Source organism: Rhodothermales bacterium, from assembly GCA_040221055.1.
Lineage (GTDB): Bacteria > Bacteroidota > Rhodothermia > Rhodothermales > UBA10348 > 1-14-0-65-60-17.
Genome location: JAVJVN010000009.1, coordinates 230,687 through 288,357, shown reverse-complemented (window position 1 = coordinate 288,357; position 57,671 = coordinate 230,687). Strand labels below are relative to the sequence as shown.

The 57,671-nt window shown below is 61.2% G+C and carries 43 protein-coding genes and 1 pseudogene (2 of these 44 running past the window's edge); 22 read left to right on the top strand and 22 right to left on the bottom strand.

The window, feature by feature from the left end; genetic code table 11:
• From RIE53_03865 to RIE53_03805, 13 genes are all read right to left on the bottom strand, one after another.
• Positions 1 to 759: the 5' portion of a fatty acid desaturase gene (locus RIE53_03865; GenBank protein ID MEQ9103812.1), read on the bottom strand. It extends 420 nt beyond the left edge of the window; the window shows 759 of its 1,179 coding nt (coding positions 1–759); the start codon lies at positions 757 to 759; its stop codon lies off the left edge, out of view.
• A 97-nt stretch (positions 760 to 856) separates the two neighbouring features.
• Positions 857 to 2,383: an undecaprenyl-phosphate galactose phosphotransferase WbaP gene (gene wbaP / locus RIE53_03860; GenBank protein ID MEQ9103811.1), complete on the bottom strand. Its 1,527-nt coding sequence runs from the start codon at positions 2,381 to 2,383 to the stop codon at positions 857 to 859.
• A 76-nt stretch (positions 2,384 to 2,459) separates the two neighbouring features.
• The gene (locus tag RIE53_03855; protein ID MEQ9103810.1) at positions 2,460 to 5,237 is read right to left on the bottom strand and encodes a glycosyltransferase; all 2,778 of its coding nucleotides are present in this window, start codon (positions 5,235 to 5,237) and stop codon (positions 2,460 to 2,462) included.
• Positions 5,234 to 5,947: a WecB/TagA/CpsF family glycosyltransferase gene (locus RIE53_03850; protein MEQ9103809.1), complete on the bottom strand. Its 714-nt coding sequence runs from the start codon at positions 5,945 to 5,947 to the stop codon at positions 5,234 to 5,236. Before RIE53_03850 ends, RIE53_03855 begins: the two co-directional genes overlap by 4 nt.
• An 86-nt stretch (positions 5,948 to 6,033) precedes the next feature.
• The gene (locus RIE53_03845; protein ID MEQ9103808.1) at positions 6,034 to 7,176 is read right to left on the bottom strand and encodes an O-antigen ligase family protein; all 1,143 of its coding nucleotides are present in this window, start codon (positions 7,174 to 7,176) and stop codon (positions 6,034 to 6,036) included.
• A 190-nt stretch (positions 7,177 to 7,366) separates the two neighbouring features.
• On the bottom strand, positions 7,367 to 9,313 hold the full coding sequence (locus tag RIE53_03840; protein ID MEQ9103807.1) for a hypothetical protein: 1,947 nt from the start codon (positions 9,311 to 9,313) through the stop codon (positions 7,367 to 7,369).
• Positions 9,300 to 11,849, bottom strand: a complete 2,550-nt coding sequence (locus RIE53_03835; GenBank protein ID MEQ9103806.1) for a P-loop NTPase — start codon at positions 11,847 to 11,849, stop codon at positions 9,300 to 9,302. The genes RIE53_03840 and RIE53_03835 overlap by 14 nt, the downstream gene beginning before the upstream one ends.
• A complete protein-coding gene (locus RIE53_03830) occupies positions 11,846 to 12,922 on the bottom strand; it encodes an SDR family oxidoreductase (GenBank protein MEQ9103805.1) in 1,077 nt (358 codons plus the stop codon). The genes RIE53_03835 and RIE53_03830 overlap by 4 nt, the downstream gene beginning before the upstream one ends.
• A 266-nt stretch (positions 12,923 to 13,188) precedes the next feature.
• Entirely contained in the window at positions 13,189 to 14,823 is a 1,635-nt protein-coding gene (locus tag RIE53_03825; GenBank protein ID MEQ9103804.1) for an N-acetylmuramoyl-L-alanine amidase, read from the bottom strand.
• Between the two features lie 56 nt (positions 14,824 to 14,879).
• Positions 14,880 to 15,923 (bottom strand): PorV/PorQ family protein, encoded by a 1,044-nt coding sequence (locus RIE53_03820; protein ID MEQ9103803.1) that lies wholly within the window; start codon positions 15,921 to 15,923, stop codon positions 14,880 to 14,882.
• Between the two features lies 1 nt (position 15,924).
• Positions 15,925 to 19,320, bottom strand: a complete 3,396-nt coding sequence (locus RIE53_03815) for a hypothetical protein (protein MEQ9103802.1) — start codon at positions 19,318 to 19,320, stop codon at positions 15,925 to 15,927.
• 71 nt (positions 19,321 to 19,391) lie between these two features.
• Positions 19,392 to 22,148: a TonB-dependent receptor gene (locus RIE53_03810; GenBank protein MEQ9103801.1), complete on the bottom strand. Its 2,757-nt coding sequence runs from the start codon at positions 22,146 to 22,148 to the stop codon at positions 19,392 to 19,394.
• Between the two features lie 108 nt (positions 22,149 to 22,256).
• Positions 22,257 to 24,155, bottom strand: a complete 1,899-nt coding sequence (locus RIE53_03805; GenBank protein ID MEQ9103800.1) for an FG-GAP-like repeat-containing protein — start codon at positions 24,153 to 24,155, stop codon at positions 22,257 to 22,259.
• Between the two features lie 204 nt (positions 24,156 to 24,359).
• On the opposite strand from RIE53_03805, the gene RIE53_03800 reads away from it, so the two are divergent.
• Positions 24,360 to 26,138 (top strand): family 10 glycosylhydrolase, encoded by a 1,779-nt coding sequence (locus RIE53_03800; protein ID MEQ9103799.1) that lies wholly within the window; start codon positions 24,360 to 24,362, stop codon positions 26,136 to 26,138.
• Here the strand turns inward: RIE53_03800 and RIE53_03795 are convergent.
• Both RIE53_03795 and RIE53_03790 read right to left on the bottom strand, forming a co-directional pair.
• Complete coding sequence (locus tag RIE53_03795) at positions 26,128 to 26,961, bottom strand: LytTR family DNA-binding domain-containing protein (protein ID MEQ9103798.1); 834 nt, start codon at positions 26,959 to 26,961, stop codon at positions 26,128 to 26,130. The genes RIE53_03800 and RIE53_03795 overlap by 11 nt on opposite strands.
• Before the next feature lie 4 nt (positions 26,962 to 26,965).
• On the bottom strand, positions 26,966 to 29,437 hold the full coding sequence (locus tag RIE53_03790) for a histidine kinase (protein MEQ9103797.1): 2,472 nt from the start codon (positions 29,435 to 29,437) through the stop codon (positions 26,966 to 26,968).
• Positions 29,438 to 29,570: 133 nt separating this feature from the next.
• Here RIE53_03790 and RIE53_03785 point away from each other — a divergent pair, with 133 nt between their 5' ends.
• The gene (locus tag RIE53_03785; protein MEQ9103796.1) at positions 29,571 to 30,347 is read left to right on the top strand and encodes a TatD family hydrolase; all 777 of its coding nucleotides are present in this window, start codon (positions 29,571 to 29,573) and stop codon (positions 30,345 to 30,347) included.
• Positions 30,348 to 30,356: 9 nt separating this feature from the next.
• On the opposite strand, the gene RIE53_03780 is transcribed toward RIE53_03785, so the two are convergent.
• From RIE53_03780 to RIE53_03770, 3 genes are all read right to left on the bottom strand, one after another.
• Positions 30,357 to 31,640, bottom strand: coding sequence for a Gfo/Idh/MocA family oxidoreductase (locus RIE53_03780; protein MEQ9103795.1), 1,284 nt, complete (start codon positions 31,638 to 31,640; stop codon positions 30,357 to 30,359).
• Positions 31,641 to 31,754: 114 nt separating this feature from the next.
• A complete protein-coding gene (locus tag RIE53_03775; GenBank protein ID MEQ9103794.1) occupies positions 31,755 to 32,693 on the bottom strand; it encodes an FAD:protein FMN transferase in 939 nt (312 codons plus the stop codon).
• A gap of 30 nt (positions 32,694 to 32,723) precedes the next feature.
• Complete coding sequence (locus RIE53_03770) at positions 32,724 to 34,127, bottom strand: Gfo/Idh/MocA family oxidoreductase (protein ID MEQ9103793.1); 1,404 nt, start codon at positions 34,125 to 34,127, stop codon at positions 32,724 to 32,726.
• 71 nt (positions 34,128 to 34,198) lie between these two features.
• On the opposite strand from RIE53_03770, the gene RIE53_03765 reads away from it, so the two are divergent.
• Positions 34,199 to 34,765, top strand: a complete 567-nt coding sequence (locus tag RIE53_03765) for a YceI family protein (protein ID MEQ9103792.1) — start codon at positions 34,199 to 34,201, stop codon at positions 34,763 to 34,765.
• Between the two features lie 21 nt (positions 34,766 to 34,786).
• On the opposite strand, the gene dnaK is transcribed toward RIE53_03765, so the two are convergent.
• Positions 34,787 to 36,703, bottom strand: a complete 1,917-nt coding sequence (gene dnaK, locus RIE53_03760; GenBank protein MEQ9103791.1) for a molecular chaperone DnaK — start codon at positions 36,701 to 36,703, stop codon at positions 34,787 to 34,789.
• 175 nt (positions 36,704 to 36,878) lie between these two features.
• Here dnaK and pgsA point away from each other — a divergent pair, with 175 nt between their 5' ends.
• From pgsA to RIE53_03700, 12 genes are all read left to right on the top strand, one after another.
• Positions 36,879 to 37,469 carry a CDP-diacylglycerol--glycerol-3-phosphate 3-phosphatidyltransferase gene (pgsA, locus tag RIE53_03755; protein MEQ9103790.1) on the top strand — a complete coding sequence of 197 codons (591 nt, stop codon included), beginning with the start codon at positions 36,879 to 36,881 and terminating at the stop codon, positions 37,467 to 37,469.
• Positions 37,462 to 38,121, top strand: a complete 660-nt coding sequence (gene pyrE, locus RIE53_03750) for an orotate phosphoribosyltransferase (protein ID MEQ9103789.1) — start codon at positions 37,462 to 37,464, stop codon at positions 38,119 to 38,121. The genes pgsA and pyrE overlap by 8 nt, the downstream gene beginning before the upstream one ends.
• Before the next feature lies 1 nt (position 38,122).
• Positions 38,123 to 39,385, top strand: a complete 1,263-nt coding sequence (locus tag RIE53_03745) for a competence/damage-inducible protein A (GenBank protein MEQ9103788.1) — start codon at positions 38,123 to 38,125, stop codon at positions 39,383 to 39,385.
• A 121-nt stretch (positions 39,386 to 39,506) separates the two neighbouring features.
• Positions 39,507 to 40,565, top strand: coding sequence for a recombinase RecA (recA, locus tag RIE53_03740; GenBank protein ID MEQ9103787.1), 1,059 nt, complete (start codon positions 39,507 to 39,509; stop codon positions 40,563 to 40,565).
• A 26-nt stretch (positions 40,566 to 40,591) separates the two neighbouring features.
• The gene (locus RIE53_03735) at positions 40,592 to 41,212 is read left to right on the top strand and encodes a phosphatase PAP2 family protein (protein ID MEQ9103786.1); all 621 of its coding nucleotides are present in this window, start codon (positions 40,592 to 40,594) and stop codon (positions 41,210 to 41,212) included.
• A 31-nt stretch (positions 41,213 to 41,243) separates the two neighbouring features.
• Positions 41,244 to 43,565 carry a DUF5686 family protein gene (locus RIE53_03730; protein MEQ9103785.1) on the top strand — a complete coding sequence of 774 codons (2,322 nt, stop codon included), beginning with the start codon at positions 41,244 to 41,246 and terminating at the stop codon, positions 43,563 to 43,565.
• 92 nt (positions 43,566 to 43,657) lie between these two features.
• Positions 43,658 to 46,288, top strand: a complete 2,631-nt coding sequence (gene mutS / locus RIE53_03725; GenBank protein MEQ9103784.1) for a DNA mismatch repair protein MutS — start codon at positions 43,658 to 43,660, stop codon at positions 46,286 to 46,288.
• Between the two features lie 13 nt (positions 46,289 to 46,301).
• Positions 46,302 to 46,850: a gamma carbonic anhydrase family protein gene (locus tag RIE53_03720; GenBank protein ID MEQ9103783.1), complete on the top strand. Its 549-nt coding sequence runs from the start codon at positions 46,302 to 46,304 to the stop codon at positions 46,848 to 46,850.
• Positions 46,847 to 48,157: a phosphoribosylamine--glycine ligase gene (purD, locus tag RIE53_03715; protein MEQ9103782.1), complete on the top strand. Its 1,311-nt coding sequence runs from the start codon at positions 46,847 to 46,849 to the stop codon at positions 48,155 to 48,157. Before RIE53_03720 ends, purD begins: the two co-directional genes overlap by 4 nt.
• Positions 48,154 to 49,086 (top strand): hypothetical protein, encoded by a 933-nt coding sequence (locus RIE53_03710; GenBank protein MEQ9103781.1) that lies wholly within the window; start codon positions 48,154 to 48,156, stop codon positions 49,084 to 49,086. Before purD ends, RIE53_03710 begins: the two co-directional genes overlap by 4 nt.
• A 30-nt stretch (positions 49,087 to 49,116) precedes the next feature.
• Positions 49,117 to 49,752: an adenylate kinase gene (locus RIE53_03705; protein MEQ9103780.1), complete on the top strand. Its 636-nt coding sequence runs from the start codon at positions 49,117 to 49,119 to the stop codon at positions 49,750 to 49,752.
• On the top strand, positions 49,745 to 51,004 hold the full coding sequence (locus RIE53_03700) for a pitrilysin family protein (protein ID MEQ9103779.1): 1,260 nt from the start codon (positions 49,745 to 49,747) through the stop codon (positions 51,002 to 51,004). The genes RIE53_03705 and RIE53_03700 overlap by 8 nt, the downstream gene beginning before the upstream one ends.
• Positions 51,005 to 51,018: 14 nt before the next feature.
• On the opposite strand, the gene RIE53_03695 is transcribed toward RIE53_03700, so the two are convergent.
• The 3 genes from RIE53_03695 to RIE53_03685 are packed head-to-tail and all read right to left on the bottom strand — an operon-like array spanning position 51,019 to position 52,454.
• Positions 51,019 to 51,207, bottom strand: a complete 189-nt coding sequence (locus RIE53_03695; protein MEQ9103778.1) for a PspC domain-containing protein — start codon at positions 51,205 to 51,207, stop codon at positions 51,019 to 51,021.
• An 11-nt stretch (positions 51,208 to 51,218) separates the two neighbouring features.
• Positions 51,219 to 51,875 carry a PspC domain-containing protein gene (locus RIE53_03690; GenBank protein ID MEQ9103777.1) on the bottom strand — a complete coding sequence of 219 codons (657 nt, stop codon included), beginning with the start codon at positions 51,873 to 51,875 and terminating at the stop codon, positions 51,219 to 51,221.
• 30 nt (positions 51,876 to 51,905) lie between these two features.
• The gene (locus tag RIE53_03685) at positions 51,906 to 52,454 is read right to left on the bottom strand and encodes a 5-formyltetrahydrofolate cyclo-ligase (GenBank protein ID MEQ9103776.1); all 549 of its coding nucleotides are present in this window, start codon (positions 52,452 to 52,454) and stop codon (positions 51,906 to 51,908) included.
• On the opposite strand from RIE53_03685, the gene RIE53_03680 reads away from it, so the two are divergent.
• From RIE53_03680 to RIE53_03650, 7 genes and pseudogenes are all read left to right on the top strand, one after another.
• Positions 52,453 to 52,833 (top strand): carboxymuconolactone decarboxylase family protein, encoded by a 381-nt coding sequence (locus RIE53_03680; GenBank protein ID MEQ9103775.1) that lies wholly within the window; start codon positions 52,453 to 52,455, stop codon positions 52,831 to 52,833. The two genes, RIE53_03685 and RIE53_03680, sit on opposite strands and share 2 nt — an antisense overlap.
• Positions 52,834 to 52,919: 86 nt before the next feature.
• Positions 52,920 to 54,272, top strand: coding sequence for a signal recognition particle protein (gene ffh / locus RIE53_03675; GenBank protein MEQ9103774.1), 1,353 nt, complete (start codon positions 52,920 to 52,922; stop codon positions 54,270 to 54,272).
• Between the two features lie 26 nt (positions 54,273 to 54,298).
• A pseudogene (rpsP, locus tag RIE53_03670) lies at positions 54,299 to 54,526 on the top strand (30S ribosomal protein S16).
• A 581-nt stretch (positions 54,527 to 55,107) separates the two neighbouring features.
• A complete protein-coding gene (gene rimM, locus RIE53_03665) occupies positions 55,108 to 55,623 on the top strand; it encodes a ribosome maturation factor RimM (protein ID MEQ9103773.1) in 516 nt (171 codons plus the stop codon).
• A gap of 2 nt (positions 55,624 to 55,625) precedes the next feature.
• On the top strand, positions 55,626 to 56,321 hold the full coding sequence (gene trmD / locus RIE53_03660; protein MEQ9103772.1) for a tRNA (guanosine(37)-N1)-methyltransferase TrmD: 696 nt from the start codon (positions 55,626 to 55,628) through the stop codon (positions 56,319 to 56,321).
• Positions 56,322 to 56,382: 61 nt separating this feature from the next.
• The gene (gene rplS / locus RIE53_03655; protein MEQ9103771.1) at positions 56,383 to 56,733 is read left to right on the top strand and encodes a 50S ribosomal protein L19; all 351 of its coding nucleotides are present in this window, start codon (positions 56,383 to 56,385) and stop codon (positions 56,731 to 56,733) included.
• Between the two features lie 188 nt (positions 56,734 to 56,921).
• A protein-coding gene (locus RIE53_03650; GenBank protein MEQ9103770.1) for an MqnA/MqnD/SBP family protein crosses the window boundary here: on the top strand, positions 56,922 to 57,671 show its 5' portion. 117 nt of this gene lie beyond the right edge of the window; 750 of the gene's 867 nt are visible here — the first part of the coding sequence; the start codon lies at positions 56,922 to 56,924; its stop codon lies off the right edge, out of view.

The window sequence follows — 57,671 nt, the reverse complement described above, 5'->3', positions numbered from 1 at the left end:
GTTGCGGTAATCACCGGCGAACGTGTGGTGGTAGTTGTGGTACCCTTCTCCGAACGTCAGGAAGGAGAGGATGAAATTGTTGACGGCCGAATGCTCGGTGGAATACGGTTTGGATCCCCACATGTGCGCCAACGAGTTGATGAACCACGTGCAGTGGTGGACGAGGAACAGACGCAGGAGGAAGCCGATGACGAACGCGCCCAGCAGGTCGCCGGTCAGGGCCCAGAGTCCGAGAACGGCCACGGCGTTCGCGGCAACCATGAGTACAGCGAAGTGCTTGTGCTGGAAGCGGAGGACAGGGTCCTTGATGAGGTCGTGCACCCACCGCTCATGAACTTCGCGGCGTCCGGTAAACATCCACAACATATGGGCATGCCAGAAGCCCTTTTCGACGTTGTATGGATCGTTGTCGGAGTCCACGTGCTTGTGATGCATGCGGTGGTCCGACGACCACTGGAGCACACTCCCCTGGGTGGCCATGGTACCGAAAAACAGCAGTACCGACTCAATCCAGCGATTGGTGTTGTATGTCCGGTGCGAATACAGCCGGTGATACCCGGTCGTGATCGCCATGAGGGACAGCGTCCAGAGCGCCCACGAACCCAGGATAAGGGTCCACGACGGCATGGTGTCCATCAGATAGATGGGCAGCAGGATGAAGAGGGCCAGATGATAGCCGCCAATGAAGAGCGTGTTGGTCCAGTCAATCCGTTTGAGGAGCGACTGGGTTGGCGCATCGGCCGAGGGTGCGTTTGACATGAACCGCGCAGGCTTGGAGGAAGGATGTCGGGTTGGACCAACGCACGCGATGGACCCAGGATCCGCCCGGCGGATATTCACGGTTCCACGCCCGGCATCAATAGGCGCCGGATGACCGGATGACGGCCTGGAATGTGCGGGTGATCAGCACGATATCAAGCCAGATGGACCAATTGCGCACATAATACGAATCATATTGCTCCATTCCATCGGTCCCGATATCGGATCGACCGGACACCTGCCACAACCCGGTCATGCCCGGGCGGACCCGGCGACGCAGGTGCTGGACCCGGGCATCAACTTCCTGGTCGTGATAGTCCGGAAGGGGACGTGGTCCGACGAGGGACATCGACCCTCCCAGCACGTTGAACAGCTGGGGAATTTCGTCGAGCGACGTCTTGCGAAGTAGACGGCCGACCCGGGTTATGCGCGGATCATTGCGGAGTTTGAAGTTCGCGTCCCATTCGGCCTTGAGCGCCGCGTCTGCGGCCAGGGCATCCCGCAACGCACGATCGGCATCCGTGACCATGGTCCGGAATTTCCAGGTCCGGAACGGTTTGCCGTCGCGGCCTACGCGGTCCTGCAGGAAGAAGGGGTTTTTCCGGTCTTCCAGCCAGATGAGCCCGGACAGCAAAGCCACCAACGGGAGCCAGAACGGAGCCGACAGTACGGTGGCAGACACGTCAAAGAAGCGCTTTACGAACCGGGAGACCGGATCGGCCAGATTCAGGGAGATCTTGAGTCCGAGCGTGCCGCCCATGTCGATGGTGCCGACCCAAAGCGACGGCAGATCGTTCAGATCCGGCAGGATGATGACGTGACGATAGTAGGAGAGGGGACCGTCCAGCAGGTGCCGGCGGAAGTCGTTTTCCACGTCCGGCATGGCCAGGATGGCCACCTGGGCGTCCGGCAGGACCAGGTTCGTGTCGCCCAGGACGGGAATGCCACGCAGGTGCGCCCCCCAGTAAGCGGGGTGGTCATCCAGGAAAGCGACGGGGGTGTATCCAAGTCCACGGTCTTCATCGAGGGACCGGACCAAATCACGACCCGCCTTGCCCGCACCATAAATGACCGTCGGCAGCCCGTACTGTCCGGAGCGCACCAGCAGATATTTGACAATGCGCCGGACGCCCGGCACCAGCCCCAGACTGAGCAGGAAACTGGTGGCAATGGCGAATCGGCTGGTTTCGGCTCCGAGCTGGGTGAAGAACAACAGCACGGCGGCCATCGTGAATACGGACGTCAGGGTAAGCACATGGCGTCGAAGTTCTTCGACCGCGCCCATTCCCCATCCGGGATACAGTCGGGCGGCGAAGGAGGCCAGCAGCCACACGGGGACAATCAGTTGCAGCCACCACTGGTACAAAGGCTCACCCAGGAGAGCATACCGGAGCGCTCCGGTAATGTAGAGCGCCGCCGTCAGGGCAAGGATGTCGCCCAGGGCGAGTGCAATCGAATTGTAAATGCGTCGATACTCGAACGACAACGCAGAGGTATGACGGCCCTTCGAGGAATGGGCCGCAATGCTCTCGGCAATCATGTAGTCGGAGACTTCGACATTCTGGACGAGACAGTCATTGGCCGATCCCTTCCGGACGGGTCGATTGCGAACCAGCAGTTGCATGGGGGGTGAGGATTGTGTGGGTTTGTTCATCGGAACTCCAGAATCATGCCAAACATTGGTGGTTTTGCTTGTGAGCTCAATCGGGTGGCAAATGAGCCGTTCCGGACGCGAGGGATTGCCGGATTGTCTCAAATGCGGACTCATCATTCCCGGTATGACGAACGTCTGCATCGCGGATCCGGAAGAAATACCCGGGAGCGGCCAGGTTGTGGATTTCATTGTCCCGCATGCGAATGGACGTGAATTCCTGCGTCGAATCGGCCACGATGGAGATCTCCGAGAAGTCATTTCCCGGCACGCGGACGTTGTCCATGAGTACGTTGCCCTGGATGACCGACCCGCCGTCCGGGGCCCGATGGTCGCCACGAAGCCAGATTCCTGCTCCGTCGTTATTCTCTATCCGGTTGCCTTGCAATGTGTTGTCCGATGCCGCCTGAACCAGGATGCCAGCTCCACTCCATTCGTGTCGGCGGGTACGCCGGACGTGATTGCCCGTGACCTCGGTCCGTGTCGTCCTCAGTTCGAGCAGGATTCCGGCCAGCAGGTTGTTGTCGAAGAAACCGTCCTCTATCCGGTTGGCCTCGTTTGTCTCATCCAGCCACAGCCCGGGACCTTCATTGTCGGTCGATACATGCCGGCGGAATACCGTATTGAACGTCTGCGTCCATTTGCCACCGCCCGCTTCCCAGAGCGGATTGATGCGCTTCCAATTGTTGTCAGACGTCCGGTTATCCGTGATGCGGCATCCGGTACATCGCCCGTTCAGTCCGGCCTGGCCGTTGTGGTTGAACCGGGAGCCCTGTATTTCGTGATGGATGCCGTGCACATACATGCCCACCGATGCGGTCTGCCGGACCTCGATGTTCACGAAGCGACTGCCTTCGCTGCCTGCGCATACGGCGCCGACCTGAAGCGCGTTGGCGGCGCGCTCGAATACGAGGCCTTCCACGTGGTACCAGCCCGGGGACCGGGCCGGGCGGCAGGGCGTGTTCGAAGTGTCCCCTGCAGGCCCATGGACGGTCGAGGGCTGCGGTTCAAAAAGCTGTCCCCGGACAGCCCACTCCATTCGACGCTGCACCCAGCCGGAGGTGTGTTCCGGAAGGGGGGTGACCACGAGTACGGTCTGTCCGGCGCTCCGCTCCAGGCGGAACGTTCCCGGCTCGGCCTGGCCCTCGGCACCGACATGTCGGTAGGCCATGTCATCCACGAACAGCTGCTCGGGGCGCGGCCGCACGTCCAGGGACGTGTCGGCCGCGCCCGCCATGCCCGTCAGGATCCACTCTGCGTCCCGCATCTCGAACCAGTCGCCGGGCAGGATATCCGCGCCCGACACGATGGCCGTACCCGGTTCCACGGCCACAATGGCCAAGCGGGCGTCAGCCGATGCACCGCCCAACGCAGGACGAATGGACTCCCGGTAGATGCCGGGGTGTACCCGGAGCGTATCGCCGGGGCCCGGCTGGCCGATGGCCAAGGCCTCATGGAACGTCCGGAATGGCGTCACCGCCGAGCCATTTCCACCCTCCGCGGCATCTGCATCGATATAGATGACCTTTTGTTGGGGCGGCGCTGCCTGCGCGAATGGGACCGCCGCAAACAGGAGCAGGCCTGCGATCGCCACAAGCGGCGCGAACGCCGCAAGGCGCGCGCGGGCCGCCCGGTAGATTTCCTCCAGCCGTTCCAGCCCGCGCGCACTCGAGAACCGGTCGCGGGCAGCCCGGGCACGCTCCGCGCGGGCCTTCCACGTTTCCGTCCCTGATTCCAGGACTTCCTGGAGACTGGCAGCCAGATCTTCACCTGCCAAGCGGACGCCCGGCATCTGTTCAGCCAATTCGGCCAGGCCGCCGACCGGTGTCACCAGGACCGGTGTGCCCATGGCAAGGCTTTCGATGGCCACCATGCCGAACGGTTCATGCCAGCGGGACGGTACAATGGTCCACGCCGAATGAGCCATGGCGTCGAGCAATGCGTGTCGGTCCACCTGCCCTCTGAAATCGATGGGCCACGCCGTGCCGTCCAAGGTGCGCGCGGCCTGCTCGACCTCGTCGCGCAGGGGGCCATCGCCGAGGATGACCAGCGTACGGGGAGGGCCGCCCGACGCGGCCACGCCCTGCCACGCGGCCAGCAGTTCCGGAATTCCTTTTTCCGCCACGAGCCGACCGGCGAAGAGCACGCGGTCCGCAGACCCGTCGGTGACGGACCCTGATGGTTCGGTGCTGCTCTCCTCGGGCAATACAGGAGGCAAGTCTCCCAACGAGTTGGGCAGCACATGGATACGTTCTGCGGGAAGTCCGCCGTCCGCGAGCACATCCCGCACGAACCCCGATACGGCGACGAAGGCATCCACGTCATTCGTCCAGGTCCCCCGGGCTTCATGGAAGCCCAGCATGGCGGCGACAACGGCACTTGCCGGACGGGAATCCCGATAACACCCGTGCGCGACAGCGGGCCACCGTGTGGACGTCGCCGTACAATCCGTACATACGCGGCCGTCGCGGAACAGGGTGCCCGCCGGACACACCAGCCGGTAGTTGTGCAGGGACTGGACCACGGCGGCACCGGCTTCCCGGAATCCACCCAGGATGGCCGGCGAAAAGCGCGGCATGGTGTTGTGGACGTGGACCACGTCATAGCCGTGTGCACGCACCCGATTGAAGGCTTCGCGGCGCATCGACCGGTTCCAGATGGTGTTGGCAGCGAGGGCCGGTGATGGCGCATCGCGCAGCGCATCGTTCCCTACCGTCCACAGGTCGACCGTATGTCCCGCGTCCCGGAGTCGATGCAGGTCCGATTCGACAACCACGTCTTCTCCGCCAGGAAACCGGTACGTATTGTGGACAATGAGCACCTTCATGCCGATGCCTCGTGGGACAGGGTCCGTTCACGCAGGAGTTGGTGTGCGAATCCCACGACGAACCGCGGATTGTGCTTCAGGTACCGTTTCCACAAGCGCCGGGGCTCCATGAGCAGGCGGAACAGCCATTCAAGACCCAACCGCTGCAGGAATGGAGGTGCCTGGCGGACGGTACCCGAGTGGAAGTCGAACGCCGCGCCGACGCCGACCATGGTGCTCGGTATCCGTCCCCTGTGGGCGGCCATCCATCGTTCCTGCTTCGGGCAACCAATGCCTACGAACGTGATTCCGGCTCCGGAGGCCGCCAGTTCGGCCGTATGCGCCTCGTCTTCCTCGGGCGTCAAAGGGCGGAAAGGTGGGGCAATGGCCGCGGCCACGACCAACCGGGGGTACGTACGCGCAAGAAAGGCCGTGAAAGCCGCCAGGCGGTCAGGGGTGCCCCCATACAGGGCGATCGGGATGCCGCCTTGCTCCGCACGCGCACAGATTTCGAGGACGAGGGTGGGCCCGTAGACGCGTTCCGCAGCCGGTATGCCCAGCGCATGGAGTGCCCACACCAACGGCACCCCGTCACTGGTCACCAGGTCCGCCTCGTTCACGACACGGCGGAAATCGGCGGAATCCACGGTTTCCATGACCATGTGGACATTCGCCACGCACACATATCTGGACGCGTTCCGGCTTCCCCAGTCCACGATTCGGTCGGCCATGCTGGCGTAGGTGCCCGCGTCCACGCGCATCCCAAGGATGTGACGACTCCCGCCGGGAGGACCGGTTGCTATGTGTGGCCGGGTACTCATCGGGCTTGCTCCTGTTCGTCCGTGAAGAAGTCCGGACGGGTCCGGTACAATTCGGCAACCGCGATCCCGACGCCGACCAGGCACCAGAACCAGATGCCGCCCATGGGCCCTTCCAGGAACACATCGAAACTGGCGTTCACCATGAATGCAGCGAAATAGGCAAGCAGGAACGCGTGGATGCTGGTCCACGTGACGCGACCGCGCCGACGGGCGTCCAGGAGCTGGGACAGCAGTGTGCCGCTCCAGACCAGGAGGAAGGCCACCCAGAGCGCAACGCCCGGAACACCCGAGCGGGCCAGGACCGTCATGGTGGCATTGTGGGGGGAGCGGAGAGACTCGTCCTTGAGCACCTGGTAACCGTCATCCGTCGCCAGGTTGATTCCATACCCTTTTCCCAGCAGGAAATGGTCACCGAATACGGTGTAGGACACGATATCGGACCACCAATTGATACGCCATGCCTTGGTGTTCTCGAGTTGGGAGGTCCCTGAATCGGTGAATACCGATGCGATGTTCTCCTTGAACTGGTCCAGGGATATGGTGCGCCGCTCATCGATCTGGATGCGGGGATCGACCAGGATGAGGGTCAAGGCGACGACAATCCCGCCATACACGAACGGCAGCAGGTTCATCCGCTGGGGACGGACCAGCACCAGCACGAAAATGGCCATCGCGAACGCGACCATCCCGCCCCGGTTGCTGACCATGATGATGACCGCGTCGAGGGCCAGGAAGGCGTAGATCCATTTGGGCCGATCGGCGAATCCGATCAGGGTAAAGGCGGCTGCCCCCGCCGCGTGGACGAGCAAATCTCCGCCCTTGGCATTGAAAAAGGCGATGTCCGTCCCCGGGACGTTGAACAATCCGCCGAACTGTTCGGCCACGAGGAAGGCCAGCCAGGCGCCTCCTGCAAAGAGGAGGGCAAAGGTCCGGTACTGGATGAACAGTCGTCTCAGGATGTCCGGCCACCGGAGGATGAGGCCCGCGACCACGAACCCGTACAGAGCGTACCCCCAGAATGCGGCATCCCGGAGCGTCGCAACGCCGTAGGCCGGCAGTTGGGGAAGCGTGGCCACGGCACTCCACGCCATGAACGCCAGGAGCAGGAGGGGCAAGGGTCGACGCAGGAGGGTCCTCATGCCATGGCTTGCCAGGAGGGCAGCAATCCCAAGGGCCAGAACGAGTTCGCCCACGAAAAGCGGAGCGGCTCCGAGGTATGCGAAACCGCGTCCGGCAAGCGCGTATCCCAGCAGCAGGACCGGCAGGGCGACCAGGAACCAGCGTACAGTCGCGGGCAGGGGATCGGTATGGAGGGCCGCGTGGTTCAGGTCATGCCTCCAACTGATTCAGGAGACGTGCCAGGGCCCAGGGGGCGACACGGCGCATCCATTGGCGGCGGAGCCAGGGTCCGAGCGTGACATCATGGCGGACTTTCCGCAGCGCTTGGGCGGCATCATCCGTATCGACTTCATGCTCCAGGCCGTCCATGGTAGCCCGCAGGAACTCCGTGTACCGCGTCCAGAGGGTGCGGCTGAACACACGACGGGGATGGGCCAGTCGGATGGCGACATGGGCCAGTACGTGGGCCGCCTCGCCGGTCGGCATGGCCTCCGCCTGTCCCTGACCGAAGTCGATGAGGGTAAGTCGGGAGGTCGATGTGTCCCAGAGTGCATTGTGGGCACCGAAATCAGGCAGCGTCACGGAATGGCCCGATGCGCTGCGAACGGCACCCAGGCTGCGACCGAGCGCATGTCCGGACGCAAAGGGACTGGTTTGCCGGTCGGTTTCCAGCAATTCCTGAAGCTGTGCTCCGGGCTCCAGCGTCATCGTAATGTGACCGGCCGCTGCGTCCAACGACAGCGCCCGGGGAACGGAGAAGGAGTTTCCGGAGGCCTCCGAAAGGGTGCGCAATGAGGACAGGCGACTGAATTCCCGGGCGGCTTCCTCGCGGTCGTGGTGCCGTTTCAGGACCGTCCGGGAGCCTCGACGCAGCTCAATGTCCGCTTCGTGGCCGCCCGTCGTGCGGACGTCCCCGGCCGCCCGGAACAGGAAGTACACATTCAGGCAAAGGAGGAGCACGCCGGTGACGATTTCACCCATGAGCACGCCGGGCAAACCGAGCCACATCAGTAGCCCGAGACCGACGGTTGCCATCAATCCAACCGATATCATCGATTCAATCATGACCAGGCGCGTGCGACGCTGGGCCACCAGACCCAGCTGGACCAGGGAGCGGATGAAGTGGATGGCGTGGCTGGCCACACCGAGGGCCAACAATCCGGCGTAGAAACTGCCGTCAAAGCGCGTGCCATAGAAGGTCACCAGCAACCCGTTGCCCCCCAGGACGAGCGCGGTCGCGAGGACACCGTAGGGAAGCAGCAGTGCGATCATGCGACCGCCGAGCCACTTCCGGAGCGCCCGGTCACCCGAGGTTGCGTGAATGGCAGCCGCATGGGTAGGCAGGTACGCGAATGCGGCCAGTTTCAACGGATTGAGGGCATTGACGACATGCAGAACGGCGCGGAACGGTCCGAGAACGGCCATGCCCGAGACGAAGGCAACGAGCCAGGTGGCTCCGTGGCGTCCCGTCCACTTCAGGATTTCACTGCCGCCCAGCCACGACCCGAACCGCCAGGTCTGTCGGAGATACGCAGCGTGACGATGCGAGGTGAGATGGCGGAAGGAGACGTGCGCGCGAAGTTGCCAGGCGCCCAACAGGCACGCGACTGCCGACGCGCCGCCCAGGACGAGCAGGGCCGAAGCGGCCGACGGGCTTCCGAATTGCACGAGCATTACAATGCCAATCAGTTGTCCCCCATAGGAAAGGGCGTCGTTCACGAACGCCGCACCGGTCCGGTGTTGCGTATACAGGAAGCGGCGTACCAGGTCTTGACCCAACCAGAACGGAACCGCGAGGGCGAGGGCAAATGCCGGCGTCGACCAGGCGTCGGGCGCCAGGCTACCCGCGCCGAGGAAGAACACGGCCAGACCACCGGACAGCATCCACTGAAGGACGACGAGCGTCCCGGACAGTTCGCGTCCCCGATGGGCATGGAAGCGGGCATGCAGGTTATGGTGTGCCTGCGTGAGGCCGGCATGCTGGACGGCGGCCAATACCATGAGCACCGACCACGCCAGAATGAACACGCCGAATACCCCGTCCGAGGTGGAACGGACCAGCAGCAGGATGCTGAGGAAATTCGCCAGGCTGATGAATCCCTGATCGGCCAGTGCCCATGCAGGTCCCTTGCCGCTTTTAAGATCAGCGAGCAACATGATGGTCACGGATGCGGATGTGGTCAGGCATGTATCCGATCATGACAGCCTCTGGTACGCGCCCGCCGGCTTGCCGGATATCATCGGCCACGGCCTGGACGGACGGCGTCTCGGATTGACCACCGCGGACCACGAGCAACGTCCGGTCAACCAGTTTCGACAGTCGAAGCGCATCTGAACGGTCCAGTGCGGCAGGACTGTCAATGACAATCACGTCGAAGGCGCCCTTCAGTCGCTCCAGGAACGGCACGAAATGGGTGGACAGCAGGTATTCCGACGAGCCATCGGCCGGCCCGGTCAGGGCCACGGCATACAGGTTGGGCAGCAATTCGGAGAAGCGATCCACGTGCGGTCCGTTCGTGAACGAACAACTGGCCAGATCAAATTCGGCCTGATCACCCAGTCCCAGCAGGCGGATGACAGCCGGGTGGTACACATTGGCATCCACCAACACGGTCCGTTTGCCCGCCTGTGCGCATGCCACGGCCAGATTGGTTGCCGCCGTACTTTTTCCGGCACGCGCTTCGGCAGAGGTGACCAGGATGGTTTGTGTGTCTTCCACGTGCAATTGGATGCGCCTCCATGCACGGGCCATGGGCGATCCGGGATGGACCAGCGTGACCACTTCCGTGGAGACGTGACGATCGCCGAAGGAGCGGCGCACCGTTCTTCCCGAAGTCCGGTACCAGGGCTTGTCCAGGGCGGGAACGAAGCCTGCAGCGGCCAGACCGGAATTCGCCAGGTGCCCGTCCGTATGGATACGGGTGTCCCGTTGGTCCAGACCATAACCGGCACCTCCGGCAACGAGTAGCCCAAGGACCGCGCCGAGCAAGGCAATGATCATGGGATTCCGGACGGGATCCTCAGGTGGAACGGCTGGCGCAACAATCTGGGCGAAGGCCCGCCTGGAGCGCTCTGCCTCGCGGACGGCATCGAGTCGACCATCCAGGTCGGACCACGTTTTCCATGCATCGTCGCGTTCCTGTTGGATTTGCTTGTAATCAACGGTTCGACCGGGCAATTCGCGCCGCCGCTGATCGTATTCAACGAGGCGGGCGGCCAAGGCGGCTTCCTTCGCCCGTGCACCACTCAGGGCAATCCGTTCTTCCGCCAGATTCCGTCGGAGCTGGGCCATGTACGATACCGATCCGTTGTGGGAGCGCAGGTCCACGCCACCCACGGCCACGATTTCCGACACATATTGCTCGGACAACGACTCTACGCGGATCCGGAGGGACGCGGCTTCTTCCAGCAACTTCACCAGTTCGGCGGATGGCGACGGGTCCAGCCGGAGTTCAGGGTTCCGGGTGTAGAAGCGTTCTGCTTCCAATTCGACTTCCGCAATCCGGGCGTTGGTCTGATCGATCTCTTCCTGCAGCCCGGTCGCAATGCGCTCGGCCTTGAGTTGGGGACCCATGTCGCCGAGCTCGGTCTCGAACGATGCCAGTTTGGCTTCGGACTGGCGGATATTGACGCGGACGTCATCCAGGTCGGCGCGCAGCGCGGCAATCTGCCGGATGAGATGGGTGGCCTCCTCGTCGAACAGGACGCTGCCGTCGGTATCCACGAATGCCGCCAGGCGGGCGTCAAGCGCGCCCAGCACCTGTGCCTGCTCATCCAGACGGGTGGCATACCATGCGGTGGCCTCTTCGAAATGCCGCGCCGTGGAACGCTCCACGCTGCCCACGTATTCCCGGGCAAACGTGTTGGCAATCAGCGATGCCTCACGGGGATTGGTGCTCCGGACCCTGACATGAATGGCGTCCGGCTCATCCTCGTCGCTCTGTTGTGGCTGGACGATGACATAATCTTCCCGCATGCGACGGATGATTTCTTCCTTCGGGTCGCGTGACGGGAGGTCCTGAAGGATGGTCAGGCCGGGTCCGCCGGCGGCTACCAACCGCTCGGCAGTCGCCTGTGCAATCTCGGGGGAAGACTGCAGCAAGAGCGCCTGATTGGCTATTTTTGGCGTACCCACGGCTCCAGTGCCCTCACTCAGGCGCGGCAGGTTCTCCATTTCGGCCCTGAATCCCCGGGTATCGATCATGAGCGTGGCGGCGGCCTCGTACTCCGGGGGAACGAGCGTGATATAGGCCGTCAAAACGGACCAGAACATTACGGTGAGGCCAAGGATGGTGCCTGCACGGCGACGCAGAACCGACAGGATGGGCTCGCTCGATGGGCGTGCCGGAATGGCCCTGGACGGTGGAGCCGGAAAAAGGGGGTCGACCACCGGAGCCAGGACCGGCATCTGCCGCGAAGGCATCGCCGGATGGGTCTGAGTCTTCGACTCGTCCAGCTCCGGGGCCGCATCGACGACCGTGTGCCACGTGGGCAGGTAGCGGGGTTTTTCGTCGGCCTCAGGAGTGGGCCACGACGCGGCTCCAGGTCCCTGCTGTGTCTGCTCCCCGGTGGCAATGAAGCGCAGCAAATCAGCGTCCGGCTGCGGCCGAACGCGCCGAACCCGACCGCGGCGGGATGGCCGGGCGGGTCCTTCGGGGCGAAGCGGGGACGATGATTTGGGATGATCACTCATTGGACGCGAAGCGTGCGCGGATCCATGGATGGTTTGAATTTGGCTCGTTGACGGCGCTGGATGGCTCCCCGCTCCCGCAGGCGGCCATTCGGTCTCCGATCGGCAGGCTGGATGAGTCCCGTGCGCTCGACTTCATGCTGGAAGTAGGAGAGCGTGGCTGCTATGCCGTCCTGGCGGGTCACGGTCGGCGTCCAACCGAGGATGCCGAACGCCCGCGCTATGTCCGGTTTGCGCACCTTTGGATCGTCCTGGGGCAGGGGATTCCAGGAAATCGTCGAGGCGCTGCCCGTAAGCGCGATGACTTCCTCGGCGAAGGTGCGGATGGTCACTTCCTCCGGGTTGCCGATGTTGACCGGTTCCGTTTCGCTGGAGTTGAGGAGGCGGACGATGCCTTCCACCAGATCGTCCACGTAGCAGAACGAACGGGTCTGACTGCCATCACCGAAAATCGAAATAGGTTGGCCGGACAGGGCCTGGCGCATGAAGGTCGGGAGGACGCGACCATCGTCCAGGCGCATGCGTGGACCATAGGTATTGAAGATGCGCACAATGCGGGTGGCAACGCCGCGTTCACGATGATAGGCCGAAACGATGGCTTCCGAGAAGCGTTTGGACTCGTCGTAGACGCTCCGCGGGCCTATGGGATTGACGTTTCCCCAGTAGTCTTCGCGCTGCGGATGCACGAGTGGGTCCCCATAGACTTCGCTGGTGGAGGCCATGAGGAACCGGGCATCCTCACGGCTGGCCAATTCCAGCAGGTTCTTGGTCCCGGCCGATCCGACATCCAGCGTCTCCAGCGGATAGTTCAGATAGTCGATGGGGGATGCCGGGCACGCGAAATTCAGGACATTGTCGAACCCGGTACCGAAATCGGTGGTTCGTGAGATGTCAGCGTGGATGAACGTGAAGTGTGGATTCCGTGACAGGTGATCCACGTTCTCCAGACGGCCCGTCAACAAGTTGTCGACGCAGATGACCTCATGGCCATCGCGAAGGAATCGGTCGCAGAGATGGGAGCCAATGAATCCGGCCCCTCCTGCGATAAGCGTCCGGGGGGAAGACGGTGCCTGCATGTCGATAGTTGTTTTGTGCTGCTATCGACATTATCGGCACAGAAACGGGAAGCTGAAGCACCCTCTACGTGTAGTGGTCTGCCCGACACCAAACTTGTGGGGGGACCTACAGAAACGGGACAGTAGCCGTGCGTAGTATATCCATCGAAACCGGCGGGCCAAACGAGGACACTGGCCCGTTGGCACATCACCTCTCAGTGATGATTGGTTCTGGGTGAAGCGACCCGGCCCCCACAAGGGGCCGGGTTTGCTTGTTGTACCAAACCTTACTGGACAATAAGGACGCGACTTTCGTCAAAGACCACACCCGAGAAGCCATCGACGATCATCCGGTAGAAATAGGTACCGGAGGAGAGCCCAGATACGTCAATGGAAGCGGAATCCCAGGTCCCGCCGTCCACGAACCGGTCCTCCACCCGCGTGACCATGCGGCCAGTGGCATCGTGGATGGCAATCCGGACAAACCCGTCGGTCGGCACAAAGTACCGGAATGTGGTCCGGTCCACTGCAGGATTGGGAAACGGCTGGGAAAGAATGTACGTGCCAGGCCGCCCCACGGACGTTTCCACGGAAGCCAACCGTTGTTGTCGGCCATCCGAAGACACCCCATATATCCGGTAAGAGACCTGCTCACCGGCCACCAGAGACGCATCGGCGTAGGACCCGGCATCCGGTCCACCGGTGAAGACAATGGAGGTGCCGGTGGACGTCACGCGCTCGACCATGACCGTTACCACACCGTCATTCTGCAGGATATCCCATGCCACAGTGACGACACCACTCTCGTCGCTCGTCGCCGTGATGGTGGCGGCCCCAATCGGCTCGTTCCCGGTCTGCAGGAGCTCGGCGACATCCACCTTGATTTCCGGGAGCAGATTGTAGTTGTTGTCCCCGGGACACGCGGTCGTTGAAAAATCCCGATGTCCCCGGATGAATGAAGGCGATACGCCGTAACGTTCACTCAGGAAGGCAAACAACGTGATATACGTTTGCAACGCTTCGGGCGTGATCATCTCCGTGCAGTTGGGCCCCTCGGGAGGATGGTAGCAGCCCAGCATGGAGATGCCGATGTTGGCCGTGTTCGCACCACCCACATGAGCCCCGAGGGCAAGGGCCGGGACTTCCTCGAGGGACGTGGACCCGTCGAGGAACGGGCGCCCCTGATACAGGCGACCGCCCCGGTCAATCAGGAACTGGTATCCGATGTCGCTCCAGCCGCGCCCGTTCTGGTGGAAGTCCTGGATGGATTTGACGGCTGCAATTCCCTCTGCCAAGGACGTCGCCGACCACCCCGCCGTATGGTGGAAGGTCATGTAATTGTAGGATCCGTTCGAGAGCGGGGAGGGGCTGCCACCCTGGAACGGCGCGGCGCCCCAGTCGGCACGCGTAATCAATGGCGGAGGGATGATGTGGCCTTCACTCTTTCCCCGGAGCGCCACAAGCCCGTCCGGAAGGACCCGGTCCGGATCGGTCCGATTGTCGAAGACGCCGGCTTCACGGATGGTCACCTCCGCTCCATCGGGAGAGGAGACCCGGATCTGGAAATACGCGGCAGATATCTCCTCCGGTTGATGATACCCGGCCAGGAACGTGCCACCCGACGGATTGGAGGTGACATGGGCCGGCAACCATTCCCCCCATTCCATTTCCATGCCGTTGCTGAATCGGACGTCGGCGTGGATGGACTCAGCGTGGGATCCCAACTCCACGGCTACGCCGGTGAAAGGCGCCGTCCCGGCCTCAGCCGTGCGCGTCCAGACCGTTTGCTTCCCGTTCTGCTGTACCGAAACCGGCCCCAGCGCGACCTCCGTGTTCACGACATCGTGAATCAGTTGGGCATGAACGGGAATCACCAGCAGCAGTGACGCTGCGGCGACCATCAGGCGAACAGACAATCGCATGTCGAATGGAATAGGGTTTGGACAGGCGGTGCCGACGCAACGGAACCAGCCGAATATCAGAACTGGAGGTTGAACGTGTACCAGTGGGTCTGTTCCAGGCGACCGAAATCGGCATACGCATAGTCAATCTTAATGCGAACGGAGCGGTCAATGCGGACATTCAACCCTCCGCCGAACGTAAGTCCTTGCTCTCCATCCGTTTCGAAGAGATTCCGGTATCCGACGCGCAGGGCGATCAGATCCCTCACGGACAGCTCCGATCCGAGGTTCAGGTATTCACTGTTGTCATTCGGATGCGCCGCATCTGTGAGCAGGACCAGACGGTAATCCTCCGTGAGGACGGCATCCCAGGCCAGACCCACCCGGAACATGAGGGGCAGCGGGTGCCGATCCATCAGGAATTCCGAGTTCACGATTTCCACGGTCCCTTCCTGGTCCGGAGACGGGTCCGTACTGAAAATGATGTCCCGGCCGCTCATCTGCATTTTCGGGCCGAAATTCGACATCGCGGCACCCAGTCGGAGTCGCTCGTATGGCGTGGTGAAGAGCACACCGACGTCGAAAGCGGTTGCACTGGCGGTGCTGTGCCAGATTTTCTCGCGGATGAACTTGATGGTGGACCCGATAGAGAACCGGTCCGTCAATGCCCGCGCGTAGGACACCTGGACAGCAAAGTCCTGCTTGGAGAATCGCTCGCCCGTTCCTTCCGGCTCCGTCGTGGTCCGAACCGCCATGTCTCCGGAATCCAGGTACAACAGGGAGGCGGCCAGGGTGCCCATTGTCCCCAGGTTCAGGCCGAAGGCCGCGTAATTGTAATCGATGTCGGCCAGGTACTGGGTGTGCGACAGCTGCACGGCCGAGCCGTTCATGCGCGCCAGCCCGGCCGGATTCCAATACAGCGACGACAGGTCGTTGGCTTCGGCCACGAACGCACCGCCCATGGAAATGGCTCGACTTCCGACGCCGAGTTTGAGGAATTGTGCGGCGGTCGTACCCGTCTTGGTAATGGTACGTGTCGCCCCGTTTTCCTGGGACAACTGCGCCCACGATGGAAGCGCCCCGACCGTCAGCAGCACAAGGAGGATGGTAATTCGTTTCATGTTACTTGATGACGGCAAATTTTCCGATGTACGACCCACCTTCCCAGTCCACGTGGAAGATGTACAGACCATAGGCAATGTTCATGTTGTCCTTCGAGCGAAGGTCCCAGAACTCCTTGCCGTCGTCGACGGGTGAGTCCCGACGAATGGTATCCACCAATTCACCGGACAGCGTGTAGATCCGGATAGTGGCCTTGGCAGGCACATTGGCGAAGTAGAGGCGCCGGTCGCCCCGTTCGGAACGTGATACCGGATTCCTCGGCTCGATCTCGTTTGTGGCCACATACGGGTTGGGGACGACGTAAATGCACTCGCCCAGTGGATCCGTACAGTTTTCCATCCGGTCGGTGGCAACGTCCACATTGTCGCGGGCGCCGAGGGTGGCAAACCGGAACGAATCGGTGTCCGTGAAGGGCTTGTCCGTGCGCACGTAGAACACGTCGCCGGCACCCGGAACCTCGCCCGTGTCAGTCAGCGTGAGCATCCACGTTGCAGTCAGAGCGCCGTTGATGGTCTCCAGGAAAATGATCTGTTCATTCACATCCCAGGCTCCATTCCGGTTGATATCCGGCACGAAGGCATCGATGACCGTATTGGCATTCGTCAGATTCACCACCTCGAAGGGAAGGGGGAGGTTGTTGCTGAAGCCGGTCGAGATGTTCTCGTTGGCGAACCGCACCTCGTAGTCACTGGGTTGCCCGCGGCGTCCCGGACCTGAGGTGGCGACCCTCACGGTTGCCTCAATGCCCTTTCCGCCTTCCGACCAACCCGTTTCGTCGTCGTCAATACGCAACGGGACGTTCTGGACGAACAAGTGCATTCCGTCGAAGATGGGATTCGCTTCCTGGTTCGAAAGCAGTGAACTCCGGTAGATAGGACTGTACGTGAACGATGCGAACAGGGAGTCGCCATCCGATACATTTCCAGCCATCACCTCAACGGTACCGGGCTCTGCGTTGAGGATGTAATCCGTACCCTCGGTAAGCACCGCCCCGGATGCATTCCTGAGCGTGAATGACGAGGCGTCGATATTGGTCGCGCCCACGGACGAGGTCCTGCCCGTAATGGCACGGAGGCCGGTCTGGCGTACCTGCTCATCGGTCACGGTATAGACGGTCTGCCCTGAAATGACATCAAAATCCAGACGATATGCGCCGTTCTGCGGAACCGCCATCGGGTCAACGATCCGGATCCGGATGTCGCCCGTGGCATGACCGGTCTCGTGCTGCAGACCTCCGGCCTCTTCGATGGAAGGTGCGACGTATCCGGCCGATACCGGCCTTGGAACCACGGAGGCCGTGTTCACATCGAAAATGAAGGAATCATCCACCGGATTGTAGGTAATGGTCTTCGATGTTTCACTGGGCGCAATGCCATCGATGAAGTCACCACCGTCACCCGCGAATCCGCGGTCATAGGCCGTGACGGCATAATAGTAGGTCTGTCCGTTTACGACCCGGTTCGAATCCACGAAGGAGTGGAACAGTCCCGTGTCGTTGCCCAGGTCGAATGCCACGCCACGATCCGGAAAGACAATGGGGGAAGGGCCGGTCAACCCGTTTTTGAGGTCGAATTTGGCTTCCACGCCCACTTCGGTTGTAAGCGGTTTGAACAGGAATTTCGATCCGTTGATGTCGGTAATGAGTTGCTGATCGCTGAATGATGGATCGGTCGAGCGGTAGACCACATAGCCCTCGAAGTCCTGCGTACGGGACAGGGGATCGACTGATTTCTCAGCCCGGTCGTCCCAGTACAACGTCACCTGCCTGTCGCCTGGAACCGCGCGGACAATCGGCTTGTCCGGCGGCCGGGCAAAGCGATAACCCACGTCGAAAATCTGCTGGACGGTCTCCGCGTTGAGCGTGAGGTCTGCCAGCGATTCGCCAAGAATGAGCGCGATGGAGAAGCGTTTGGTTTCGCCGGCACGGAGCGGGAAGCTGCCCGAACCATACAGGAAGACGTAGTCGCCCGGATCCTCGGGTACTTCCTCGAAACTTCCCGGCTGGATGAACTGCCAGACCCGCTCATCATTGCTTATCCGGTTGCCCGCGAACGGGGGAGAAGCGAAAGACGTCAGCCCGATCATGTCGGACTCGTCAATGTCGGTGAACTCGAAATTGGGCTCGCCCGGTTTGGTGATATCGAACGGATCGCCCGCCGTCGGAATGCCGTCGCCTTCTCCAGTGTCTCCGGTACCGGGAATGCCATCCAGGCCCACATCGTCTGTTTCAGGGTCCCAGTCGCCGTCATTGTCGATTCCGTCGGTCCAGGATTCGTCGACCATGCCGTCGCCGTCATTGTCCACGCCGTCACCAGGATAGAAGGCGCCGTCAATGATTTCATTGCCGATCCCCGGGCTCTCGAGGAATTTGTATCCGAAATAGCCCGGCCTCCGTCCCGGTATGTCGGAGCGCCCGTCGCCGTCGAACGCGAAGACCATGTTCAGGTCACGGTCGAAGAAGGCCAGGTCATCCGGCCAGTCGCCAGGGCCCCCGACATGCGGATCACCCCACATGCCGAAGATGACCTTTTCCAGGTCCTTTTCGGACTTGTTCGTGATTTTGTAGACCAGGAAGATGGCATCTTCGGCGAGCGGATTCGCCCACTGGTACAGGCGGACTTCTGTCTCGAGTCCAAGACCCCGCTTGGTCGTGTCGGCAAACGGGTAATACTTGAATTCCCGGTTCGAATAGTCATTCATGAAGTACATGGCCTCCTGGTCGGCATTCGAGGCTCCCTGTTGCAGGGCACCGGGCCACACGTACTCTTTCAGATTCTCGTTGTACCAGTCGTCGGGCCAGGAATCCGGCTTGCCGTCGAGATCGTTGTCGGCGGCGTCAGATGTCGGGATGCGCCGGGAATCGGGACTCACGACGTTGATCCCCTCGAAATTGCCGACGGGCTCGGCGCACGGAATGGGCTGCCAGCCCCAATTCTCGGTTCCATCGGGACTGATTTCACCACCGTTCGACACGAGGCCGTCGGTAATGATGTGCATAACGTAGATCGGATTTCCGTTCTCGTCCAGCACCACGTTCCCGTTCTCATCCACTTTCGGGACGGACTTCGGATCGCGCGGCGTGTTCGTGTCCACGATCTCTGCACCCACGATGGGACCGAACTCATAGCCATACCCCAGGCCGTTCCAGACAATGTCCGTAATGGTGTTCCCGGGCGAGGAAATGGAGCCGAAATTCAGGATCTGTGTGGTAATGCGATTTCCGTTCAGGATTACGTCCCGACGATCGGTGGTATCCTCGGCGCAATCGGCCACGGCGGCTTTTCCTCGCTTGGCCGTTTGCTGCTGGATCCAACGGCGGGCATCCCGGTAGTCGTCGCCGCGCTCACGCGCCTGACCGAATGCAGGCGCGGAGACGAGCAGACCAAGAGCAAGCATGCCCAGGATTCGGGTAGAGCGGAGTACTCGGGAGGCGTTCTTGTTACGCGTCATCTCGAAAAACATGGAGTTCAAAAGGAAAGAGTGGCGCCAAGGCGGATTTCACGCGGAGCAGAGAAGTACTGGGGGCGATTCTCATACTCATCCAATGACCGGATGCCTGGCAGCCCCATTTCGGCAGCGCGCTGCCAGGCGGCGAATACGCCGCGTTGTTCGGAAAGGGAGTAGGTGGCGCGGCCGGTGTCGTCGAACACGAAATTCTCATTCAAGCGATCAAGGACATTGAATACTTTACCGAACACCCGGAGACGTCCCTGGCCACCCAACGCGAACTCTTTGTAGATGTGCAGGTCAAGCCGTGACGTTGCCGGTTTGCGCTCCTGGTTCGGCAACTGGTCGATCTTCTGGTCAATCAGGAGTGGTGTATAGGGATATCCACCGCGCAACTGACCGATCAATGAAATGCCCCACGCCGGACCCGGTGAAATAGTGACGGTGCTGGAGAGCACATGCCGCTGATCGAAGCTCAGGGGCACGATCTCCAGTTCCGTCTCCCTGCCTGACAGGGAGTTGAAGAAGAAGGAGTTCGCATCCGTATTGTTGCCTTCGGCAATCTGGAACGTGTAATCCACGTTGGCCGACAGCAAGCCGCCGCGCGGGCGCCGGCTGGTCAGCGCGAACGTCACCCCTTTCACATTCGCATAGTCCCGGTTTTGGTAGATGCTGTACACGTCCTCACCCGCAATCGTGCTGAACCGGATGGTCTGCAATGCCAGGTAGTCACGGATGTCCTTGAAGAAGCCGGTCACATCGAATGCCAACGTCTCCGTGAGCTGCTGCTGCAGTCCGATCTCGTACTGCACGGTCCGCTCCGGCCGCATGTTCGTGTTACCGAACGTCGGAGCCTGACCGACCGGGAATTCGAATTCCGGATTGATGTACAGATTCCGCAGGCGCGGCATCTGCGCAAAGTGCCCGTAGGAAAAGTGGATGATGCCGGTCTCTGTAATCGGGAACGATACGCCGAGCCGCGGCATGATGACGTTCGTGACGTCGGCTTCCCTGAGCGGATCGTCCTTGCGTTGGGGATCGAGCAGGTTGGGGATATACAGTCCGTGAGGATCGAAGCGCTCGTATCGTACGCCCGCATTGATGATGAAGTCCTCGAATTCAAGCTTGTCCTGGATGTAGAGACTGAGTTCCGTGACTTTCTGATCCTCATAGTAGTCGTGGGCCGGGGTCGTCACGTCCGGTACAGTGGGAGTCCGGTACTGGTCGCCGTCGAACAGGACCGTGAAGTTGCGCCGGTCAAGCAGGTGGAGATTGTACTCAATGCCCGTTTTCACCTCGTGCGTCACGCCGATCTGCTTCGTCAGGTCCGCTTTGATGCGCCAGGAATCGGACCGTTCGGTAACGTGACCCTTCTGGTTGCCTCCCATCAGGAAGTTGTTGCCCGGGAAGCCGACCGATGCGCCGGTGGACACGTAGCGGGGATCGAGCGGGTCTTCGTACAGGAAGGACCGGGATTCATTGGATGCGTAGGACATCCGAAGCGTATAGAACGAACGGTCATCAAGGGTGTGTGTCCAGCCAAGGCCGTGGTTGACGCCATCGCTGCGGAAGGACGATACGCCATCCGGATTGTAGCGGTAGCCGAAGCTGAACGGTGTACTCTTGCCACCATCCAGGATGAGCGAATACTCGATCTTGGTTCCCGACCAAGGCCGCATGCTCAGTTTGGTAATGAGGTTGTGGCCCCGGTTCGGGTTGAGCGCAACACGCTCGGACGGAATGTCCTGCCCGGCCCACTCGTACCACGGCTTGCCCTGGATTTCATAGTACCACAGGGGACCGTCGTAGTCCGGGATGTACTCCTGGATATCGGCCAGCAGGCCGGGATCACCGTTGAAATTGGATGAGTCGGACGGCAGGAAGGTCCGTTCGCCGTATATGTGGCCTTCGTCATAGTCGTATCGACCCGACACGAAGAACCGGAGCTTCTTGTAGAAGGGGAGGGCACCGCTCAGGGTCCCTTCCAGGGTGTAGACGTTCGGACGCAAGCTGTTGTCGTTCAGGAACACATCCGTGTGTTGCGTGAAGTTGTTGCCGCCGTACATGCTGACCGAACCATGGATCTTCTCGCCCCCTTCCTTGGTGACCAGGTTGACAATACCGGACATGGCCTTGCCGTATTCGGCGTTGAAGGCGCCGGAAATGACCGTCATTTCCTGGATGGCATCGGCCGCCACGCTTGTGGCCAATCCGTTGGTCTCGAACGGGTTGCCGACCGACATGCCGTCCACCAGGTACGCAACCTCATTGCTGCGGCCACCGCGGATATGGATGGTACCGCCGGGTCCCGTTGTGACCCCTGCCTGCGTGGTCAAGACGCCGAAGAAGCCTTCGACCGGAAGCGCTTCGATTTCCTCGGCGTTGACCGTCTTGGACGAGGACGTCAGATCCTTCTGCACGAGCGGACGCTCGGCCACGATGACCACTTCCTCACCTTCAATGACCTGTTCACGCATTTCCACATCGTATTCCGTGGTCTGGCCGGTCGCGACGCGGACACCATCCACCCGCTGTTGGGCAAAGCCGATGTAGGAGAAGAGCAGGGAATGGGTACCCGGTCGCACGTTGAGGATAATGTAATTGCCGTCCACGTCGGTCATGGTGCCCTGGGTCGTACCCGCAATCGATACGTTTACACCAATCAGTGGCTCTCCCGATGCGGCGTCAATGACCCGCCCGGCAATTTTGCCCTGGGCATGGGCAATACCTGCCCCAAGGATACACATCAAGGCCAGCAGAATACCGGTCTTTCGCATGGCTGTTTTGGCTCGGATGGAATGGAAGAAATGGTCGAAACCAAGGTACAAAGAAAAAAAATGGGGAGGCCCCGGACGGGGCCTCCCCATTCAATCAAACCGCACCCGTCACTTGAGCAGGACCATGGTCTTGCTCTGACGGAAATTGCCGTATTCCAGCGTGTAGAGGTACGTTCCACTGGCGGCCTGGGCACCGCTGTTGCTGGTACCGTCCCAGACCACTTCGTGCACGCCCTGGGCCAACAACCGGTTGTCCACCAGCGTCTTGACCAGGCGACCCTGGACATCATACACACGCACGCTTACCGCCTTGTCGACTGGCAGCGTGAAGCGGATGTTCGTCGTCGGATTGAACGGGTTCGGGTAGTTCTGGTCCAGTTGATAGTCGGAAGGCAGGACAATACGATCCTGCGTGGCCACCGACGTCCCACTCATCGAGATGATGCGGACGAAGGCACGTTCCGGATTGGCCATGATTTCGCGTACTGAGCGCTCGTAACGAAGGGAATCGGCATTCCAGACTTCATCATAGACGGCCAGTGAGTCATCGATGCCCTGGAAGGAAAGGGCAATGTGTCCATTGCCGTCGCCATTCACATCACCGAGGTAGGCAATCATGGATGGGAAAACCGGGTCGGATCCACTACCGGTTGAGCCTTGCTTCGATGCCGCTACTTCGCGGTACATGGTAGCCACGCCGGCTGAGTCGCGGTACACGACATTGAATCCGAGCGTATCCAGCGGAGAGCTGGTATTCACCGGTGTGATGTCCCAGTTGGTTCCATCCTTCGGGTCGCCACCCAGGAATTCGGCATTGTGGATGAAGAACGACGGCTCATTGTTGTTCCGTGCCGAGAGGCCATAGCCCGGGCCACCGACCATGATCTCCATCTGGCCGTCACCATCCGAATCGCCAGCCGTAGCCCCACCAGTTGCACCGACCGGAATCGCGTCGAAGGCGAAATGGTTGGCGTCCACGATGGTTACGGATTCCGTGGAATTGTAATCCATGACGCTGAGTGCGCCGGACATGAAGTTCGTATAGAACACTTCGTCATTGCCGTCACCGTCAATGTCGGCAACGACACCACCGAACAGCGACACGTGGTCACCGATACCGGCAGAGGCCTGCAGGTTGCCACCGTCGGGTGCGGGCTCATAGACACCAGCGTTCCATGTTCCATTGAAGAAGTTGAAGGAATTCCACGAATGCCAGGAGACGTCCATGTTGCCATCGCCGTTGAAGTCACCGGCGTAGGCGGCATAGGCCGATCCACCACCGATGGCACGCTCGCGCGGGGCTTCGGTAGCTTCGACGTTCCACGTTTCGAACGTATTGCCATATCCATCCATTTCGAAATCGCCCGTCACGGAAAGGACATAGAAGACATCATTGGCGCTGGGGCCGTTGGCCGGGACGAGCAGTTCTTGATCGCCATCCCCGTCCAGGTCGGCGATATCCAGGATCTGGGCATAGAAGGAGGCCGAAGACCGACCGTCCAATGCGTAGAAATCCACCGCCGTGGCAGGGCGTGATCCGTAATTGTCGGAACCGACGACGCCGTCATGCTCCCAGACGTAGACGCCCCCGGATGGCCAGGCAGTGACGCTTTGGTCATATCCGACGCCAGCCGTGGTAATGATTTCCCAGTTTCCGTCTCCATCCAGATCGCCGGCAATGGCGTAGCGTGTGTTGCTGGACGAGGACGAAGGGTCGATCAATGCTGTCGAGTAAACGTGCTCCCACGTAGAACCGCCCTGGTGTTCAATAACGTGGACAGTGCCGCCCGCAGCATCGTGCTGGGACACCAGCACTTCGACCTTTCCATCCCGATCCATGTCGTATGGGCCGGAAATACCGCGCGCACCGTTCTGCTCGTAAACAGGAAACGCGTCCGTCAACTCACCGGTTCGTTCCGGCGAAAAATGGTATTCTGTGGTCTGGGCCGTTACCGACTGGAAGCCGATGAGGGCCAGGACTATCAAAAGCGTAGTAGCAGTTTTCATAGGGTGGGTTTGCACGTGAATGAATATCCGTCTGTCTGCGTGCGCCCGAACCACGGCGGGCTGCACTTGCGAAGTCTTAACAACGTATTAATGGGAAACTTCCCTGTCAACCGCTAAATGAAACAAACGCTTCATTCTGTTTCACGCATCCGGATCGGGCTCGCATGGGTTTTTCTGTGGCTTCTGCCCAGTGCAGGGCTGTCAATGGCCCAGACAACCCCACCCAAACTGGAAGCCCGGGCGGCCTGGATTGCGACGGTCATCAATCTTGACTGGCCGAAGAGCCCGCTCCATTCGCCGGCTACGCAACAGGCCGACTTGCGTGCGCTCATGGATGGGCTCGCAGCCCGCAACATCAACGTGGTGTATTTCCAGGTCCGCTCCGAGGCGGACGCCATGTATGCATCTGAAATCGAGCCGTGGTCGCGCTACCTGACCGGGCAGCAGGGCCAGGCGCCGAGCCCCATCTGGGATCCGCTCTCCTTCGCCATTGAAACCGCGCACGAGCGGGGCATGGAGTTGCATGCCTGGGTGAACCCGTTCCGCGCGGTCCGGCAGACGAATGCCTATCCGATTGCCGCCAATCACGTCTCAACTACGCATCCGGAGTGGATCCTGGAAATCGGTACGCAGAAGATGCTCGACCCGGGACACCCCGCCGTCCGCGACTACGTCATTGGCGTAGTTGAGGATATCCTGCGCAGGTATGACGTCGACGGCATCCACTTCGACGACTATTTCTATCCGTATTCCCCGCAGATCGGCGACCAGGACCGCCCGTCCTTCGAGACCTACAACCCGGATGGATTGCAACGGGGTGACTGGCGCCGCCAGAATATCAACCGTTTCATGGCGGATGTCTACGCGGCCGTACTGGAAACCGACGCCGAAGCCCAGTTCGGGGTCAGCCCGTTCGGCATCTGGAAGAGCGGCACGCCGGCGGGTACGTCGGGGCTTGACGCGTACAGCGTGATCTATGCCGATCCACTGGCCTGGCTCGCGGACGAGAGCGTGGATTACCTCATCCCCCAGTTGTACTGGCCCTTCGGAGGCGGGCAGGACTTCGGTACGCTGGCCACCTGGTGGGCCCAGCAGGCCGGGGACGCGCCGAATCCGCGGCCCATCTACACCGGACATGGAACATACAAGAGCGACGCCGCCACGACGACATCCGGCCTGTACGCCGCCAACGAAATGCCGCGTCAAATACGATTCACGCGCACAAACAATGGCATCCACGGATCTGCCCATTTCCGCGCAGCGAATCTGCTTTCGTCCGGCAACCAGGGGCTGACCGATTCGCTCCGCACGGACCTCTACCGAACGGTCGCGTTGCGACCGCCCATGACGCACCGGGACATGTTTCCCCCGGCGGCACCCGACAACCTGACCGCGACACTCGGTTCCGGTTCCACGGGTTCGCAGACCGTCCTTCTGCGCTGGGACCCGTCATTCTTCGGAACGCTGGCGCGTCGGTTTGCCGTGTATCGCGTTAAGGGCTCGGCTCCGACCGACGTGCGTGCGGTCACCAACAATCCGGAGAACCTGGTTGCCGTCACGTATGAGCCCCTGTACAGCGAAGGAGGGCTGGACGATGCCACGTCCTACCACTATATCGTGACCGCGCTCACGTTCAATAATGTGGAGAGCGGGGAGAGCAGTGTCGCATCGGTCATGACGGGGACCAACGTTGCCGGCATGGAGCAGCCCCTGGTGGCCCATCTGAACGTCTGGCCGAACCCTGCATCGACTCGCGTGAATCTGTCCATGGGTAACGGCTCGTCCTCAGCCGGTCGGATCCGTACGCTCGTTATCCACAGTGCACAGGGCCGGGAAGTGGCCCGACTCGCGCCCGGAACGTTGTCCTGGGATCTGACCGACCGGACAGGTCGGCGCGTGGCGGCCGGCATCTATTTCGTTTCCGTACGGGATGCGGATGGACGGACCTTGGTGACCAAACCGGTGACCATCGTCAGACCATGAGCCGGTCCTTCAGGATCTTGGAGCGCTCCCGGCTGGCAATGACCTCGTGTCCGCCGGTCAGGACGAGTTTGTATCGCCCGGAGAACCACGTAATGAGTTCCTTGATGTGACCGAATTGGACGATGGCTGAGCGATGCACGCGCATGAACGCGTCGGGGTCGAGCATGCTCTCGAGCTGATCCAGCGTGTAGCTTACAATGTGCTGCTTGAGCTTGGGGCGAGGCACTGCCGGTTCGTGGTCCAGGATGAACACGCGCGTGATGCCCTCGGAAATCTCGACAGAGACCAGATCGGATACGGGCACAATGAGGATGCGGTCCCTGTAGGGCACGGACAACTGCTCAAGGAAGCGGGGCTCGCGGGCATCCGATGCGGGTCCGGCCATGGCCCGCTCATCCATCCAGTCGAGCAGTCGGGCCAGCCGGTCTTCGGTTTCCTGTTTGTTGACCGGCGAAGCCAACAATTTCTCCGCCCGGGCGATGGACTGCTCCAGCCGGTCTGCCGGAATGGGCTTCAACAGGTAGTCCACGGCGTTGGCATCGAAGGCACGGATGGCATATTCGTCGTACGCCGTCGTGAAGACGACAATGGGCCGTGCGTCGGGGGGCAGGCGTTCCAGGACCTCGAAGCCGTCATGCCCCGGCATCTGGATGTCCAGGAAGACCACGTCCGGACGCGCCGCGCTCAGTTTCTCGACGGCATCCACACCGTCCTCGGCCTCGCCCGACACCTCCACACGTCCCGCCTTCTCGAAGGGGGCCAACAATTTGCGGAGCCGGCTCCGGGCCGGCGCTTCGTCATCCACGATGAATACGTTCAGCATGTTGTCAGGGGAGGGATGGGGGGATGATGAGTTGCACAACGGTTCCGGAATCGGGACGACTGGTGAACGACAGCAGGTCGTCCCGGCCGTACAACTTCCCGATGCGCTCCGATACATTCATGAGGCCGGTTCCGAAAAAGTCCTGCCGTCCCGAGACCGGTCCGGAACGGTCGAACAGATTCTGGATGCCGGCCCCTGAATCGGTGATTTCTACGAGAACGCCCTGGTCGGGTTCGGAAGTGCACACCGAAATGGACAACCGACCGGGACCCCGGACCTTTTCTATCCCGTGCTTGATGGCATTCTCGACGAGCGTCTGGATGGCGAAAGCCGGGATGGGGACCTCCGCCGCTTCCGGATCCACCTCACACGAAATGGTCAGACGTTCGCCGAACCGGGCCTTCTCGATATGCAGATAGCGTTCAACAAGAGCGATTTCGTCGCGGATGGGGACGAACGCCTTGCTGCCGGTCTGCAGGGTATACCGGAAGATGGCCGACAGATTCTCCACCACGGCCTCGGCCTCGCCGGGACGTTCGCCGATGAGCGAAATGATGGTGTTCAGGGAGTTGAACAGGAAATGCGGATTGATCTGGGCGCGGAGGGCTACCAGGTGGGCTTCCGAGGTCTCGGCCGCCAGCTGCTTTTCCCGCTCCACCAATTGCAGGCGGTCCACGGCCAGACCCACCTGCAGGGCAAACGTCCGAAGCAGTTCCAGGTCATCCAGGTTGTATACGGAACCCCTGCGGGTCTTGACGCCGAAGACCATCATGCCCGTCGTGTGGCCGTCGCCCTGCACGGGCACGGCCAGCCCGGCGCCGTGGTCCAACAGCAGGCGGCGGATGGAACCGGGCAACTGGCGCTTGTTGAGTTCGGGGTTCCTGGCCCAGATGGCAGGTTGGTCCCGGAAATGGGGCCAGATGGTGCGGAAGACCTGTTCCGTGACGTACGGGGGCTCCGGATGGAACTGGCCGACAATCCACGACACGTCATCGGACGGGGCGCGGAGGAACAGGATGGCACTGCGCGCGCCGACAGCCGAGCCCGCCACCGAAATTGCTTCCGTTGCCAGCGACTCGGCGTCCAGGAAATCCGTTATCCGTTCCAGGAACCGGGACATGGCCACGCGCGCGCGGTGGCGTTCGGCGCTGAAGAAGCTGGATACGAAAATCTGGAGCCGTCGACCGAGCCGCTCGAAGAGGACCAGCAACAGGACCACGTACAGGCCTTCGACCACGATCCGGGAGGCCCCGGACCGTTCGAGCATGGGGTCCAACACGGTCATGCCGCCCACGAACGCGAAAAAAATCAACCCCAGGACCAGTGTGTAGACAAAGGCGCGCGACAGGATTTCGTCCACCTTGCCGTACCGGAGCGTGCCGAGGGTGTATACCGTGACCGGCACGACGGCCAGCAACTGCGCCGACACGATGAGCCATCCCGTGGCCTGTTCGCTGAGCGCCGACAACACCGGAACGATGCCCTGGACGGCGAGCGCGGCCGCAGCCGCCATGAGTGCAATGACCACGCTGCCCGCGCGGCCCCAGTCACCGGTCGATTGCAGCAGGGCCACCAGGGCCGCTATGCCGATATAGCACGAGGCATAGAAGAGGATGGGGACCAGGAGGTCTTCCACCGACACCGGTCCGATACTGCCAATGAGGAGCGTAACGAGCATGCCCACGGCCAACACACCGGGGACCAGCACGATGGCTGGCAGGAGCCACACCCGGTGTCCGTCCAGCAGGCCGGACGCCGACGACACCCGGAGCAGCAACAACAAGGGGAAGCCCACCCAGCCGATCAGGCCGAACGTGGTCGTGACCTGGAAGGCCACGTCGTACACCGTCCCGGCATCGGGTGGGCCGAAGACCTGGACCGCCAGGAGCCGTGCCAGATTGCCGAAAATCCACAGTGAGGACACGGCAATGAGGATGAGTTCGAATCGGGCGGCCGGATTATGGCGGGCCAGCGGTCCGGCTATGAACAGGCCCAGCGCATGGAAGAATGCCCCCAGGGTGAATCCCCACAATGAGAACTGCCAGAGCGCCATGGACCGCGGATAAAGGAACGTGGGGTGCCGCGTCAATTCCACGGACACCTCCACGAATTCCGTTCCCCGCGTCAACAGATACGGCCGCGACACGCCCGGACTCAAGCCGGACATGGCATTCTTCAGATCCAGCGCATCGAAATACTGTTGGTTGTCCCACAGGAACAGGACATCCCCGTCCCGGATGCCGGCGGCGTATCCCGGACCCTTCGGAAACACATGGCTCGCCGTAATGGCGCCGTCCACGTCATCCCAGACCACCCAGTCCCCGGCACCCCGCGTGCCGGTCACGAGCCGTGTGTTCGCATCTTCGTGATACCCGGACACCTCCACCCAGTCGCGTACGGCCTCGGCCAATGGCCACGCGGCGGCCAGGACGGCAGCGAGAATGAGCAGTCGGGAAAAATTCCTGATGTTCAGCACGGGTTTGGCGTCGGTTGGGGATGGCGGGCGCCGGAGGTTGTGGAAAAAAGAATGCGGGCACCCGGACTACCCGGGCGAGTATAGCACGGACGACGTGTTTGTGCTACACCTTTCCGGATCCCATTACTCAACCATGCTCACTGATTCCCACGTCCACATCAACCACGCGAAATTCCAGGAAGACCGGGACGATGTCATTGCGCGCGCTCGGGCCGTCGGCGTGAACCGCATGCTCATTCCTGCCATCGATGTGGCCTCCGTCGAGATGGCCATCGCGTTGGCCGCTGAGCACGAGGGGCTGCACGTCATGGCCGGCATCCACCCAAGTCATGTGAAAGAAGCCAGCGAGGTCGACTGGGCGCGTGTCGAGGAGCTTGCCGCGGAACCCGGTATCGTAGCCATTGGGGAGACGGGCCTGGATTATTATTGGGATACGTCGTTCAACGACAAACAGCATGATTTCCTGCGGCGTCACATCCGGTTGGCGGCGGCGCTCGACCTGCCGTTGGTGTTCCACAATCGCGATGCATCCGAAGATCTCGTCCGGATTGTACGCGAAGAACAGGCGGCGGCATCCGATGCGTCGCGCATCCGCGGGGTGTTCCACTGCTTCGGTGGCCCCGAGTGGTTATCCGATGCCGTGCTGGAGCTGGGATTCCACGTCGGAATCGGGGGTACGTTCACGTTCAAGAACGGCGGCGTACCGGATGCGGTGCGCCGCATCCCCATGGACCGGATCCTGCTGGAAACCGATGCGCCGTTCCTGGCACCGCATCCCCATCGGGGCAAACGGAATGAGCCGGCACATGTGCGCCTGGTCGCAGAGGCCGTGGCCATGGACCGGGGCCTGTCGGTCGAAGAAGTGGGACGGATTACAACGGAGAACGTGGACCGGCTTTTCGGGCTCTGACGCAGGGCCTCAATACGTGTAGTCTTCGTCCGTGATGTCCACGCGTGTCTGTCCGCGGATGGCTTCGGCGCCCTTGATGGCCACCACCGTGGCCTCATAGGCCTTTTCATGGTTGGCCACGGGGGCGAACGGTCCGTAGGTATAATTGTCCATGAAGGCCTTCAGTGCCCAGTACAGCGGGCTCTCGGCGTTCGGGTCCTCGTAGGTGGGATCCTGGTTCAGCGCGTCCAGCTTCGTGGCGTTGGCCAAGAGGGCAATGCCCGTCTCCTTGTAGAACTTGTCCTTGCGCGCGTAAACCTCCCAGCCAAGCATGGGGGCGTCGACCTCCTTGAACATCCACGCCTTGTTGTCGCGCAGGATGATGGTGGCGTCCGAACCGAAGTGCAGGTCGTATGCCGCATCGAAGCCCGACACCAGCGTGGCGTCGTACATCAGGTTCACGTTGTCGGGTGAGCCCACGATGGCCTGGATGGTATCCGGAACCGTCCGCCCGTCATTCCAGAACATGGTTCCTCCGAACCCGGACACCGACGTCGGACGGGTGTCACGGATCCATGAAGCGGCATCGATCTGCTGGATGCCCACCTCGCCGAACAGGCCGAGGGATACGTCGGCGTCCAGCCGCCAGTTGAGGTCCCGTTCCCGTTCCCGGCTGGACGATACGCGTCGCCAGGAGTCCTTCCGGTGCCACTGGGAGCGGATCATGGCCGGTTGACCGATGGCCCCGCTGCGGATGAATCCGTAGACAGAACGGTACTGGGGTTCTGTCCTGTACAGCAATCCGGCCTGGAAAATCTGGCCGTCGGCATCCCGGGCCGCCCGGGCGATGGCCCGGGCATCATCCAGGGTATGCGCAATGGGCGCCTCACAGTAGACGTGCTTGCCGGCCGCGAGCGCGTCGATCACGATCTGCCGGTGTTGGTGGGTGGGTGTGGCGACGAACACCGCAGGAATGCCAGGGTCGTCCAGGACCGTACGGTAGTCCGCGTGACGTGCGGCATCGGGGTGGTCGCGTTGGGCGCGGCGGAGCATGATGGGAAAGTGGTCCACGACGGCCGACAGCCGCGCCTCTTCAAGGCGGTCCAGCGCAGCCGCAATTTCCCGCCCCCACTCACCGTACCCGATAACGGCGCACGACACGGTATCCACCCGTTTTTTCCGATTCTCCGGCGCCCACGGCGCGGCCGTTGGAAGCCGCTCGGCGTCGGCGTGCGACAGGGCACCCCCCAGCGTCCCACCGATGGCACTGCCCAGTGAACCCAGTTTCAGGAAATGGCGTCGGGAAAGACTCATGACGGAGCGGGTTTTTCTGTGTGGGAGATGAGGGGTCGAGGATGAACGCGTGCAGGGAAGATACACCCGGACCGGATAAATGAACCGGCTTTCATGCCCTTCTGCAACAGTCGGCTACCCGTTGCCCGCAACCCGCTGCCAGGTCCCGTCCGGTCCCGATTCGAACACCATCCATTGCCGGATACGGCACGGCGCGGCAGCCGATTCAAGTACGGGTCCAGGAGGACGGGAGAGGTCGGGCTGGACCACCAGAGCCGTGGCCCAGGCATCGGCGAACTCGGCGTCCGGACAAACGACAGCGGCCACACGGTCCGCGGTCAGGGGTTCTCCCGTCCGGGGATCGACGACGTGTCCGCGTCGGATGCCTTGCTTCCCGACGTCGTCCACCGATTTGCCCATGACGGCTGAAACCGAAAGTGCCTCATCCGTGAGTTCGACCGTGTCCAGGAGGGCTCCCTGCCGGTGCGGATCTTCAATGCCAATCCGGAACGGGCCCGCCAGCGCGACCGCCGAACTCGTCCCTCCATGAACCAGCCCGCCATCCAGGAGACCGGCCATCCACTCCTCGTCCCGGACCAGATCCCGGACCGCATCCAGTGCGGTGCCCTTGCCCATGCCGCCCAGGTCAATGGACAATCCGGGATGCGTGAAACGGACGGTGCGGTGGCTGGCGTCCAGCTCGATGCCGTCCCAGCCCACGCTGGAGGGGCTTGACCCGAAGCCGGGTTTCGACGGGCGTTGGGCAGACGCGGCAAACCCTTTGGCCGTTCCGCCCAGCCCCCAGGCCCGAAGGACCGGCGCCCAGGTCGGGTCGAAGGCTCCGGCTGATGCGTGAACCACCTCGGCGCATGTTTCGAGCACCCGGAACAGGTCGGCCGACACCCGGACGGCGCCCTGGCCGGCATCCCGGTTCACCCGGGACAGCTCACTGGCCGGGTCGTAAAAGGACAATATCCGCTCCCAGCGATCGACTTCGCCCAACATCCGTTCCCCGGCCGCCTGCAGGCGCGGCGCATCGGAACCCTCCAGCGCACATTCAAATCGGGTGGCCATGGCGCGTCGCGCCACGCGGAGCATCATCCGTCAGGACTGCGGAAACGTTCCGTACGTCGGGACGTCGAGCTTCGTGCCCGTCCCGGTACGGAACGTGCGGGTAGCGGGATCCAGGTAAATGGATTCTCCGTACCGCTCGGACGCCTCGGCCATGGAAATGATGGCCTGCGTGACGAGCGCCACGTCGATGTTGCCGTTGGTCGTCGTGTCGTTCCGGATGGCGTCGAACAGGTTGGCCACGTGCGCCGAGACCTGCGGGCCAGGTTCCAGATTCTCATGGGTTTCCTGGTCCACCAGGTCGGCGAATGGCCGTTCCGGGCGCAATTCCACCGAATTGCCGCCGAAATACAGGGTGGCCTCGTGGCCGCGGATGACCTGCCCTATGCCCTGCTCGTTCACGGTGGACCCCGCAATCAGCATGCACAGCCCCGACGGGAATTCAGCCAGCAACTGCGTGTTGTCCGTCACGGAACGCTCGTCCGGGCCAAGCATGGCCTGCGTGACCTTGTTGTTGCCAATGCAGACCACGCGCGTCGGGAATTCCGTGATGTTGGCGGCGATGACCAGTGGATGGATCATGTGGGCCAGGAGGTCACCCAGGATACCTGCGCAATAGGGGAGGTACTTGCGCCAGCGGTGATAGTGCTCGCGATTGAAGTCAATCTTGTTGGCCACCGGTCCGAGCCAGTGCTCCCAGTTCATGGTGACCGGCGTTACACCTTCCTCGAGGGCGTAGTAGTTCCACTCGCCGTCCGGGGAATTCCGCATGTAGGAGTTCTGCGCGAACGTCGGAGGTCCGATCTTGCCGGCCTTTATGAGTTCCGCCGCCTTGTGCCACTTGGCCTCGGAGGTGTACTGCGACCCGACCTGGAACTTGCGTCCTGATCGCGTTACGGCATCGTGCACATTGAAGGCCTCGCCCAGATACCGGGTCATGGGCTTTTCACAATAGACGTGCTTGCCGGCGTCGAGCGCATCGATGGCGACCTGGGCATGCCAATGGTCAACAGTTCCAATGAAGACGACGTCGATGTCCTTGTTCTCAATGAGCCGACGATGGTCTTCATACGTCTGCACGGTGTAATCACCCAGGTTGCGGGCCTGTCGAACATCATCCATGAGCTTGCGTGCCCGTTCCCGTCGTTCGCTGTACAGATCACACGCGGCCATTCCAACCACGTTGTAGTTGTATTCGTGCTGCGTCTCCAATTCCATGTTGCTGTTCACCACCGTGCGGACGTGCGCATGGAATCCTTGTCCGCCTACGCCAACGAATCCGACGTTCAGGCGATCGTTCGCGCCCAGGACGCTGCCTTTGGCCAGCGTGGAGGGCAGACCGGTAGCCAGGGCACCCGCGGCGAGCGCGCTTTTCTTGATGAAATCGCGCCGGGAGGCGTCGGTGTTCGCGGCGGGTAGGGTTTTCCTGGAAGACATCGTAGGTACGTGGTTGGAGAGATGCGTGTGGCGTAAAATAACACCACCTTCTTCAAAGTCCAGACGTACCCATGTTCCGATTCCTTCCGATGTTGTTTCTCTTGTTTGCGGCGGCGCTGTTGATGGGTCCCGTACCGTCGGCCCACGCCCAGTCCGTCGTCCCGTTTGCCGATTCCTCCCGGATCTGGGTGGATGGCACGTCCAGCCGGTCGGATTGGACGGTCTACGCGCCGGTCTGGAGTGCCAATTTGACGGCGGGTGACGGCGTTCCGGCCGGGATCAGCCTGACCGTGGACGTTGCCGCCATGGAGAGCCGGAAATCGACGATCATGGACCGGCTCATGCACCGCACCTTCAATGTGGCGTCCCACCCGGAGATCACGTTCACGTCGTCGGACATGGCTCGGCTGGCTCCGGACTCGCTCCTGGTCACGGGCGATCTGACCATGGCAGGACAAACGCAACGAGTCGACGTGCGGGTGCACGCCGACTCGTCGGCTGCCACGTATGTGGTCTGGTCAGGCAGGGCGGCCGTGAAAATGACCGATTATGGAATGACGCCCCCGACCGCCATGTTCGGTGCGCTGCATACCGCGGACGATGTAACGGTCCAGTTCCGTCTCTTCACGGAGAGGTAGGCGGCGGCGCGCTGGCGCCCACTACTTCTCTTCGTCCTCGTCTACGACCTCGAAGTCAACATCCTTGACCTCGTCATCGGCCGCATCTTCCGGTTCGGCGGACGGCGCACCGTCGCCACCGGCTTCGGCAGCTTCCTGCTGGGCCGCGTAGAGATCCTGGCTGGCGTCCGCCCAAGCGGCATTCAGCTCCTCGGTCGCGGCCTCGAGTTCGGCCACGCTCCGGGCTGCGTGCAATTCCTTGACGTTGGCAACGGCAGCCTCAATGCGGGCTTTCTTCTCCGCGGGCAGTTTCTCACCGAACTCCTTGAGGTTCTTTTCGGTGGAGAAGACCAACGCATCGGCCGCGTTCAGTTTCTCGATTTCCTGTTTGCGCTTGGTGTCCTCGTCGGCGTGTGCCTTCGCGTCCGTGCGCATCTTTTCGATTTCAGATTCGGTCAGGCCGGATGAGGCCTCAATCCGGATGGATTGCTCCTTGCCGCTGGCCTTGTCCTTGGCCGATACGCTGAGCATGCCATTGGCGTCGATGTCGAACGTGACCTCGACCTGCGGAACGCCCCGCGGAGCGGGAGGAATGCCGTCCAGGTGGAACCGTCCGATGGTGCGGTTGTCCGCCGCCATGGAACGGTCGCCCTGCAGGACATGGATCTCGACGGACGGCTGGTTATCGGCCGCGGTGGAGAACGTCTCGCTTTTCTTGGTCGGAATGGTCGTATTCGCAGGGATGAGCGTCGTAGCCACGCCGCCAAGCGTCTCGATCCCCAGGTTCAAGGGGGTCACATCCAGCAGGAGGACGTCCGATACGTCGCCGGAAAGCACGCCGCCCTGGATGGCAGCACCCACCGCCACCACTTCATCCGGGTTGACCGAACGATTGGGGGCCTTGCCGAAGAAGTCTTCCGCAGCCTTCTGGATGGCAGGAATACGGGTCGAACCACCCACCAGGATTACCTGATGGACCTGATCCTTGGACAGTCCGGCATCCTTGAGTGCCTTTTCCATGGGCGGAATGGTCCGCTTCACGAGGTCGTCCACCAACTGTTCGAATTTGCTCCGGCTGAGGTCCAGCGTGAGGTGCTTGGGGCCGTCCTGCGTGGCCGTGATGAACGGCAGGTTGATGGTCGTGGCCGTTGAACTGGAAAGCTCGATCTTGGCCTTCTCGGCCGCTTCCTTCAGACGCTGCAGGGCCATGGCGTCGTTTCGCAGATCCACCCCTTCGTCCTTCTTGAACTCGTCGGCTATGTAGTCGATGAGGCGCTGGTCGAAGTCGTCACCGCCAAGATGCGTGTCGCCATTCGTGGACTTGACTTCGAAGACGCCGTCGCCCAGTTCCAGGATGGAAATGTCGTAGGTCCCACCACCGAGGTCGAACACGGCAACCATCTCTTCGGTGTGTTTCTTGTCCAGACCGTAGGCAAGGGCGGCCGCCGTGGGTTCATTGATTATCCGGCGCACGGTCAATCCGGCAATTTCACCGGCTTCCTTCGTGGCCTTGCGCTGGGCGTCGTTGAAGTAGGCCGGAACGGTGATGACCGCCTCGGTAACTTTTTCGCCCAGATAGTCTTCCGCCGTCTGCTTCAACTTCTGCAGCACCATCGCAGAGATTTCCTGCGGGGTATAGACGCGATCGTCAATCTTGACGCGGGCCGTATGGTTGTCGCCTTCCACCACATCATAGGGGACCGTCTTGATTTCCGACGCCACCTCGGTGAACTTGCGACCCATGAACCGCTTGATGGAAAAAACGGTATTGTTGGGATTCGTGATGGCCTGACGCTTGGCCGGCGCTCCCACCAGTCGTTCGCCATCCTTCTTGAATGCGATGATGGAGGGGGTGGTGCGGGCTCCCTCTGCGTTGGTGATGACGACGGGCTCGCCGCCCTCCATGACGGCGACTACCGAATTGGTGGTGCCGAGGTCGATGCCAATGATTTTTCCCATGACGGAATACGTGCTGTATTGAATATGATTCGTCAGAATGTCAGTTGACCGAGCTATCAAGAACGATGCCGTTTTCAACGATGCGACAAATTGTCATGGATCGGCTCGATGATCGGTTCCGGGCGCTGTCTGCCCTATATTCCACAAGAGTGACAAACTGTTACCTACCGGTTGAATGAAGCACGTCCCGAACGCGTTGACCATCCTTCGGATACTGGTCACCCCTCTTCTCTTGTATTTGCTGTACAGAGCCACGCTGGCGGGGCATTTCTGGGCACTTACGTTGTTCGTCTTCGCGGCGATATCAGACTGGTTGGACGGCAAGTTGGCTCGGCGCTATGCGGTAAAGAGCCGATTGGGTCAGTATCTGGACCCCATGGCCGACAAGATCCTGGTGCTGGGCACATTCATTGTGTTGGCCATCCGTTTTCCGGAACTGGTTCCATGGTGGGCGGTGCTCATCGTAGCTTCGCGGGACGTGGCGGTTACCGTCCTGCGGTCGGTATTCGAGCGCAAGGGGCTGAGTCTGCACACGTCCAGTTCGGCCAAATGGAAGACCGCGGCCCAATTGACGTATCTGATAGCGTTCCTGCTGACCCTCACGCTCACACATGTCCCGGGAGCCATCGGCCGGTCGGCCATCGGACTCATGGACAGTTCATTCTATTTCTGGTCCCTGCTGGCCGTGGCCGCCATCACCGTTTATACCGGAATCCAGTATTTCGTGAACCGGAAGACCGAAGACCCTGTAGCGCATCATGCCTGATTTCGCGGATACCGCGCGCGACATTGCCCTTGACCTGCTCTCCATCGGTGCCGTCTCACTGTCTCCCGGCAAACCGTACCTGTGGGCATCGGGACGTCGATCGCCCGTGTATTGCGACAACCGGCTGACGCTCGGACACCCCGCCATCCGGAAACGGATCTGTCATGCGTTCGCCGACCGGTTGTCCCGCCTGGGGTGGGACGTCGACGCGGTCGTCGGTACGGCCACCGCCGGTATTCCTCATGCCGCCTGGCTGGCCCATGAGCTGGACGTACCGATGGCCTACGTCAGGAACGCCTCGAAGGCGCATGGTCGAGAGAACCGCGTGGAAGGGTATATTGCGCCAGGCTCCCGGGTAGTGGTGGTCGAAGATCTGGTGTCCACCGGGATGTCCTCCACGGCCGTTTTGCCTCCGCTGCGGGATGCGGGCCTGGATGTGGTCGGCGTGGTCGCCATATTCACGTATGGCCTCAGCGTGGCCGACCAGGCTTTCAAGGATGCCGACACCCCGCTGGAAACCCTGTCATCCTTTCCGGTCCTCATCCAGGTTGCTGCGGAACGCGGCCTGATGACGACTGACGACCTGACGTCGTTGCAGGCATGGTACCGCAATCCGTCCGGCTGGTCGCTGGACCATGGTGGATCCGATTAGCATGACGGCATCCATCATCACCATCGGCGATGAGATCCTGATCGGTCAGATCGTGAACACGAATGCGGCATGGCTCGGCGAACAGTGTACATCGCTGGGCATGGATGTGGTTTCCATGGTAACGGTCGGCGACGCGGAGTCGGCCATCCGGTCGGCGCTCCGGAACGCCATGCAGACGTCGCAGCTTGTTCTCATGACCGGCGGATTGGGGCCGACCCACGACGATATCACCAAGCATGCGGTTGCGGCCGAGTTCGGGGATGCCCTCATCGAGAATCCCGATGTGCTGGCAGCCGTCCGGGAACGGTTTACCCGTCGGAACCTGGTCATGGTCGAAGCCAATCGATCCCAGGCACTCATTCCGGAGTCTTTCCGTGCAGTCATCAACCCGGTCGGGACCGCGCCAGGGATGCTCCGCCGGTATTCCTGCGATGGGGGTGAGGGATTGCTGGCCGTCCTGCCCGGGGTCCCGCACGAAATGAAAGCGCTGGTGCAGTCCCATGTCGTGGAAGAAATCGGCCGGATGGGTGGGCAACAGTCCATTGTCCAACGGACCCTGCTCACGACGGGGATCGGCGAATCCAACCTGGAGCATCACCTGGAGGGCGTGCATGACCATCTGAAAGACGGCGTTTCACTGGCCTGGTTGCCCAGTATCCACGGTGTCCGTATCCGGGTTACCGGACGTGCTGCAGATACGCGGAAGGCGCGGGCCAGGGTCGATGAATTGGTGGGCTGGATCCAGGCGCGGGCAGGACGCTACATTTACGGAGAGGACCTTCAGACCCTGGAGGAGGTGGTCGGGACCATGGTCCACGCATGTGGGTGGACCATTGCCACGGCCGAGAGCTGCACCGGAGGCCTGGTTTCCCACCGGTTGACCAACATCCCCGGTTCGTCCGGTTATGTGCTCGGTGGTGTGGTGTCCTACGGTAACGCGGTCAAAGAGGGACAACTCGGCGTGAATGCGCACGATCTCGCCCTGCATGGTGCCGTCAGTGAACCGGTCGCGCGGCAAATGGCAGAAGGCGTCCGGGAGGCGCTGGGCGCGGACGTGGGGCTGGCCACGACCGGGATCATGGGTCCGGGAGGGGGATCGGACGAGAAGCCTGTCGGTACGGTCTGGGTGGGCGTTGCCCTGCCGGACTCCACGACGGCCGTCCGTTTCCAATTGGGAACGGACAGGCTCCGGAACAAGGATCGGGCAGCGACGGCTGCATTGAATGCCCTTCGGCTGTACCTGCTGGAGAACGGATGTGGCTGACGGGTTATATAAATAAATCACGGGTGTCATACAGTTGTCACACGTGGCCCCTATCATGTGTGTGTCATGTGTGCGTATATTCCCGTACACGCCTGCCATCACCAGAAAATCGACGATATCCATGAGTACCCAGGACACTGCCAAGACCCGCGCGCTCGACCTGGCGCTGAAGCAGATTGAGAAACAGTTCGGAAAAGGCGCCATCATGCGTCTCGGCGATTCTCCCCAGGTTGCCATTGATGCCATTTCCACAGGATCGCTGGCGCTCGATGCTGCGCTCGGCGTGGGAGGCATCCCGCGCGGCCGCGTGATCGAGATCTATGGTCCCGAGTCTTCGGGCAAGACCACGCTGGCAACCCATATCATTGCCGAGGCCCAGAAGAAGGGCGGCGCGTGTGCGTTCATCGATGCGGAACATGCCTTCGATGCGTCCTATGCCGGAAAACTCGGCGTGGACATCGACCACTTGCTGGTCTCGCAGCCCGACACGGGAGAAGATGCACTCAACATTTGCGATACGCTGCTCCGGAGCGGTGCCCTGGATGTCATCGTCATCGATTCCGTTGCGGCCCTCGTGCCCCGGGCGGAGATCGAGGGGGAAATGGGGGACAGTCACGTCGGCCTCCAGGCGCGTCTCATGAGTCAGGCCCTCAGGAAGCTCACGGGCTCCATCAACCGGACGAAAACGGCGCTCATTTTCATCAACCAGATCCGGGAAAAGATCGGTGTGATGTTCGGAAGCCCGGAAACCACGTCCGGCGGCCGCGCGCTGAAATTCTACGCATCCATCCGGATGGACATCCGACGGATTGGCGCCATCAAGGAAGGTGCCGACGTTACGGGCAACCGGACGCGCGTCAAGGTGGTCAAGAACAAGGTCGCCCCGCCGTTTCGCCAAGCTGAATTTGACATCATCTACAACGAGGGGATTTCCTCCCGCGGTGAATTGGTGGATCTGGGCGTGGAGCACGACATCATCACGAAGTCCGGCTCCTGGTATTCGTATGGCGACATCAAGATCGGACAGGGTCGGGATGCCACGAAGCAGTGGTTGACCGACAACGAATCGCTTCGGGCCGAAATTTCGGAACGCGTCAAGGATGCACTCGGCATGATGCCTGTGACCGCCGTCAACGGGGTGGAAGAGGATGTGGAGGACGAAGAGGAGGTCATGAACTGAGTGGTCCTCGGCCATATCGGGCAATCATGCGTTCGATCGGCGTCAGGCTGATCCCGGTCTTGGTCGTGGTGGGGCTGATCGGGTCAGTGTCGGTCCAGGCACAGGTACCCCGGACGGACTCGCTGGGTATGGACGCGCGATTGTTCTTCCGGGTCCATTCATGGGAGTCCCGTTCGGCGTCCGTCTGGTTGGGCACGGTCGATCGCTCCGCCTATCCGGTCTTCCTGGGAACGGCTCCGGTGTTGTTCGCGCTGGGAGAGCGGGGTCCGGCCGCCTCGACCGGCCTGTCCATGGCAACCGCGCTGGCCGGGGCCTTGGTCTGGAAACGCATCTCCGGTCGGGAACGCCCGTATGCGCGCTGGTCGCATGTCCGGCCCCGTCCGGGCTATCCCGGCACCCGGCACCTTTCGCCGGACGCGTCCCTGCCGTCGGGCCACATGGCCATGGCGACCGCGCTGGCGACGGCACTGTCCCTGGAGAGCCGGTCGGCATGGGTTGCCGGGGGCAGTTCTGCATGGGCCGCATCGGTCGGCGTTTCGCGGGTCTGGCTGGGTGTGCATCACCCGGGAGATGTCCTGGCAGGGGCGGTTCTGGGTGTGGGTGCAGGCGTTGCGGCACATCTGGTCGTCAGCGCGGTTCAGCGCTGACCTCCGCCATTCAATTAATTGCCTTTCGGACATGAACATCCTGGCCGTCCTGCTCCTCGTGGTGGGCTTCTCCTCGTCCGGATTGCCCACTATTCGTGGCATGGTCACCGACGCGGAGTCGGGTGAACCCCTGGTCGGTGCTACCGTCCAGGTCCGTGAAAGCTGGACGGGCACCATGGTGAACGCCGAGGGGCAATTCGAACTATCCGTGGCGACCTTTCCGGTCGAATTTGAAATCCGTCACATCGGGTACCGGACCGTGATTCTGCCACTGGATGCCGATCCCGGTCGTCCGCTGACCATTCGCATGGAGCCCAGTTCCATCGAGATGCCCGTCCTCGAAATCACGGCCGAAGATCCCGCCATCCGGATCATGCGCCAGGTCATCGCACGGAAACAGGAAACGCGGCAGGACCTGGAAACGTGGATCGGGAACGCCTACAATCGATTCCGTCTGGAAAACGACACGGGCATCGTGTCCATCTGGGAAAGCTATACCCGCGCACACTGGGATCGTACAAGGGGATTCCGCGAGGTCTCCATCTGGCAGGAGAACACGGCAAATGCCGAGGTGACAGAGCTCCTTCCGGCCGCCATGCTGGTCGTCAACCTGTATGATGACAATGTGGACGTCGCGGGCCACTCCCTGATGGGTGTCACGCATCCCGATGCGCTGGAGCACTATACGTTCCGGTTGGACACCTTGAGGTCCATCGATTCCTCGGTCGTGTACGACATTCGGGTGGAGCCCCGCCGCCGGACCGGATCGGGATTCGTCGGGCGCATTTCCGTGTTGGATGAGGCCTGGGCCATGCTGTCCGTCGAACTGCGCCCGGGCCAATCCTTCCTGTTTCCGCCACCGGTGGATCGCTTTGATATCAGCTATCAGCAGCAATTTTCTCAATTCGGTGGGCGACACTGGCTTCCGATCGGTTTGACGTCCGAGGCCGACATCGATATCGCGCTCGGGCCCCTGCTGTCGTTTCCCACCTTCCGTCTGCGCCAATTGTCCCAACTGTCCGGATTCGAGATCAACGCGCCCTTGCCGGATTCCTTGTACCGATCGGACGACCTGGTGGTCGTGGACAGCATGTCCGCCGGCCGCTTGCGGCCGGCGGACATGGCGACGGTACCACTGACCGAACGGGAGCGCCTGGCCTACGCGAACATCGACTCGACACTCACCATGGAGAAGGCGTTCGAGCCGGGAGGCATGTTGGGTCGCCTGGCATCGGTGGGCGGGGGCAGTGGCTCTTCCGGCTCGGCTTCGTCCGGACGTTCGCTCCCGGGTGCCCTGGGTCGCATCCGCGTGACGCCCGAGATCTGGGTGAACCGGGTGGAGGGGGGGCATTTCGGCCAGTGGTCCCACGTACGGATGCCAGGACAGTTCGATGTGGGTGGACGCTTGGCCTTCAGTCAGGCATCATCGGCATGGTCCGGGAGCCTGGCGTTGGAACGGCAGGGCCGGATCGGGGGACAGGTCCGCTGGGATCGTGGCGTCGTCATCCGGAATCCAGGCCGGCTGCACGGTCCCCTGTTCAACTCGCTCGCGGTCCTGGCCGGCGAAACCGATTACTTCGACTATGTCCACAGGGAGGGCGTGACGCTGGGGTTGACCTTGGACATCAAGCAATGGCAACTCTCCTCCGCTTTCCATTCGCATACCCATGAAAGCGTCCCGCAACGGATCCGGCAGACCTTCCTCGGGCGGACCCTGCCTGAAATCCCGAATCTGTCCGTTCCCGGGGAGCGGCTGCAGCGCGTGAGCGTCGGGCTGGATCGGACGTGGGAATATGCGCCGCGTGCGTTCGCGGCGCAGCGGCGACTGTCCGTGTTGCTGGAGCGGGGTGTAAACACCCGTTACACGCGAGTGGACGGTGAACTGCTCTGGCGGATCCCGACGTTCCATCGTCGACGGTTGCTGCCTCCTGCATTCGATATCCGTTTGGCCGCAGGACGTGCAGGCAATGACGTCCCGCTGGTTCGGCTGGGCCACGTGGATGGCTCCGGGAGATTCTCCTCCTTCGGAGGATTGCGCACTCGTCCGGATCGTCCGTATGAGGGCACCCGATATGCATTGTTCGCGTGGGAACACACCTTCCGGACCCTTCCTTTCGAATGGCTTGGATGGGACGCCATGGTCCGGCGACACCTGAACGTGATTGTGCATGGCGCTCACGGAACCGCGTGGCTGCCGGCCGGACATCCAGCCGGCGACCGGGCAACCGATGGCATCCACCAGGAACTGGGCGTTTCCCTGTCCGGGTTGTTTGCCCTGGTCCGGTTGGATGCCACATGGCGTCTGGATCGATCCGCCTTCGTTCCCGGGCTTTCGATTTCACGGATCTTCTGAGTACCGTATTTTGGAGACTTCCCCCACGCAACACGACCCATGGAATGAGCGATACGGCCGCCTCGAAACCGATGAAGGGACAGACCCCTCTCATGCGGCAGTATTTCTCCATCAAGAAGCAGCATCCGGGGACCATCCTGCTGTTCCGGATGGGGGATTTCTACGAAACGTTCGGCGACGATGCCCGTGAAGCCCATAAGGCTTTGGGTATCACCCTCACGAAGCGATCGAACGGGGCGGCTTCGGATGTGGCCCTTGCCGGATTCCCATACCACTCGCTGGACACGTATCTGCCCAAACTTGTCCGGGCGGGGTATCGCGTAGCCATTTGCGAGCAGGTCGAAGACCCGAAGACAGCAAAAACCATTGTTCGACGGGATGTGGTGGAGATCGTCACACCGGGTGTGGCGCTCCGGGACAATCTACTGACGCCCAAACAGTCCACGTTCGTGGCCGCGGTTCACGTAGGAAGGGGATCACGTGCGGACGCAGGCCCGATTGCCGGTGTGGCCTTTGCCGACGCATCGACCGGAGAGTTCAAGCTCGCGGAAGTCCCGGAGGCATCCCTCGCATCCTTCCTGGCATCCGTCGCTCCCGCAGAAATCCTGTGCATCAAATCCCGCATCCCCGCGGTCCAGAAGGCAGGATTCGACCGGGCAATCATCACGCCACTCGATGACTGGGTGTTCACTGCCGATCAGGCGCGGGAAACGCTTACGAGTCATTTCCAGACGCATTCACTCAAGGGGTTCGGCGTAGAGGAGTACGCGCTTGGGCAAGTCGCGGCAGGGGCGTTGCTCCATTATCTCACGGAGACGCAGAAAGGGCTCTTGCCGCACATGCAGCGATTGGAAGCCTACGAGAGCCACGCGTACATGATGCTGGACCGGCAGACGCGGCGCAACCTGGAATTGGTATCGTCCATGCACGCAGGTGAGGAGGGATCGCTGGTTTCGATCATGGATCGTACGCTCACGCCCATGGGGGGACGTATGTTGCGACAGTGGCTGGTTCGACCGCTTCGTGAGCTGGCGGCCATCCAGAAACGCCAGGAGGCGGTTCGCGATCTGGTTGCCTCCCGGTCCCTCCGTACGAACCTCCGGACCTTGCTTCGCCCCATCGGAGATCTGGAGCGGATGGTGGCGCGCGCCTGCACCGGCCGCGCATCCCCCAGGGACATTTCGGGGCTCAAGGAGGCCTTGTTGCAGATACCGCCCATTCGGGAAGGTCTGGAGCGTGCATCGGCCCACGCGCTGGATGCCATCGCCCACGGGCTTGAACCGTGCCCGGACGTGGTCGAGCTCGTTTCCCGGGCCCTGGTGGATGAGCCTCCGGCCCAACTCAAGGACGGCGGGGTCATCCGTTCCGGATACCATGCGGAACTGGATGAACTCCGGGCCATCTCCACAGGCGGAAAGGATTGGCTCGCCCGACTCCAGCAAACCGAATCCGAACGGACCGGCATTTCATCGCTCAAGATCGGTTTCAACAAGGTCTTCGGATATTATCTCGAGGTCACGAATGCCCACAAGGACAAAGTGCCGGCAGCGTGGATCCGGAAACAGACGCTGGTCAATGCGGAGCGGTACATCACGCAGGAACTCAAGGATTATGAAGAGAAAATCCTGGGTGCCGAGGACAGGCTGATCCAGCTCGAAGCGGTCTTGTTTTCGGAGGTCCGGGATCACGTGGCCTCGTTCGCGTCCATTCTCCAGGCGAACGCTCAACTCGTTGCGACCCTTGATGTCCTGTGCTCCTTTGCAGAGACGGCCGTGGAGGAACGCCACGTGTGTCCCGAGATGCACGAGGGCTCCGAACTTGATATCGAGGACGGAAGGCATCCCGTCGTTGAACACGCGTTGCCCCCAGGTGAGCCGTTCATTCCGAATTCGGTCCGCATGGACGCGGACACGGAGCAGATCCTGTTGGTAACGGGACCCAACATGGCGGGAAAGAGCGTAGTGCTCCGTCAGACCGGGTTGATTGTGCTGTTGGCACAGGTCGGTGCGTTCGTTCCTGCAAAGCAAGCCCGGATCGGCCTTGTCGATCGGATCTTCACCCGGGTTGGTGCTTCGGACAACCTCGCTGCCGGCGAGAGCACGTTCCTTGTGGAAATGAACGAGACCGCCAACATCCTGAACAACGCATCGGCGAAGTCGCTCATCCTGTTGGATGAGGTGGGTCGGGGCACGAGTACGTTCGACGGACTCTCCATTGCGTGGGCCATCGTGGAGTACCTCCACGATACCCCGAGGGTGGCCGCCCGGACCATGTTTGCCACACACTATCACGAGCTCAATGTGCTGGAGGATCAGCTTGAGCGTGTCAAATCCTATCGGATCCAGGTCCAGGAACACGATGGACGCGTGATTTTCCTTCGGAAGATGGTCCCTGGCGGAGCGGATCATTCCTATGGGATAGAAGTGGCCCGCATGGCGGGACTTCCCGGCCCGCTGCTGAAGCGCTCCCGGATCATTCTGAATGAACTCGAAAACAAGCCTCCAGCGCCGGTACCGATGGCCGCCGAACCCCAGATGAACCTGTTCGCACCCCTCGCACCAGCGCCGGCTCCCGCGCCGGGCCGTTCTCCCGCAGTACCCGGTCTGACATCGTCGGAGGAGGACGTGCTTGACGGATTGCGCCGGCTGGATGTGGACATGACGACACCCCTTGAGGCCCTGCAGCGCCTTGCCGAACTCCAGAAGAAGCTCTCGGACACCTGAACCGGACCCCGACATGATCCATTCTTTCATAGGTCGCACGCCCGTTTTGGGTGAGCGCGCATTCGTAGCCGATACGGCCACGTTGACCGGTGATATCGTTGCCGGGGACGATGCCGGATTCTGGTTCGGCGCGGTACTCCGTGGTGATGTGAACTGGATACGCATTGGGGACAGGACGAACATCCAGGACAATGCAGTTGTCCATGTGACGCATCATTCGGCTCCGACAAGCATCGGGTCAGGCGTTACGGTCGGTCACGGCGCCATCGTGCACGGGTGTACGATAGAGGATGACGTTCTTATCGGAATGGGAAGCATCATCCTGGACAAGGCTGTCGTCGGTCACCACTCCATTGTAGGAGCAGGTGCACTGGTCACCGGAGGCACCGTAATTCCTCCACGGTCGATGGTGTTCGGCAACCCGGCGCGCATTGTACGCCAGCTGACCGATGCGGAAGTGGAGTCGATAAGTCACTATGCCCGCAACTACGTACGGTACAAGAATATCCAGTTGGGAATCGACGTGCCACCAGAGAATCCATTCTATACGCCGAAACCATGAACGTACTCATCCTTGGAAGCGGGGGGCGCGAACATGCGCTCGCATGGTCGCTCGCACAAAGTCCCCGTCAGCCGGTCATCCACGTTGCACCGGGCAATGCCGGTACGGCTGATCTGGCAACCAATGTCCAGTTGGACATCGGCGACCATGGCGCCGTCATTGAACACGTCCGGTCAAACGGGATCGGGCTGGTCATTATCGGTCCTGAACAACCGTTGGTGGATGGACTGGCGAATGCGCTCAGGGCTGCCTCCATCCCGGTCGTAGGTCCGGACAAGGCGGCGGCCCGGCTTGAAGGCAGCAAGGCCTTTGCCAAAGCGTTCATGGACCGGCACGACATCCCGACAGCGGCTTCGCGTACGTTCAGGCGCAACGAAGCAGCCGAGGCCAGCGCCTGGATTGAACAGGAGGGTGCCCCCATCGTCATAAAGGCCAGCGGTCTTGCCGCCGGCAAGGGGGCCCTGGTATGTTTGACGAAGGACGAGGCACGCACGGCACTTTCCGAGTTGCTGGATGCCAACGCCCTCGGTGACGCAGCCGATGAAATAGTGGTGGAAGCCTTCATGGAGGGGGAGGAAGCCAGCGTGTTCGTACTCACCGACGGAAAGGATTTCGCCTTGCTGTCGCCGGCACAGGACCATAAGCGGATTGGAGATGACGATACGGGTCCGAATACGGGCGGCATGGGGGCCTATGCACCGGCGCCGGTCATGACACCGGATCTTTCTGCGACGGTCGTGGAAACCATCGTCCGACCGACGCTGGAGGGAATGGCCGCGGAGGGCGCCCCGTATTCGGGTATCCTGTATGTGGGGCTCATGATTACAAACGAGGGTCCTAAAGTCGTGGAGTACAATTGTCGACTCGGGGATCCTGAAACGCAGGTTATCCTGCCGTTGCTCAAAACGGATGCGCTTACCGTCTTCGAGGCCGTGGCCAATGGCACCCTGTCCGATCTGGAAGTGGAGTTGCGCGATGGTGCAGCCGCCTGTGTCGTCATGGCCTCCGCCGGCTACCCCGGAGCGTATGAAAAAGGCTTCCCGATTTCGGGGATAGACATGGCCGGGCAACTGCCGGGTACCATGGTATTCCATGCGGGTACGATCCGGGACGCCGACGGGGTTCTTCGCACGAGCGGAGGGCGCGTTCTGGCGGTCGCGGCGCACGCGCCGAGCTTGGAAGGTGCCTTGTCACGGGTCTACACGGGGGTGTCACTGGTTTCATTCGAAGGAGCCCAGCATCGGACCGATATCGGGCGCAAGGGACTGCTCCGGCGATCGGGTGCGTCGGGAAATTCATCGCAGTGAGCGCCGCTCGTGCACCGGACGCTTCAATCCGGCAGCTGGTCGGCGTAGTGGTCATCCTGCTGACCGGCGTCATGGCCGTTCTGCTGTCCGGATGCGCCGAACGATCCCCGATGGCGTCCCATTCAGGGCGTGTGCCGGTCGAAGTCTGGACGATCGAGGATTGGTCACACGTGCCCGTCCGTTTGACCTCCCCGGACGCGCGTCCCGGGACGTTCCTGGACGCGCGTGCCATTGTTGCTGATGCGCGGGGGCGCATCCATGTTTCTGATGCTGGTCGGCACGCCATCCTGTATGCAGACCCGCATGCGGATCGGCCCCTGGAGTGGAGCATCCTTGGCGGACCGGGTGCTGATCAAGGTCAGTTCATGGCGCCGGAGGGGTTGGATGTGGACGCGGGATCCATCCTGGGCGTGGCCGATACAGGCAATGGCCGCATCCAGCGTTTCACCCGGGGCGGTGCCATCATGGAAATCATCCAGATGGAGCCGCGGATGCCCGCTGACGTCCGGTACGTCCAGGCTCTCGCTGATGGTACACTGTTCATCCTGACGGACACAGAGCCGTTCCTGTTCAGGATGGATCGCATCCGGGAGCAGGTGAGCCCTGTGTACCTGGTTGAACAGGCCATGCCCGTCGACATGGCCCGTTTCGGGAACGGCCTGGCTGTCCTCGATGCATCCGGTACCCTGCACGTCCTGAGCAGTGCCGGTGTGACCGTCCGGCGACTGACCGGTATTCCGTTCATCTTCATAGACCCGATCCAATCGGGGCTCATCGCACGTACGGGGCCCGTGTTGTGGGTATTCAACGCACGGCTTGAACCCGTGGAAGCATGGCAACTTCCGGACTCGATGGACAGCCGCGGAGCGGCCGTCTCAGGCGCGGATCTGCTCGTGATATCGCGGACACATCTGCACCGGCTGCCGTAACTTGCAGATTCCACCCAACACGTTGAATTCATGCGATTGGTATTGTTCGGGCCGCCTGGTGCGGGAAAGGGTACGCAGGCGAAAAAGCTCAAGGAGCGATTTGGCCTGGACATCATTTCCACTGGAAACCTCATCCGTACGGCCATCCGGGAAGGAACTCCGCTTGGTATGAAGGCGGCGACGATTGTCCATCGCGGTGGGCTCGTCCCCGATGACGTCGTGCGCGATCTGGCCAACGAGGCCATCGAAGCCACCGGCTTCCGGAACTTCATCCTGGATGGATACCCCCGTACCCGGCAACAGGCCGAGTGGCTGGATGCCTTCCTGGAAGACGCCAACGCGCCGCTCCATGCCGTCATCAGCCTGAACGTTCCGGACCATCGCATTGTGGAGCGACTTTCGGGCCGCCGCATCAACAAGATCACCGGTGAGAGCTTCAGCCCGGACTTGAACCCTCCGCCCACCGGAATGGACCCTTCCCTCATCGTCCAGCGGACGGATGACGAACCTGAAGCGGTGCTCTCCCGATTGCGAACGTATCACGCGGAGACGTGGCCGGTTGCGGAGTGGTATGCGAAGCGGGGACTGCTTCGTGAAGTCGATGGCGTGGGATCGCTGGCTGACGTGACCGAACGGATCCTGGACGTGTTGCCCACCCATGCATGAGCGGATTGTCGAGATAGAGACGGATGCCTCCCGCATTCGATGCCTCAAGGCCGATGTGGAGGAGGTGGTATCGTTGCGGCTTTCGTGGCCCTTATCGGTGGGGACCACGAATGCGGAAGTCGTATGGACCGATCTGGCATCCATGCTCATGGACAAGGGCACGGTAAACCGATCAAAAGCGGACCTGTCAGCCTTGTTCGAGGATCGTGGAGCCGATTTCAATGTCGCCACAGACGGCTTGCAGATGCGGGCTGGCCTTCGATGCCTCACGCGGGATTTCGGCGAGCTGTTTCCGATCGTTGCAGAGTGCCTCTGGGAGGCGGCCTATCCTGAACCTGAAATCAGCCTTGCGGCCGGTCGCCTGCGGACCCATATCATGCGGGAGAAAAGCGACACCGCTTCGCAGGCCGGGACGGCTTTGGCGGCTCGTCTGTTTCCGGAAACGCACCCCAATCATGACCCGGGCATTGACGCGAGGCTGGCCGTACTGCAGGAACTCGACTTCCAGGAATTCCGGTCGTTTGCCATGTCGCGGTTACGTCCGTCGCCGTTGCACATGGCCGTGGTCGGGGATGTCCAGCCGGGGATGGTCCAGGAGCTTGCTGAAACCCACCTGCACGGTCGGCCGGTTCGGGACGTCCCTGCGAGGACGTTCCTGCACGCGGCACGTGCGACGGGAGGGCAGGAGCATGTCATGGTAGCGGATCGCAAGAACCTGGATGTCCGGATTGGCCATGCGCTGGGATTGGACCGGTCCCATCCGGACTTCGATGCCCTGTCGGTGGCGGTATTCGTGCTGGGCGGCAACTTCTCGTCCAGGCTCATGAGTACGGTCAGGGACCAGGATGGACTCACGTACGGGGTCGGATCGGGTCTTCAGGGCTTCGATCGCGACGTCAGCGGCGCATGGGTAACCCGGATATCATTGAGCCAGGAAAATCTCGACCGGGGCTTGCGGCGGACACACGAGGAAATCGAGCGGTTCGTTACGGGAGGCATCAGCCCGGAGGAACTGGAGGAAGTGGTGCAAACGATGGCTGGAAGTTGGCTCGTTCACCTGGGCACGACCGGTGGAATGGCGGGGCGCATCCGTCGTCACATGGAGTTGGGTATGCCGGCGAAGGAACTGGATGAGTGGCCTGTACGACTGCACCATCTCCGCGCCGAAGACGTGAATCGGATTATCCGGGAATGGTTGGACCCTTCTGCGCTGTGGACGTGCAGTGCCGGCGAGCGGATCCCGACCGATTGAACAGGGCCGCTGTCCTATCTGTCCGGCATTACGAATGCCAGGATGATGTAGATGAGCAATCCGGGGAAGCCCGTGGAAAGAAGGCTGAGTACGACATATGCGACACGAACGAGGGTCGGATCGATGTCGAAATATTCAGCGATGCCACCGCAAACGCCGGCAATCATCTTGTCGTGTGACGATTTTTTGAGTTTTCCGCTCATATAAGGGGGTGTCAGCTGTCTCGAATGATGGTAATCCGCTCGTCAAGCGAAGGCTTTTGCGGTTTGTCCGGATTCGGCATGACGAATGCCATGATCAAATAGCCGAGAAGGAACGGTCCACCGCCCGTGGCCACCGTTCCCACAACAAAGGCAATGCGGACCAGCGTCGGGTCAATTCCGAAATATTCGGCGATTCCCGATGCCACGCCGGCCAGTTTCTTGTCCCTGGATTTGGTAAGACGTCGGCGATCAGAACCCGTGGAGGTAGCTTCACTGCGACGTTTCTGTGATTTGGCGAGGGACTTGGCCAGTTTCTTTTCGGCCTTCTGTTTTTTCCGGTTTTGACCGGGGCGCCAGGACAGGACACCGAAACCGAGGAGGATGATCAGGATTCCGCCCAGCCAGGGAAGCATCTGTGCCAGTCCGGTAAGGTCTATGCCGTTGCCCCACAGTCCCATCTGCTGGAAGATGTACGCGATGCCGACCAGGATGATGGAGAGCCCCGTAAGTGTAGGCAGGTTCAGGAAGCTCTTCGATTCTTCCGGCTCTTCCTCGAACAACAAGGCTTCGAGTTCGCCCTCGGAAAGAGATTCGAGATCGTGCATTTCGTCCTCGAAGTAGGAGGACGTGTCGCTGGGACGTTGGGATGTTCGTGTGTGTGCAGCCATGTGCGTGCTTACGCGTGTATGTGCCGGAGGTTACGCTGTCACCGTATGGGTCACGCGGACATCGTGGGCCTCGTGGGGGAGGGACGGAACCCTTTCCCAGGCAAAGATCGGGCACACGGTCGGAACGTGCACACCAGCCAGCAACCGGTCATAGAATCCGCCGCCATAACCCAGTCGCCAACCGTCATGGTCAACGGCAAGGGCTGGAACGAGGATGGCATCCATCTGCTCCCATGAGAAAGTCGGGTCCACCGAAGGCTCGAGCACCCCGTAGGCCCCGGCCTGCAACACGTGCTCGTTCTCAAATCTTCCGGAGACCAGTGCATTGCCCTTCACGATCGGCAACCAGATGGTGCGACCTTCGGCCAGCCAATCACGCAACGCCGGACGGATGTCCACTTCCCGTTTTTGATGAATGGGCCAGAACGCATGAATCCGGCCCGCATGGGCCAGCGTTGGATGCGACTTCAACCGTTCACACAAATCACGTGAACCGTCCGACCACGCTTGATCGGACAGTGCCAGCCGTCGCTCCCGGAAATGTCTCCGGAGGCGCCATTTTTCATCACTGGGATCCATGACCAATCGACTTGACGAGTTTGAAGCGTACAGGGCGCGCATGAACGACCGCATCCTGAATCACGGTAATCACCTGGGAATAAAGCGGTTTTTCAACCTCGATACGAACGCATACGCGGATGGTGCCCTGTCCGGGAAGACGAAAGAACTGCTGGGCCTGGTGGCATCCATGGTCCTGCGATGCAATGATTGTATTGACTATCACCTGCTGCAATGTATTGAAGCCGGATTTTCGGATGCGGAACTGGACGACGCCATGAATATCGCATTGATCGTCGGCGGTTCGATTGTCATCCCGCACCTCCGGCATGCAGTGGAGTCCCGGGACCTTATCCGGGAGCGGGGCGCATCCGGTGAAGATGCAGATAAATCATTCTGATACCTGCGTTAAACCAATAAATTTCGTACTTTTTCCTGTCTATGCTGTTTCAGCATTGAGCACATACCCGATCGAACGCAACCTGCATGTTTGACAGTCTATCAGAAAAGCTGGAAGGCGCGCTGAAGTCCATTACGGGCCAAGGCCGCATTACCGATCTGAATATCGCGGAATCCATGCGCGAAATTCGGCGGGCGCTTCTGGATGCGGACGTCAATTACCAGGTGGCCCGTGAGTTCACGGAACGGGTCAGGAAGCAGGCAGAAGGCGTGGATGTCCTTTCATCCGTGTCCCCGGGCCAGCAAATGGTCAAGATCGTCTATGACGAACTTGTTCATTTTCTGGGAGGGACGCAGGCCGATGTCACGTTCTCGACCAAGCCGCCCACGGTCATCCTGATTGCAGGTCTGCAGGGCTCGGGTAAGACCACGTTTGCCGGAAAACTGGCACGGCACTTCAAGAGCCTGGGTCATGCACCACTTCTGGCCGCAGCTGACGTTTACCGTCCGGCAGCTGTCGATCAGTTGAAGATGCTGGCCAAGCAGGTCGAAGTGCCCGTGTTTTCGCTCGAAGAAGGAGGACAAGTCGTTCAGGACGCCGTCCGCATTGCCCGCGAAGCCGTTTCCGAGGCGCGCAAGCAGGCAAGGGACATAGTCATTATCGATACGGCAGGTCGCCTTCATGTCGACGAACGGATGATGACGGAAGTCGCGGAGATCAAAGCCGCGGTGAATCCGAATGAAATCCTGTTCGTGGTCGATGCCATGACCGGGCAAGACGCTGTCAATACCGCGGTTGAATTCAACAGCCGACTGGATTTTGACGGCGTTGTCCTGACCAAGCTCGATGGCGATACGCGCGGTGGCGCCGCGCTATCCATTCGACGCGTGGTGGACAAGCCCATCAAGTTTGCTTCGACCGGTGAGAAAATGGATGCGTTGACGCCGTTCTATCCTGAGCGGATGGCGCAACGCATATTGGGCATGGGCGATGTTGTATCGTTCGTTGAGAAAGCCCAGGAACAGTTTGACGAAAAGCAGGCTGAGAAGCTGCGCTCCAAGATCGGGTCGGAGAAATTCGACCTCGAGGATTTCCTGGACCAGCTGGATCGCCTCAAGAAAATGGGGTCACTCACGGATCTCGTGGGAATGATTCCGGGTGTCGGACGGAAGGTGAAGGATCTGGATATCGACGACGATGCGTTCAAGCACATTGAAGCCATCATCCAGTCCATGACCCGGGAAGAACGACAGAATCCGGACATCATCAACGGCAGTCGCCGCCGCCGCATTGCGGATGGCAGTGGTGTCGAGGTCCGCGACGTGAATCAATTGCTGAAACAGTTCAGGGACATGAAAAAGATGATGAAGACCATGACGAGGATGATGGGCAAGGGCCGTTCGGTCGACCTGTCGAGTCTCATGGGACGCGTCAACTGATAACACCAACACACTCTCGAAATACAGTGGCAGTTAAGCTTCGACTGAAAAGGATGGGCCGGAACAAGCGTCCGGTTTACGCCATTGTCGCGACGGACTCTCGCAGCCCGCGCGACGGACGGTACATTGAAGACATTGGGCGTTATGCCCCTCTCCAGGATCCCGCCGAGGTCAAGGTCCAGATGGACCGTGTCCATTATTGGCTGGACAACGGAGCCCAACCCTCCGACACGGTACGTTCCGTGCTCAAGCGCGAAGGAGTTCTCCTTGCGTACAGCATGAAGAAGAACGGTGCATCGGAAGAGGACATTGCAGCAGCTGTGGAAGCCCACCGCACGCGTCATCATGCCAAAGCGGCTCAGAATACCAAGCTTTCTGCAGCAGACCGGCGCAAAGCCGCTCTGAAGGAAGAAGAGGTAGCTGCCAAGGCGCGCGAGGCCGAGTTGGCCAAGAAGCGTGCCGAGATGGAAGCCCAGGCCAAGGCCGACGCCGAAGCTGCGCGCAAGAAGGCTGAGGCCGATCGCGAAGCGGCAGCCGCCGAGGCGCGCAAGGAGCAGGAGGAGGCCAACAAGGCCACTGCCGCTGCCGAAGCTCCTGCGGCCGATGCTCCCGCTGCTGACGCTCCCGCTGCAGAGGCTGCCCCGGACGCCGCCGAGCCTGCTGAAGCTTCAGTTGAAGCGGCGGCCGAGCCGGAAGTTGAAGTGAAGGCCGACGCAGAAGCAGAAGCCCCCGTGGCAGAAGCCGAAGCCGCAGCCGAAGCAGAAGCAGAAGCAGAAGCAGAAGCGCCAGCAGCGGACGAAGAGAAGTCTGCCTGATCCTTTTTCCCGGTACCGCCATGATTACTCTCCGCCAGATGGGCCGAATTGCGAAGCCGCACGGTCTGGTCGGAGACGTCAAGGTGGCACCGGACACGGACGATCCGTACCGGTTCACGGACCTGCGGAGCGTATATGTCGGGAAGAGTCCCGATTCCGTTTTGTTATTTGACATTGTGTCTGCCAGAATTCAGCCATCCAAGTTCGGTGCCACGGTTCTGCTCAAAATGGAAGGCATAGACTCCCGCGACCAGGCTGAAAAGCTGTACGGTCAGTTGGTCTTCGCCGTCCAGGATGACTTGCCCCCATTGGAGGAGGACGAGTTCTATTACAGCGATGTGATAGGGCATTCGGTCCTTTCCGATGAGGGTGAACCGCTGGGGCGTGTCGCCGATATCCTGGAAGCGCCCGGTCAGGACAAGCTGGTCGTCCAGCGGGAGGACGGATCCCGGTTCATGGTTCCCATGGTACCGGAGTTCGTGCGGGATGTGACCGACCACTCGGTTGTCATCCGTCTGCTGGACGGGTTGCTGTAGTCATGCGGATCGACCTGATTTCCGCCGTTCCTGATTTGCTGCGCTCCCCGTTGGAGCACAGCATCGTGGGACGGGCACGCGAATCGGGAATGCTTGATATCCGCATCCATGACCTGCGGGACTGGGCGGTTGGCAAGCATCGGAAGGTCGATGACTATCCTTTTGGCGGGGGTGCCGGCATGGTGCTCAAACCGGAGCCGGTGTTCCAGTGTCTCGACGACCTGGACGCCGAACCGGATGTGCATCCTGCCGATGAAGTCATTTTCATGACTCCGGACGCTCCCGTCCTGACGCAGTCCATGGCCAATCGTCTCTCCTTGAACAGGAGGATGATCGTGCTCGCCGGGCACTACAAAGGACTCGATCAACGGGTCCGGGATTCCCGGATCACAATGGAGGTGTCCATTGGAGACTACGTCCTGAGTGGGGGGGAACTACCCGCATTGGTGCTTGTTGACGCGGTGGCCCGTCTGTTGCCTGGGGTGTTGGGGGATGCCGAATCGGCGCTCTCCGACTCATTCCAGGATGGACTCCTCGATGCGCCCACATGGACGCGACCGGCGGAATACCGGGGCCTCAGGGTTCCGGATGTGCTGCTGAGTGGTGACCACGAACGGATTGCAGCGTGGAGGGACGGAGAACGGCTGAAAAAGACACGGGAACGACGCCCCGATTTACTGGATAGGGACGATCGTTGACGTGCAAGGCAGACATGACATACATAGTGATTCACCATCCAGCCGATCCAAGAGGTACGCCATGGCTACCGATGTAATGAACTTGATAGAAGAGTCGCAGAAGCGCGACGACATCCCTGATTTCTCGACAGGCGACACGGTCAACGTGCACGTGCGGGTCATTGAGGGCGAGAAAGAACGTATCCAGCAGTACCAGGGCGTCGTAATTGCGTTCAAGGGCTCCGGTGCCCGTCGTACCTTCATGGTTCGCAAGGTCTCGAACAGTGTGGGCGTGGAACGGATTTTCCCGTTGTACTCTCCGAAGATTGCCAAGATCGAAGTGGTCCGCGAAGGCAGCGTCCGACGCGCCAAGCTGTACTATCTCCGTGACCGTCGCGGCAAGGCAGCCCGCATCAAGGAGCGCCGCCGCTAGGGCCTGGTCCTGCCGGTCTGGAATACGCGGGTGTGAAATCCAGGGTGTGTTCGTCATACACCCGACCAGGATGAACGCGCGCCAGTAATGGGCCGGGGGCGAACACGTTCGCCCCCGGCCCTGCCGTACCATACGGTCATCTCCGACCCGGCCCATTCTCCAACTCCAGCCTTCCAGTAGAACCAGCCATGGTCCCGACACCCACAAAAATCGCGGTCTGGAACGCACCGTTCACGATGCTTGCTGCCTCGGCACTCCGGGATTCACCAGGTGTGGACCTTCAACTGGGTACGTCGGTCGAGGCCGAAGTGTTGTTGCGTGCCGGTAGAGTGGATGTGGCCTTGTTGCCCACGGACCGGATCCTCATGGCCGGAGATGACTTTGACGTGCTGCCAGCCGTCGGGATTTCCACATGGTCCAACCCGTTTGCGCGCCTGGTACTGGAAAACGGCCTACCGGATGCTGAGGCGTCCCCGGTACCTGAACTACACATCCGTTGCCAGCCCGATGGTGCACTCGCGGGACTCGTCGCCCGGATCGTTCTGAAGGAGCACTACGGAATGATCGCGAAGGTGACGCCACCGTTGGAGACCGATGAATGGGGTGAGGGTGGCGCCTTTGATCTGTTGGCGTCTCCCGCAGACGCTTCGCGAACTTCTCCTTTCTCCTCCACCTCCGAATCCGACTCGGGATCCCTGGATGTCGGCGCGGGGCCGAGCAAGAGGGTCGAATTGGACTTGGGGCAGGAGTGGTATGAACTGGCCAATTATCCCATGGTCTGGGCCGCTTTCGTCATGCGGAAGGGTGAGGTTGAAGATGCCCATATCCAACTCGTAAGGGATGTCTTGGTTGAACTGGACGAGAACCGGCGAACACGTGTCCTGGCCGCCGGAGGAACAGAGGCCATGCAGCAATTCGAACTGAATGAGTTGCGCCTG

Coding starts and splice junctions, on each gene's coding strand:
- wbaP (MEQ9103811.1), bottom strand. CDS start 2,383: ATGCAACTGCTGGTTCGCAATCGACCCGTCCGGAAGGGATCGGCCAAT.
- RIE53_03855 (MEQ9103810.1), bottom strand. CDS start 5,237: ATGAAGGTGCTCATTGTCCACAATACGTACCGGTTTCCTGGCGGAGAA.
- RIE53_03850 (MEQ9103809.1), bottom strand. CDS start 5,947: ATGGCCGACCGAATCGTGGACTGGGGAAGCCGGAACGCGTCCAGATAT.
- RIE53_03845 (MEQ9103808.1), bottom strand. CDS start 7,176: ATGAGGACCCTCCTGCGTCGACCCTTGCCCCTCCTGCTCCTGGCGTTC.
- RIE53_03840 (MEQ9103807.1), bottom strand. CDS start 9,313: ATGTTGCTCGCTGATCTTAAAAGCGGCAAGGGACCTGCATGGGCACTG.
- RIE53_03835 (MEQ9103806.1), bottom strand. CDS start 11,849: ATGAGTGATCATCCCAAATCATCGTCCCCGCTTCGCCCCGAAGGACCC.
- RIE53_03830 (MEQ9103805.1), bottom strand. CDS start 12,922: ATGCAGGCACCGTCTTCCCCCCGGACGCTTATCGCAGGAGGGGCCGGA.
- RIE53_03825 (MEQ9103804.1), bottom strand. CDS start 14,823: ATGCGATTGTCTGTTCGCCTGATGGTCGCCGCAGCGTCACTGCTGCTG.
- RIE53_03820 (MEQ9103803.1), bottom strand. CDS start 15,923: ATGAAACGAATTACCATCCTCCTTGTGCTGCTGACGGTCGGGGCGCTT.
- RIE53_03815 (MEQ9103802.1), bottom strand. CDS start 19,320: ATGCTTGCTCTTGGTCTGCTCGTCTCCGCGCCTGCATTCGGTCAGGCG.
- RIE53_03810 (MEQ9103801.1), bottom strand. CDS start 22,148: ATGCGAAAGACCGGTATTCTGCTGGCCTTGATGTGTATCCTTGGGGCA.
- RIE53_03805 (MEQ9103800.1), bottom strand. CDS start 24,155: ATGAAAACTGCTACTACGCTTTTGATAGTCCTGGCCCTCATCGGCTTC.
- RIE53_03800 (MEQ9103799.1), top strand. CDS start 24,360: ATGGCCCAGACAACCCCACCCAAACTGGAAGCCCGGGCGGCCTGGATT.
- RIE53_03795 (MEQ9103798.1), bottom strand. CDS start 26,961: ATGCTGAACGTATTCATCGTGGATGACGAAGCGCCGGCCCGGAGCCGG.
- RIE53_03785 (MEQ9103796.1), top strand. CDS start 29,571: ATGCTCACTGATTCCCACGTCCACATCAACCACGCGAAATTCCAGGAA.
- RIE53_03780 (MEQ9103795.1), bottom strand. CDS start 31,640: ATGAGTCTTTCCCGACGCCATTTCCTGAAACTGGGTTCACTGGGCAGT.
- RIE53_03775 (MEQ9103794.1), bottom strand. CDS start 32,693: ATGGCCACCCGATTTGAATGTGCGCTGGAGGGTTCCGATGCGCCGCGC.
- RIE53_03770 (MEQ9103793.1), bottom strand. CDS start 34,127: ATGTCTTCCAGGAAAACCCTACCCGCCGCGAACACCGACGCCTCCCGG.
- RIE53_03765 (MEQ9103792.1), top strand. CDS start 34,199: ATGTTCCGATTCCTTCCGATGTTGTTTCTCTTGTTTGCGGCGGCGCTG.
- dnaK (MEQ9103791.1), bottom strand. CDS start 36,703: ATGGGAAAAATCATTGGCATCGACCTCGGCACCACCAATTCGGTAGTC.
- pgsA (MEQ9103790.1), top strand. CDS start 36,879: ATGAAGCACGTCCCGAACGCGTTGACCATCCTTCGGATACTGGTCACC.
- pyrE (MEQ9103789.1), top strand. CDS start 37,462: ATGCCTGATTTCGCGGATACCGCGCGCGACATTGCCCTTGACCTGCTC.
- RIE53_03745 (MEQ9103788.1), top strand. CDS start 38,123: ATGACGGCATCCATCATCACCATCGGCGATGAGATCCTGATCGGTCAG.
- recA (MEQ9103787.1), top strand. CDS start 39,507: ATGAGTACCCAGGACACTGCCAAGACCCGCGCGCTCGACCTGGCGCTG.
- RIE53_03735 (MEQ9103786.1), top strand. CDS start 40,592: ATGCGTTCGATCGGCGTCAGGCTGATCCCGGTCTTGGTCGTGGTGGGG.
- RIE53_03730 (MEQ9103785.1), top strand. CDS start 41,244: ATGAACATCCTGGCCGTCCTGCTCCTCGTGGTGGGCTTCTCCTCGTCC.
- mutS (MEQ9103784.1), top strand. CDS start 43,658: ATGCGGCAGTATTTCTCCATCAAGAAGCAGCATCCGGGGACCATCCTG.
- RIE53_03720 (MEQ9103783.1), top strand. CDS start 46,302: ATGATCCATTCTTTCATAGGTCGCACGCCCGTTTTGGGTGAGCGCGCA.
- purD (MEQ9103782.1), top strand. CDS start 46,847: ATGAACGTACTCATCCTTGGAAGCGGGGGGCGCGAACATGCGCTCGCA.
- RIE53_03705 (MEQ9103780.1), top strand. CDS start 49,117: ATGCGATTGGTATTGTTCGGGCCGCCTGGTGCGGGAAAGGGTACGCAG.
- RIE53_03700 (MEQ9103779.1), top strand. CDS start 49,745: ATGCATGAGCGGATTGTCGAGATAGAGACGGATGCCTCCCGCATTCGA.
- RIE53_03695 (MEQ9103778.1), bottom strand. CDS start 51,207: ATGAGCGGAAAACTCAAAAAATCGTCACACGACAAGATGATTGCCGGC.
- RIE53_03690 (MEQ9103777.1), bottom strand. CDS start 51,875: ATGGCTGCACACACACGAACATCCCAACGTCCCAGCGACACGTCCTCC.
- RIE53_03680 (MEQ9103775.1), top strand. CDS start 52,453: ATGACCAATCGACTTGACGAGTTTGAAGCGTACAGGGCGCGCATGAAC.
- RIE53_03685 (MEQ9103776.1), bottom strand. CDS start 52,454: ATGGATCCCAGTGATGAAAAATGGCGCCTCCGGAGACATTTCCGGGAG.
- ffh (MEQ9103774.1), top strand. CDS start 52,920: ATGTTTGACAGTCTATCAGAAAAGCTGGAAGGCGCGCTGAAGTCCATT.
- rimM (MEQ9103773.1), top strand. CDS start 55,108: ATGATTACTCTCCGCCAGATGGGCCGAATTGCGAAGCCGCACGGTCTG.
- trmD (MEQ9103772.1), top strand. CDS start 55,626: ATGCGGATCGACCTGATTTCCGCCGTTCCTGATTTGCTGCGCTCCCCG.
- rplS (MEQ9103771.1), top strand. CDS start 56,383: ATGGCTACCGATGTAATGAACTTGATAGAAGAGTCGCAGAAGCGCGAC.